The 57671-nt window shown below is 71.3% G+C and carries 43 protein-coding genes and 1 riboswitch (2 of these 44 only partly in view); of the genes, 16 read left to right on the top strand and 27 right to left on the bottom strand.

What is annotated here, in order from left to right; genetic code table 11:
• On the top strand, nucleotides 1-2065 hold the 3' portion of the coding sequence (locus tag IE248_RS06185) for a DEAD/DEAH box helicase (RefSeq protein WP_229895148.1). The gene continues 461 nt to the left of window position 1, outside the view; 2065 of the gene's 2526 nt are visible here — the last part of the coding sequence; its start codon lies off the left edge, out of view; the stop codon is at nucleotides 2063-2065.
• Here IE248_RS06185 and IE248_RS06180 read toward each other — a convergent pair.
• Nucleotides 2058-3140: a beta family protein gene (locus IE248_RS06180; protein WP_190030127.1), complete on the bottom strand. Its 1083-nt coding sequence runs from the start codon at nucleotides 3138-3140 to the stop codon at nucleotides 2058-2060. The two genes, IE248_RS06185 and IE248_RS06180, sit on opposite strands and share 8 nt — an antisense overlap.
• A 265-nt stretch (nucleotides 3141-3405) precedes the next feature.
• Here IE248_RS06180 and IE248_RS06175 point away from each other — a divergent pair, with 265 nt between their 5' ends.
• The 4 genes from IE248_RS06175 to IE248_RS06160 all read left to right on the top strand — a co-directional run bounded on the left by IE248_RS06175 (nucleotide 3406) and on the right by IE248_RS06160 (nucleotide 14522).
• Nucleotides 3406-4617, top strand: a complete 1212-nt coding sequence (locus tag IE248_RS06175; RefSeq protein WP_190030126.1) for an AAA family ATPase — start codon at nucleotides 3406-3408, stop codon at nucleotides 4615-4617.
• Complete coding sequence (locus IE248_RS06170; RefSeq protein ID WP_229895147.1) at nucleotides 4614-5252, top strand: hypothetical protein; 639 nt, start codon at nucleotides 4614-4616, stop codon at nucleotides 5250-5252. The genes IE248_RS06175 and IE248_RS06170 overlap by 4 nt, the downstream gene beginning before the upstream one ends.
• A gap of 106 nt (nucleotides 5253-5358) precedes the next feature.
• Complete coding sequence (locus IE248_RS06165) at nucleotides 5359-12294, top strand: DEAD/DEAH box helicase (protein WP_190030125.1); 6936 nt, start codon at nucleotides 5359-5361, stop codon at nucleotides 12292-12294.
• A complete protein-coding gene (locus IE248_RS06160) occupies nucleotides 12291-14522 on the top strand; it encodes a UvrD-helicase domain-containing protein (protein ID WP_190030124.1) in 2232 nt (743 codons plus the stop codon). The genes IE248_RS06165 and IE248_RS06160 overlap by 4 nt, the downstream gene beginning before the upstream one ends.
• Nucleotides 14523-14592: 70 nt before the next feature.
• Here IE248_RS06160 and IE248_RS06155 read toward each other — a convergent pair whose 3' ends face one another.
• The 3 genes from IE248_RS06155 to IE248_RS06145 all read right to left on the bottom strand — a co-directional run bounded on the left by IE248_RS06155 (nucleotide 14593) and on the right by IE248_RS06145 (nucleotide 19926).
• Complete coding sequence (locus tag IE248_RS06155; RefSeq protein WP_190030123.1) at nucleotides 14593-15801, bottom strand: hypothetical protein; 1209 nt, start codon at nucleotides 15799-15801, stop codon at nucleotides 14593-14595.
• A gap of 627 nt (nucleotides 15802-16428) precedes the next feature.
• Nucleotides 16429-17760: a class I SAM-dependent RNA methyltransferase gene (locus IE248_RS06150; RefSeq protein WP_190030122.1), complete on the bottom strand. Its 1332-nt coding sequence runs from the start codon at nucleotides 17758-17760 to the stop codon at nucleotides 16429-16431.
• A gap of 117 nt (nucleotides 17761-17877) precedes the next feature.
• Nucleotides 17878-19926, bottom strand: coding sequence for an APC family permease (locus tag IE248_RS06145; RefSeq protein WP_073796383.1), 2049 nt, complete (start codon nucleotides 19924-19926; stop codon nucleotides 17878-17880).
• Nucleotides 19927-20125: 199 nt separating this feature from the next.
• Here IE248_RS06145 and IE248_RS06140 point away from each other — a divergent pair, with 199 nt between their 5' ends.
• A complete protein-coding gene (locus IE248_RS06140) occupies nucleotides 20126-20794 on the top strand; it encodes a potassium channel family protein (RefSeq protein ID WP_073796382.1) in 669 nt (222 codons plus the stop codon).
• Nucleotides 20791-21453: a potassium channel family protein gene (locus IE248_RS06135; protein WP_008741344.1), complete on the top strand. Its 663-nt coding sequence runs from the start codon at nucleotides 20791-20793 to the stop codon at nucleotides 21451-21453. The genes IE248_RS06140 and IE248_RS06135 overlap by 4 nt, the downstream gene beginning before the upstream one ends.
• A gap of 84 nt (nucleotides 21454-21537) precedes the next feature.
• Here the strand turns inward: IE248_RS06135 and IE248_RS06130 are convergent, their stop codons facing one another.
• The 7 genes from IE248_RS06130 to IE248_RS06100 all read right to left on the bottom strand — a co-directional run bounded on the left by IE248_RS06130 (nucleotide 21538) and on the right by IE248_RS06100 (nucleotide 28116).
• Nucleotides 21538-22275: a DUF3159 domain-containing protein gene (locus IE248_RS06130; protein WP_037798277.1), complete on the bottom strand. Its 738-nt coding sequence runs from the start codon at nucleotides 22273-22275 to the stop codon at nucleotides 21538-21540.
• 3 nt (nucleotides 22276-22278) lie between these two features.
• Nucleotides 22279-22698 carry an OB-fold nucleic acid binding domain-containing protein gene (locus tag IE248_RS06125; protein ID WP_073777162.1) on the bottom strand — a complete coding sequence of 140 codons (420 nt, stop codon included), beginning with the start codon at nucleotides 22696-22698 and terminating at the stop codon, nucleotides 22279-22281.
• A 24-nt stretch (nucleotides 22699-22722) separates the two neighbouring features.
• A complete protein-coding gene (locus IE248_RS06120) occupies nucleotides 22723-23409 on the bottom strand; it encodes a response regulator (RefSeq protein WP_037798274.1) in 687 nt (228 codons plus the stop codon).
• Nucleotides 23406-26000 carry a DUF4118 domain-containing protein gene (locus IE248_RS06115; protein ID WP_079196055.1) on the bottom strand — a complete coding sequence of 865 codons (2595 nt, stop codon included), beginning with the start codon at nucleotides 25998-26000 and terminating at the stop codon, nucleotides 23406-23408. Before IE248_RS06115 ends, IE248_RS06120 begins: the two co-directional genes overlap by 4 nt.
• Before the next feature lie 205 nt (nucleotides 26001-26205).
• Nucleotides 26206-26994 (bottom strand): DUF3710 domain-containing protein, encoded by a 789-nt coding sequence (locus IE248_RS06110; protein WP_073796380.1) that lies wholly within the window; start codon nucleotides 26992-26994, stop codon nucleotides 26206-26208.
• A 1-nt stretch (nucleotide 26995) separates the two neighbouring features.
• A complete protein-coding gene (gene dut / locus IE248_RS06105) occupies nucleotides 26996-27532 on the bottom strand; it encodes a dUTP diphosphatase (RefSeq protein ID WP_037793096.1) in 537 nt (178 codons plus the stop codon).
• On the bottom strand, nucleotides 27532-28116 hold the full coding sequence (locus IE248_RS06100) for a PaaI family thioesterase (RefSeq protein ID WP_008741348.1): 585 nt from the start codon (nucleotides 28114-28116) through the stop codon (nucleotides 27532-27534). Before IE248_RS06100 ends, dut begins: the two co-directional genes overlap by 1 nt.
• Before the next feature lie 58 nt (nucleotides 28117-28174).
• On the opposite strand from IE248_RS06100, the gene IE248_RS06095 reads away from it, so the two are divergent.
• Nucleotides 28175-28654: a DUF3093 domain-containing protein gene (locus IE248_RS06095; RefSeq protein ID WP_190030121.1), complete on the top strand. Its 480-nt coding sequence runs from the start codon at nucleotides 28175-28177 to the stop codon at nucleotides 28652-28654.
• Nucleotides 28655-28676: 22 nt separating this feature from the next.
• On the opposite strand, the gene IE248_RS06090 is transcribed toward IE248_RS06095, so the two are convergent.
• The 4 genes from IE248_RS06090 to IE248_RS06075 form a co-directional block, all read right to left on the bottom strand.
• Nucleotides 28677-29606 (bottom strand): hypothetical protein, encoded by a 930-nt coding sequence (locus tag IE248_RS06090; RefSeq protein ID WP_047960726.1) that lies wholly within the window; start codon nucleotides 29604-29606, stop codon nucleotides 28677-28679.
• A 12-nt stretch (nucleotides 29607-29618) separates the two neighbouring features.
• Nucleotides 29619-29915, bottom strand: coding sequence for a DUF4193 domain-containing protein (locus tag IE248_RS06085; RefSeq protein ID WP_008741351.1), 297 nt, complete (start codon nucleotides 29913-29915; stop codon nucleotides 29619-29621).
• 383 nt (nucleotides 29916-30298) lie between these two features.
• Nucleotides 30299-31549 (bottom strand): sensor histidine kinase, encoded by a 1251-nt coding sequence (locus IE248_RS06080; protein ID WP_008741352.1) that lies wholly within the window; start codon nucleotides 31547-31549, stop codon nucleotides 30299-30301.
• Between the two features lie 5 nt (nucleotides 31550-31554).
• Nucleotides 31555-32208: a response regulator transcription factor gene (locus IE248_RS06075; protein WP_008741353.1), complete on the bottom strand. Its 654-nt coding sequence runs from the start codon at nucleotides 32206-32208 to the stop codon at nucleotides 31555-31557.
• A gap of 244 nt (nucleotides 32209-32452) precedes the next feature.
• On the opposite strand from IE248_RS06075, the gene IE248_RS06070 reads away from it, so the two are divergent.
• Nucleotides 32453-32626, top strand: a complete 174-nt coding sequence (locus tag IE248_RS06070; protein ID WP_164496477.1) for a hypothetical protein — start codon at nucleotides 32453-32455, stop codon at nucleotides 32624-32626.
• A gap of 112 nt (nucleotides 32627-32738) precedes the next feature.
• On the opposite strand, the gene IE248_RS06065 is transcribed toward IE248_RS06070, so the two are convergent.
• Nucleotides 32739-33542, bottom strand: a complete 804-nt coding sequence (locus IE248_RS06065) for an inositol monophosphatase family protein (protein ID WP_373301477.1) — start codon at nucleotides 33540-33542, stop codon at nucleotides 32739-32741.
• 15 nt (nucleotides 33543-33557) lie between these two features.
• Nucleotides 33558-34712, bottom strand: a complete 1155-nt coding sequence (locus tag IE248_RS06060; protein ID WP_073796376.1) for a ferrochelatase — start codon at nucleotides 34710-34712, stop codon at nucleotides 33558-33560.
• Nucleotides 34713-34882: 170 nt separating this feature from the next.
• Here IE248_RS06060 and IE248_RS06055 point away from each other — a divergent pair, with 170 nt between their 5' ends.
• Both IE248_RS06055 and IE248_RS06050 read left to right on the top strand, forming a co-directional pair.
• Nucleotides 34883-36142, top strand: coding sequence for an MFS transporter (locus tag IE248_RS06055; RefSeq protein WP_037793099.1), 1260 nt, complete (start codon nucleotides 34883-34885; stop codon nucleotides 36140-36142).
• Nucleotides 36087-37430, top strand: a complete 1344-nt coding sequence (locus tag IE248_RS06050; RefSeq protein WP_190030120.1) for a D-arabinono-1,4-lactone oxidase — start codon at nucleotides 36087-36089, stop codon at nucleotides 37428-37430. Before IE248_RS06055 ends, IE248_RS06050 begins: the two co-directional genes overlap by 56 nt.
• 22 nt (nucleotides 37431-37452) lie before the next feature.
• Here IE248_RS06050 and IE248_RS38120 read toward each other — a convergent pair whose 3' ends face one another.
• Nucleotides 37453-38328, bottom strand: coding sequence for a hypothetical protein (locus IE248_RS38120; protein WP_267896604.1), 876 nt, complete (start codon nucleotides 38326-38328; stop codon nucleotides 37453-37455).
• 529 nt (nucleotides 38329-38857) lie between these two features.
• Between IE248_RS38120 and sepH the strand changes: the two genes are divergently transcribed.
• Nucleotides 38858-39880 (top strand): septation protein SepH, encoded by a 1023-nt coding sequence (gene sepH, locus IE248_RS06040; RefSeq protein ID WP_073796373.1) that lies wholly within the window; start codon nucleotides 38858-38860, stop codon nucleotides 39878-39880.
• 238 nt (nucleotides 39881-40118) lie between these two features.
• Here sepH and IE248_RS06035 read toward each other — a convergent pair whose 3' ends face one another.
• Complete coding sequence (locus IE248_RS06035) at nucleotides 40119-40964, bottom strand: sulfurtransferase (protein ID WP_190030119.1); 846 nt, start codon at nucleotides 40962-40964, stop codon at nucleotides 40119-40121.
• A 175-nt stretch (nucleotides 40965-41139) separates the two neighbouring features.
• On the opposite strand from IE248_RS06035, the gene IE248_RS06030 reads away from it, so the two are divergent.
• Complete coding sequence (locus IE248_RS06030) at nucleotides 41140-41925, top strand: VOC family protein (protein WP_190030118.1); 786 nt, start codon at nucleotides 41140-41142, stop codon at nucleotides 41923-41925.
• Nucleotides 41926-41940: 15 nt separating this feature from the next.
• Here IE248_RS06030 and IE248_RS06025 read toward each other — a convergent pair whose 3' ends face one another.
• The 4 genes from IE248_RS06025 to IE248_RS06010 form a co-directional block, all read right to left on the bottom strand.
• The gene (locus tag IE248_RS06025; protein ID WP_008741364.1) at nucleotides 41941-42591 is read right to left on the bottom strand and encodes a thymidine kinase; all 651 of its coding nucleotides are present in this window, start codon (nucleotides 42589-42591) and stop codon (nucleotides 41941-41943) included.
• A 41-nt stretch (nucleotides 42592-42632) separates the two neighbouring features.
• Nucleotides 42633-43835, bottom strand: a complete 1203-nt coding sequence (locus IE248_RS06020; RefSeq protein WP_100583341.1) for an alkaline phosphatase family protein — start codon at nucleotides 43833-43835, stop codon at nucleotides 42633-42635.
• Entirely contained in the window at nucleotides 43835-44443 is a 609-nt protein-coding gene (locus tag IE248_RS06015) for a DUF5998 family protein (RefSeq protein WP_174261751.1), read from the bottom strand. Before IE248_RS06015 ends, IE248_RS06020 begins: the two co-directional genes overlap by 1 nt.
• A gap of 65 nt (nucleotides 44444-44508) precedes the next feature.
• Nucleotides 44509-47376, bottom strand: coding sequence for a bifunctional acetate--CoA ligase family protein/GNAT family N-acetyltransferase (locus tag IE248_RS06010; RefSeq protein WP_190030117.1), 2868 nt, complete (start codon nucleotides 47374-47376; stop codon nucleotides 44509-44511).
• Between the two features lie 185 nt (nucleotides 47377-47561).
• On the opposite strand from IE248_RS06010, the gene IE248_RS06005 reads away from it, so the two are divergent.
• On the top strand, nucleotides 47562-47843 hold the full coding sequence (locus tag IE248_RS06005) for an HPr family phosphocarrier protein (RefSeq protein ID WP_008741369.1): 282 nt from the start codon (nucleotides 47562-47564) through the stop codon (nucleotides 47841-47843).
• Nucleotides 47844-48094: 251 nt separating this feature from the next.
• Here the strand turns inward: IE248_RS06005 and IE248_RS06000 are convergent, their stop codons facing one another.
• The 4 genes from IE248_RS06000 to IE248_RS05985 form a co-directional block, all read right to left on the bottom strand.
• Entirely contained in the window at nucleotides 48095-48760 is a 666-nt protein-coding gene (locus tag IE248_RS06000; RefSeq protein WP_008741370.1) for a GntR family transcriptional regulator, read from the bottom strand.
• Between the two features lie 165 nt (nucleotides 48761-48925).
• Nucleotides 48926-49720, bottom strand: a complete 795-nt coding sequence (locus tag IE248_RS05995) for a M23 family metallopeptidase (protein WP_008741371.1) — start codon at nucleotides 49718-49720, stop codon at nucleotides 48926-48928.
• Between the two features lie 12 nt (nucleotides 49721-49732).
• A riboswitch (cyclic di-AMP (ydaO/yuaA leader) is annotated at nucleotides 49733-49892 on the bottom strand.
• 195 nt (nucleotides 49893-50087) lie between these two features.
• Nucleotides 50088-51455 carry a M16 family metallopeptidase gene (locus tag IE248_RS05990; protein ID WP_037793138.1) on the bottom strand — a complete coding sequence of 456 codons (1368 nt, stop codon included), beginning with the start codon at nucleotides 51453-51455 and terminating at the stop codon, nucleotides 50088-50090.
• Between the two features lie 20 nt (nucleotides 51456-51475).
• Entirely contained in the window at nucleotides 51476-52846 is a 1371-nt protein-coding gene (locus IE248_RS05985) for a M16 family metallopeptidase (RefSeq protein WP_100583338.1), read from the bottom strand.
• Nucleotides 52847-53096: 250 nt separating this feature from the next.
• Between IE248_RS05985 and IE248_RS05980 the strand changes: the two genes are divergently transcribed.
• Together IE248_RS05980 and IE248_RS05975 are read left to right on the top strand one after the other, a co-directional pair.
• Nucleotides 53097-55553 (top strand): DNA gyrase/topoisomerase IV subunit A, encoded by a 2457-nt coding sequence (locus IE248_RS05980; RefSeq protein WP_073796366.1) that lies wholly within the window; start codon nucleotides 53097-53099, stop codon nucleotides 55551-55553.
• A gap of 100 nt (nucleotides 55554-55653) precedes the next feature.
• Nucleotides 55654-57671 carry the 5' portion of a restriction endonuclease gene (locus tag IE248_RS05975; RefSeq protein WP_190030116.1) on the top strand. The gene runs 70 nt beyond the window's last position, so 2018 of the gene's 2088 nt are visible here — the first part of the coding sequence; it begins with the start codon at nucleotides 55654-55656; its stop codon lies beyond the right edge, outside the window.

Genomic DNA, 57671 nt, shown 5'->3' with positions numbered 1-57671 from the left:
CACGAACAACAAGGCCGTCAACGTGGTGGCCGAGCGCTGCGACGAGATCTCTCCCGGTCTGCTCATGCGCACGGGAAGTGTGCCCGCTCGGGTCCGCGAGGCAGCGAAGCTGGAGGCGCTGCTCGCCCAGCCCGTCCAAGCCCCGGGCCGTAGTGCGGCGACCGTCGCCGGTGACCTGCGCAACCGGCACGCGCGGTCGGCCGCGCACCGTTCGGAGGCGGCGCGGCTGGTGGATGACGAGATGCGCCTGCTGGAGCTGCTCCGGGAGCGGGCCCGTCAGGCGGAGGCGCTCGAACTGCCGGTGGAGCTGCTGGAGGCAGCGTGGGCGGACGGCGAGGCAGACTCGCTCTCCCGCTGGGAGGAGCGGGCCCGGAAGGCGGCCGGCGCCGGATGGTTCGCCCTCGGCCGGTGGCGCAGAGGGCGGGCCCTGTCCGCGTTGGTCGCCGCAGCCGGTGCGGCTCCGGCCGCCCCGTGGCCGTCCTGGGCCGCGACTCGGCCGGCTCCGCCCGAGCTCCTCATCGCGCTCGCCGAGGCCGTGCGTGTGGAAGGCGCGCTGCGCACACTCGTACCCGTACTCCTCGGCCAGGACGAGGACGAGCTGAAGCGGGTACGGCTGGAGAGCGCCGCCGGACTGTCGGAGGCGTCGGGTGAGCTCGCCCGCGCCCTGGCGGCCGAGGCCATGATCCGAGGCAACGCGCTCATGGGTCAGCGGCTCCAGGCGCTGCGCCGGAATTCGGGGTTCCAGAAGAGCCAGCGCAACCTCATGGCGCACCTCAAGGGGTGGGCCATCAGTACGCACTCGGTACGCCAGCTGGAGCTCGCCCCCAAGCTCTTCGACCTGGTGGTGATCGACGAGGCGAGCCAGTGCTCGATCCCCGCGGTCCTGCCCCTGCTGTTCCGGGCCAAGCGGGCGCTGATCATCGGCGACCCCATGCAGCTCGGCCACATTCCCGGCATCACCGCAGAGCAGGAACGGCAGGCACGGGTGCGGACCGGGCTGAGCGCGGCGCAGCTGGAGGACCACCGGCTCGCCTACCACGTGTACGCCTCTTACCACGCGGCCGCGCAGCACGGAGAGGCGGCCCTGCTGCTCGACGAGCACTACCGCTGCCATCCGGCGATCGCGGACATCGTCAACGGCTACTGCTACGCAGGTCAGTTGCAGGTCCTGACCGATGTCCGCAGGCAGGTGCCGGCCGCGGATCCGTTCGGTACGGCGGATCCGGTGCCGGTACTGGGCTGGGTGGACGTGGCGCACGGCGAGTCCGCGCGGGGCAGCGGTGACCGGTCCTGGCGCAACGCCGCGGAGGCGCAGGCGGTACGGGGGACGGTGGACGAGCTGCTGCTGCGGCTGCCCGAGGACGCGACCGTCGGGGTGGTGACACCCTTCCGGGCGCAGAAGGAGGCCCTCGCCCGCTTCTGGGCGGACGACGAACGGGTTCGGGTCGGCACGGTGCACGCCTTCCAGGGAGGGCAGCGCGACGTCATGGTCCTGAGCCCGGTGGCCACGGGCAACACCCCGCCGCGCACGACGCACTGGGTGGCGAGCCAGGTCAACCTGTGGAACGTCGCTGTCACCCGGGCGAAGTCGCAGCTCATCACGGTGGGCAGCCACGCCTTCTGGCAGGAGCAGGCGGGACTCCCCGCGCTGCTCGCGGAGCGGTCGGCAGTGTTGCGCGGCGGGGCCTACGCGGGCCAGGACCCGGTCGGCCTCGGAGCTGCGACGGCCTCGGGATTCCGCGAGGAGCTGGCCGACCGGCTCCAGGACTACCTGGGGACCATCGGGATCACCGATCTGGAACGCGCGGCGGTGGTCGGCGGACATACCGTGGACCTGCTGTTCACCGTGGACGGGGCCAACACCGCGGTACTGATCGATGCCGGCCCGCGGGCCGGCCAGGATCGGGCACGGCACCTGCGGCTGACGCACGCCCGCGCCGACCTGCTGACGGGGCTCCCCTCCGGTGGCGGTGGTGCGAAGACCGGGCCGGTGGCACGGACGGTCCGGGTGCCTGCGTGGCGGATCCTGGCGGGTGAGGCCGTGCTGGCACCGCTGTTCAGCTGAGCGGACCGGTCGGTGGTATGGATCCGGGCTGGGGACGCAGGCTGCGCACGACGTAGGTCATGTGCTGGATGTTGCCGACGCGGAGCCAGTCCGAAGCGTTCCCCGTACCAGTCGGGCCGTGGCCGTGCGCGCAGTCCCGTAGCCAGCTCTCGCCCGCGCTGGCGGCCGGACCCCGGAAGTCCGGCAGTTCCAGGAACTGCCGGGCAGCCGCCCGGTTGACGGCGATCCGGTCCTCGCCGCGCCCCAGCACCTTGCCGAGGACGAACGACTCGGCGGTGGTGTAGCGCAGGACGCCCCAAGCCGGACCTCCCTTGCCGGACGCCGGCTCGCGGCCGATGGCCCGGGCGGGCTGGATGCCGTAGTCGCCGTAGCTGAGCAACGGTGTGTGGCTCCGACTGCTCTCGGCCAGCTCCTGCCAGGTGTGCCAGTCCGTGCGTGGCTCCGCGTGCAGCCCCTGCTCCAGCATCTGAGCGGTCACTTCGGGGAACCCGCCGCCCAAGACCGCGGACGTCCGCCAGGGTGTCAGGGGAATCAGCGCGTCGAGCGCACGCAGCGCCTCCTTCCCTGCATCAGGACGGTCACCGCGTACGGCACCCAGATCGAGCAGGAGATCCGCCTCGTCGGCCGGGTCCAGGCGCGCGAGAAGTTCCCGAACGGGTTGGGTGCGGCCTTCGTCCCACTCGCCCGGCAGGGCGACACGTATCCCGACTCCGCTCGCGCTGCGGCGTGCGACCTCCAAGGCCACGGCTTGCTGATGCTCGGGCCGGCCCGGGCCGGTGACCGGCCGCAGCACACTCGTTTTCCCCAGATCCCGCAACACCGGGGCGAACAGCCTCAGCTGGGTCTCATCGGCGAACGGGAGGTCGATCCAGGCCGGATGATGGCGCTGTGCTTTGCTGACGTCACGGGCTTCCCGCCGCATGAAGGCGGCGAGCACGTCGGATGCAGTCCCATGACGCGGCGGAAGGTTCCAGAGCGGGATTACGTCGCTCTGAACGGCAGGGCTTAGATTCCGGTAAGCCGCTGTGGCATGGCGTCTCGCCGACAGGACGGGAACATACAGCGGTCCGGACATGGCGGCTCCCCCTTGGCTCAGCCCGTGCCCTTATCCCTCTCCTTCAGGGTCCGTCACCTCGCCATTCGACGGAATGACGCCTTTTCGGCCCACGTGGCTGGAACCCTCAAGCATCTGGAAGCACCGTGACGCGAGAGGTACGCTTCGTATTGCTCGGCAGTCGAAACCTCAGCGTGATGGGCACGCGTGACAGCGCGTCTGCCGTCCCTGACCCCTGTCGACCCGGCCGAGCGGTGCCCGGCTGCTCCCTGATTGGGCACGACGCGTGAACCACCGGATACTCGGACTGACGGTCCGGAACTTCCGCACCCTGACGGACACGAAGCTGCCCTTGGGGCCGCTGAACGTCATGGTGGGACCCAATGCTGCGGGCAAGTCGAACGTCCTGCATGCCCTGGAGTTCCTCGGCGACGTAGCACGACAGGGAATCGAGCCGGCACTCGACAACCGAGGCGGTTTCGATGTCCTGGCCTTCCGCGGGGGCCGCCGACCAGTGTCGCGCATCTCCGTAGGTGTCGAGGGGATCTGGTCGGACTTCGCTTCGGCGGAAAGGCCCGACCAGTACGAACTGAGCGTCTCTCGCCCTCGGCTTCCGGAGGCGTCTCGTGCCCGCCACAGAATGTACCGACGGGAGAGGTTCACACAACATCCCGTGGAAGAGGGGACCACGGTCGACCTGGCAAGTGGCTCGCTGACGGTCCACGGCCCGCTAGAGGCCGTAAGCCGCTCCCCGTACAAAGTCGGACGAATGACCTCTGCTCTGCAACTCGATCAGGTGTCGGCACGACCCAGCGACAGTGCATCCGTCGGAGCGATCGGCGACTTGAGTCACCATCTTGCCCGAATTCGAGTGTTCGACCCCGACGTGCGGGCCGCCCGGAAGCCCTGGGGTATCAGTGAGTCCGGTGATTACCTGAACAGCGATGCGTCCAACCTCGCCGACTTCCTGCGGAAGCTCAAGGAGGACGAGGACGCTTGGGAATTGCTCCTGGAAGACGTCCAAAAGGTGGTACCGCAGATCCGGGACATCCACCTCGTCACGCCCCCTGACGCCGTATCCCACCGAACTGCGGTGGAGCTGGAAGAGAACGGGCTACGCGGCCGCACCCGCCTCGCAGATGCCTCCTGGGGCACTGTACGCATCCTGTGCATGCTCGCGCTCTTCCACGACCCAAACCCTCCGCTCCTCACGTGCATCGAAGAGATCGACCATGGAATCCATCCGCACGCGCTCAGCCTGATGGCCGAGCGGCTCCGCGAGGCCAGCGAGCGAAGCCAGTATTTGGTCACCACGCACTCGCCGATCTTTGTCAATGAACTGGAGCCCGAAGAGTTCGTCCCCTGCGGACGCCGCCCGAGCGGTGCTTCCGTCATCCCCGCCCGCAAACTCAGGGACATTCGAGGAGTGATCAAGGCTTCGGAGTACGAGCCGATGGGGAACCTTTGGTACTCAGGATCCTTGGGGGGCATCCTGTGAGCCGTGCTCGGGGAAAGGCTTCATCGGTCATCATCGTCGCCGGTGAGAGCGACAACGACCGCGAGGCCCTCCGCCATCTGATACGCGCCCTGCACCCTGCCCCATGCCCAAAAGTCGAAATGATCAAAGATAAGATCAAACTCGCGGCAGCTATCGATCAGCTCAGTCCTCGCGTAGAAACCATCCGCAAGAACGCTCTGGCCAGAGCCAAGGACTGTGGGGCTGAACTGGCTGGAGTCGTCATTCACGCAGACCTGGATCAGGTGGCTGACGAGACCTACGATCGTGTACGGGAAAGAGTGACTCTCCAGCTGCGAAAGGGGCTTCCGTGTAAGTCCGCCCTGGCTCTGGCCGCAGTGGAGATGGAGGCGTGGCTGATGCAGTTCCCCGACGCCTTCCCGAAGGTGCGAAGTGGCTGGACGATGCGCCCCGAGGACTGTGGCAAGGACCTGGCGTACCTGCCGAATCCCAAGGAACACCTCCAGAGGCACCTTGGAAAACCTCTGTACCGCACATCCGATTCACCGCTGATCATGGCAGCAGCTGTTCAGCATGGCCACGTCAGTGCGCGCCCGAGCGGCAACAACCGCTCCTTCCGGGACTTTGCCGACGAGCTGGCGAGCTGGAGCAAGTAGGTCTCCTCTGCAACGCCCGGCCGCCGGGGCGGCCGAGCTTGAAGCCTGGACTTCCTTATACGGTGGCACTGATCATCAGGGCATAGGCAAGACAAAGGGGACCGCCGTGAAGCCCACCATGGCCGCCGCCCAGCTGCGCGGCAGTCTGACGCAGTACCTCACGACGACGTACGCCCTCGCCGACGAGGACACGCGGCGGGCGCTGGAGCGCTTCCTCGGCCACCCCGAGACGGGAATCTTCCGAGGCCCCTACCTCCGGATCAGGACCCCCTTCCACACTGCCGACGACGACTGGCAGCGCGAATTGGAGTGGACGGCCGGGTTCCCAGGTTTCTCCCCCTACCGGCACCAGGCCAAGGCGTGGACCCGGCTCTCCACCCTGCACGGCCCCGCCCAGCCGACGCTGGTGACCACCGGTACCGGCTCCGGCAAGACCGAGTCCTTCCTCATCCCGGTCCTCGACCACTGCCGCCGCCGGCGCGCCCAGGGCCACCGTGGCATCAAGGCGGTCCTGCTGTACCCGATGAACGCGCTTGCCACCGACCAGGCCGGCCGCATCGGCGACTACCTGAGTCGGCCCGAGCTGACTCAGGTCACTGCAGGCCTCTACATCGGTGACCGGCCGGACACCGACTTCCGCCGGGTCATGACCCGGCGCGAGGAAATGCGCGTCACGCCACCCGATGTCCTGATCACGAACTACAAGATGCTCGACCTCCTCCTCCAGCGCGGCGAGGACCGCCCACTGTGGGAGGACGCCGACCTGACCTACGTCGTACTCGACGAGTTCCACACCTACGACGGGGCCCAGGGCACCGACGTGGCCATGCTGCTGCGTCGCCTGGCCGCCGCAACCGGCGCCTCCCGCCCCGGCAAGCCGCTCGGGGCGATCTGCCCCGTCGCGACGTCGGCAACCCTTGGGGAGGGCACGGCCGGCAAGGAGGCCGGCGGCATCCTGGACGTCGCCGCGCGCGTGTTCGGGATGCCGTTTCCGGCCGACGCCGTAGTCGGGGAAGAGCGGATGTCGGCCAAGGAGTTCACGGGCGACGTCGACTACGAGCTGCCCGAGCCTCCGACACCCCAGGAGGTCCTCACCGCCTCAGGCGGTCCCGGTGTGGAGGCCCAGCCCGAGCTGCTGGACCTGGACGGCCTGGCCGCCAAGATGCTGGGCCGATCCGGCCTCGACCCCTTCCGTCTCGGGCGGCTGCTCAAGCGGCACGACTTCACGCAGGGCGTACTGTCACTGCTCGGCGGGGAGCCATTGGACGAGTGGGAGCTACGGGACCGGCTCGCCCGGTTCGGATATGCCTGGGCGCGTACCGCGCGGGAGAATCCGCAGCTCGTGCTCCAGGCCCTGTCCCGGTTCGTCGCCCTGCTGTCGGCGGCACGCAACCCGGACTCCGACGAGCGCAGGCCTCTTCCGCTGCTGCACATCGAAGCCCACCTGTGGGTCCGGCCCGTCACCCGCGTCCTGCGCGGCGTAGGACCGTCCCCGGAGTTCCGCTGGTACGAGGACGACCGGACGGCCGCGCGCCGCGCCGCCCTGAACGCCACCCCCCTCGCCGACGAAGAGCCTGACGGGTCCTCCGGCGGCTGGCCGTCAGCGAGCCGCCCGCAGCCTCTGGCAGGGGCGGATACGGCGGTCCGCCCCGCCGAGGTGCACCTGCCCGCCGTATACTGCCGCAACTGCGGACGCTCCGGCTGGGCGGCACTGTCCCCCGAGACCGACCCCCAGCGGCTGGTCATGGCGCAGGACAAGATCTGGCGAGCCGCCGTGGGCCGGGACAAGCGGCGCATCCGCTACTTCATCTCCGCCACGCAGCGGGAGCGTCAGCAGGTACTCGACGCCCTGACCGGGGCCCGGCCATCGGACGGCGGAGTCGATCCGTTGTCGGTGGTGGTGCTGGACGGCGGACAGGGAACGTACCGGCTGGCGACGTCCGCGGACTCCACCGAACTGATCGATGCCTGGTTCGCGCTCGCGCTGCTCGACAAGAAGACGGCCGACCGGAACGCCAAGGACGACCGCTGCCCGGCCTGCCACACCGACAACAGCATCCGGTTCCTCGGTACGGCGCAGGCAGCTCTCGCCTCGGCCACCGTCACGCAGCTGTTCACCGGCGGCGACATCGCGCTTGTTCCCGAAGAGCGCAAGACGCTGCTCTTCAACGACTCCACCCAGGACGCGGCTCACCGCGCCGGCTATGTCGCCAATGCCTCGTACAAGTTCTCACTGCGATCCCTCCTCGCACACAATCTGGACGAGTCGGGAACCCCCACCGCGCTCAACGACCTCATCGGTCACGTGCTGGAGTCGGTTGACGACCCGGATGCCCTGGCTGCCGTCGTACCGCCCGATCTCCACGACGAGCCGGGAGTCGACCGGCTCCTGTCAGGGCGCGGGACCGGTGATGCCCGTACCTGGAAGCTGATCGGGGAGCGCCTCGCCTTCGCCACCGTGATGGAATTCGGGCTGCGCAGCAGGATGGGGCGCACTCTGGAGCTCACGCGGACCGCCGCGGCCGAGGTCGTCGTGGAGGAGCCCGGTCTGGTCACGGACATCGCCCGCGACCTCCACCTCTCCCTGCCGGGCCAGCTCCTGGCCACGGGCGGGCTGCCCACACCCGAGCGCTACCTGGCCTACGTACGCGGGCTCCTGGAGCGACTCAGGTTGCGCGGTGCGGTGCACCACCGCTGGCTCAACACGTGGATGAAGGAAGCCGGTACGAACCGCTACCTCATCTCCGGACGCAGGCCCGACGGCATGCCCGCCTTCCCCGAAGGTGTCGCTCCCCCCCGGTTCCTGCTGGACGGGCAGAAGGAGAAGTCCGAGTTCGACGCCATCACCGGACGGCTGGGCTGGTACCAGGACTGGACGCGCAGGTGCCTGAACCTGGACGCGGCCGGCGCCACGGAATACCTGCGCAAGCTGCTCCCCGCCCTCGCCGACGCACGGGTGCTCGCGGCACGGACGACCAGCGACCGCCAGACCCGGATCTACGGGCTGCAGCCCGGCCACATCCAGGTGCGGCTGCTCGACGACTCCGTCGTCAACAAGGCCTTCGTCAGCTGCGAGGACTGCGGCTGGCAGCAGGTCCTGCCGCCCGAGCGACTCACCCGCTGGTACGGGCACCCCTGCCCCCGCTACCGGTGCAAGGGACTGCTCACGCCGCCCCAGCCCGGCACGCCCCGCAGTGGTTCGAGCTCCGCCGGGTTCGGTTCGGCCGTGCGCGAGCGTGACTACACCGGCGACTACTACCGTCGGCTCTACCTGACCGGCGGCACCTTCCGGGTGGTCACGGCGGAGCACACGGGCATGCTGAGCCGACCGGAGCGCGAACGCGTCGAACGCAGTTTCAAGGCGGGCACCCACTACACCGACCCCAACGTGCTGTCGTGCACCCCGACGCTGGAACTCGGCATCGACATCGGAGAACTGTCTGCCGTCCTGCTCGGATCACTGCCCGCCGGGCCCGCCAACTACGTGCAGCGGGCGGGCCGGGCCGGCCGCCGGACAGGCAACGCCCTGGTGGTCGCCTTCGGCGGGCGCCGGGCCCGCGATCTCTACTACCTGGATGAGCCGCGCGAGATGATCGCCGGGACGATCCTGCCTCCGGGTTGCTACCTGTCCGCCGTGGAGATCCTGCGGCGGCAGTACACGGCGCGGCTACTGGACCTCGCGGCGCGCGGTGAACTGCGTACCTCGGACGGCGAGACGCTCGCTCCTGTCCCCCGGCTCTCCTCGGCTCTGTTCGGCACCACGGGTTGGTGCGAGGACCTGGCGAACGCGGCGCAGACCCACGGCGCCGCGCTGGTCGAGGAGTTTCTTGGTCTCTTCCCCAACGGCAGCGGACCTGACGCGTCCGACGGCGCGGGGGTCTCCGCGTATGCGGCGGAGGAGCTGAGGGCGTACGCCACCGGTGGGATCGTCCGGGCCCTCCAGGAGGCTGAAGAGGACTGGACGGGGAGGCGCGAGGAGCTCCGGCGCAGGATCGCGGCGATCGACGAGGCTGCCGAGCACCTGGTCAAGACGGACACCGTGCAGGACCGCGAGCGCCGGGAGCTGATCGCCGAGCGGCGCAGCGCCGGGGTCGTGCTGCGTGAGCTGAGCCAGTCCAGTGCCCACGGCACCCTCGTGGAGCTGGGTCTGCTGCCGAACTACAGCCTCACCGACACCACCACCCAGCTGGAGGCGACCCTCTACTGGACGGAGACCCCGGACGACGAGGAGGGCGTACGAGCGGCGCCCGCCGCCGCGGACGCGGCCGGCAAGGTATACCGCAGCGAGACCCGCGACTACGAGCGCTCCCGCAAGCTGGCCCTGACGGAGCTTGCTCCCGGCAACAGCTTCTACGTCAACGGCTACCGGCACATCGTGCGCGCCCTCGACGTCGGCACCCCCGACCGCAGGGCATGGTCGGTCTGGCGGCTCTGCCCGTCGTGCGGGTACGCCCGTACCACCCCCAACGCGAAGGACGACACGAGTCCGTGCTCCCGCTGCGGTGGGCGGGAGATCGCCGATGCGGGTTGTGTGCAGTACGTGCTCCAGCCGCGGCGGGTCATCGCCCGGGACAAGCGCGACGACGCCCGGGTCCGCGACGACCGCGACGAGCGGGACCGTCGGCACTACGCGGTACTGACGACGGTCGACATCGACCCCGAGCGGATCTCCCCAGGTTCCTGGAGGCACGAGACGGCCGTGTTCGGGGTGGACTTCACCCGCCAGGCGAAGATCCGGACCTTCAACCTGGGGCTCGACCGCGAGGAAGGAAGCAGTACCGCACCGCTGGCCGGCGTGGACGTCCGGCTCAATCCCTTCTATGTCTGCACCAGTTGTGGAGGAGCGACGGCAGAGGGGCGTCCTGTGGTGGACGTGGCGCAGCACGCGCTGACGGAGTCGGGTGCCACGAGCCTTCCGGCAGCAGCGCACCACCTGCTGTGGTGCCCCCGCCGCCGGGTCAAGGGAGCTTCCGCGGCCGGTGCGGGCGAGAAGCAGGGCAACGGACAGGACGTACCGCTCCTCCTCGCCCACGAACTGAGCACCGAGGCGGTACGCGTCCTCCTTCCCGCCTCCGTGGCCCGGGCCAAGGAGCGGCTGGCGTCCTTCACCGCCGCCTTGTTCGCGGGGATCGCCGCGCAGTACGGGGGCGACCCGGACCACATCGACATCGCCGAGGCGACGATGCCCGACCACGCGGGTGCCGACGGATCCGACTGGCCGCGGCGCTTCCTCGTGGTCTACGACCGTCTCCCCGGGGGCACCGGCTACCTGCACCGGCTCGCCTCCGCCGAAGGGTTCCGGGATGTGCTCCTCAAGGCGCGCGACGTCATCGAGCGCTGCGGGTGCCTCGAGAAGGGCCTGGACGGCTGCCATCAGTGCCTGCTGCGGCGCGTTCCGGCGGCCGACTACGACAAGGTCAGCCGCAACGAAGTCCGGCAGATGCTGGACGACCTGCTGGGTTCGGACGGGGAGCGCTGGCGCACCTCGCCCGTGGAGACGACCCGGCACATTCCGCTGGAGCGACAGGCGGAGAGCGACCTTGAGATCATGTTCATCGACACCCTCCAGGACTGGGCGAGACTGTCCGAGTCCCAGGCATCCGCGAACGCGTACACCACGTCGGCGGGTACGTACGCCCTGGACCTGAGGCTGACAACCACCGAGGGCAAGACCGTGAGCTGGCGTGTCTCGCAGCAGCGCTCCCTGGACGGAACTCGGCCCGACATACTCCTGGAACGCCTCGACGCGCCGAGCCCGCGGGTCGCCGTGTACCTCGATGGTTTCACCTATCACGCGACCCCCGTACACAACCGGCTGGCCGACGACGCCACCAAGCGGACCGGTCTGCGGGCCAAGGGGCAGCGTGTTTTCCAATTGACGTACGACGACGTCAAGGAATGGCGCGAGCGCGTCCGCGACACCGGCTATGCGGGAGCGGGACCGGTGGACCCGGTCTGGGAGCCGTACGGAACGGATGCGCAGAACCGGGCGCGCGACTACTACAGCCGGGTCGGCAAGGGGCTCCCCGGTGAGCTGTCCGACATCGTGTGGGTCAACCCGGCCCGGCTCCTGCTGGCCTACCTGCGCTCGCCCGACCCTTTGCGCTGGCAGCGACGGGCCGAAGCCGCTGCCGCCGGGCTGATCGGAACGGATGGCGTCCGCGGCGCCGCACTCGGCGGCGAAGACGTCGGTGCCGGCATCCTGAACGCCCTGCGACGCAGCACAGTCACGGGCTCTGCAGGACCCATCCGGCTCCTCCACGGGCCGGATGCTTCCGGCTGCCACCTCGTCCTGGCCGCGGACGGCAGGCGTACCCCGCCCGTGTGGACCGGACTAGCGGTCTTGGACGACAGCGCGGCTGCCTTGGCCGATACGAAGGTGCATCGACGCCGCTGGCGGGGATGGTTGTACTGGAGCAACATCTTCCAGTTCCTGGACCACGGTGGGGGCGACAGTGTGCAGCTCACCGGAAGCCAGCTCGACGGGTTCGCCACCGATGTGCTCACCGTGACCGGTGGCGATGGATGGCTGCCTTCCACTCGGATCGCGACCCCGGCGGCAGAGCCTTCTCTGGTCGGCTCCGCGACGGCCGCTGCCGTGGAAGTCGGCGCTGTCCGCGACAACGAACGAACCACCGCCACCTCCGAGCCGCCCGCAACCCCGGTCGTGGGACGCGATCCGGCCTGGGAGCAGGTGCTGGAGTATCTCGATGCGGACGAGACCGGGCTCGTCGCCCTCGCACGGACGCTGGCCGACGCGGGCGTGCCCGTTCCTCGGGACGGCTACGAGCTCGACGAGCGAGGTTGGCAGGCAGAACTGGCCTGGCCTGCCGTCCGTATCGCAGTGGTCCTGGCACCGCGCTCCAGCGGCCCGGACGCCACAGAACCCGACTACGAGTCCGCCGACCGGGACGCCGCATTCGCGGCAGCCGGCTGGGAAGCGCGCCCTGCCACGGCCTGGGACGCTGCCGACCTACTTGCCCGTTTGACCGGGCAGAACGAGAACCGCAAGAGCACCGACAACGGGGAGCACGGGCGATGAACACCTCGGGCGTGACACTGCGCCTGCTCGACAAGGCCGACAAGGAGATCCTCAGACTCCCCCGCACGGTCAAGGGCGCCTTCTTCGACTTCCAGCACAAGTTCAAGGAGAACCCGTACACCACGACCCTCAAACTCCAGCAGCTCAAGGGTGACAGCAAGCTGTGGTCGGCACGCGTCGGTGACGACTACCGCGCCCTGCTGCTCAAGCTCGCGGAGGACGACTGGCTGATCGTCTCCGTAAAGCACTACGAAGACCTTTACGACCGCCTGTCCTACGGGGTCAACCAGATCACCGGCGGTATCGAGTACGTCGACCTGGAGGTGGTGGAAGAGAGCGTCCTGCGGCGTCTCCCGCCACCTGCCGCGGCAGCAGTACCGGTCAAGCCCCAGGAGCTCTTCGCCGACTGGTCCGACGTCCAGCTGTCGGATCTGGGCGTCGCCGAACCTTTGCTGCCGGTCATCCGTGCCCTCACCACCGTGGACCAGCTGCTCGGGCTGATCGAGTACGCCCCCCAGCTCACGGGTGAGGTCCTCCTGGCCCTCTTCGACGGCAAGTCGTTCGTCGAGGTCCTCGATCAAGTGACGACCCCCGTCGCTGCCACCGAGCCCGTCGACACTGACGACTTTCAGGCGGCTGCCCAGCGTCCGGCCACGGTAGTGACCACTTCTGACGAAGCCCTCCGAGAGGCGCTGGAGGGTGGCGACTTCGGGCGCTGGAAGGTCTTCCTCCACCCCACACAGGCCAAGCTCGTGGAGCGGCGCTACTCGGGTCCGGCCCGGGTCGGAGGCGGCCCGGGCACCGGCAAGACCATCGTCGCACTGCACCGGGTGCGTCACCTCGTGCGCCGCTTGCCGCCCGGTCGTGACAAGCCGGTCCTCTTGACCACGTACAACAAGAACCTCGCCGCAGATCTACGCTCCCGGCTCTTGGACTTGGGTGGTGAAGAGCTCGTGGCCCGAGTCGACGTGAGCCACGTTGACCAGTTGGCCTTGCGCACCGTGCGGGAGGCGGAACCCGGCAGTAGCAAGCGGGCAATAGACGACAGCCAGGCCGTCCGTGAGTGGCGGGCCCTCTTGGACGAGTTGGGGGAAGACGGCTGGGACCCCGAGTTCCTGCATGACGAATGGACCCAGGTGATCCTCGGCCAAGCCGTCGCCACCCGCGCCGACTACTTCCGTGCCCGCCGTGCCGGTCGAGGCCGGAGCATCACCCGGGGCGAGCGTGCCGAGGTCTGGCAGCTCGCGGAACGCTTCACCCAGAGGCTCGACCGCCTCGGACGGCAGACCTGGGACCAGGTGGCCGAGCGTGCCGCGCGGCTGGAGATCGGTCGCGAACAGCGCATCCTCTCCATCGCACGTCAGCGGGAGGAGGTGGGCGGGCTTGACAACATCCATCTCCAGGACGGTTCAGGAGGTTGGCTGCGCTACCGGTACCGGCACATCGTCGTGGACGAGGCACAGGACCTGCGGCCCGCGCATTGGAAGATGCTGCGTGCCATGACCCCGCGCGAAGCCGACGATCTCTTCCTCGTGGGCGACACCCACCAGCGCATCTACAAGAACCAAGTGACGCTGGGAAGCCTGGGCATCAGCATTCGCGGCCGCTCGTCGAAGCTGAGCCTGAACTACCGCACCACGCGTCAGAACCTGCGTTCCGCTCTCGACGTATTGGGCGATACGGAGTACGACGACCTCGACGGCAGCCAGGAGACGTTGGCCGGCTACCGCTCCGTGCTCAGCGGACGACCTCCGGCCCGGCACCCCTACCCCGACTGGGCTCAGGAGCGCGAGGGCATCACGGCGCTCATCAAGAAATGGGATGAAAGTCCCGAATTGGCCATTCCCCACGAGCAGATCGCGATCTGCGTGCCGACGAACCAGATGGCGACCGAGGTCGCCGGTACGCTCGGGCAGCACGGCATCCGTGCGGTGGAAATCCGTGCTGAGGGGCCCAGCGGCGACGGCGGAGTACACATCGGCACGATGTTCCGGTTCAAGGGGCTGGAGTATCAGCGAATGATCATCGCCGGAGTCTCGGACGGTTTGGTCCCCCGCGATGCGGTGAACCAGTTGCGCACCAGCGATCCGGTGCGCTTCCGCCACGAGATGCAGCGAGCGCGCTCCTTGCTGTTCGTGGCAGTCACGCGGGCCCGGGACAGTGTGGACATCTTCTGGCACGCCACCCCCAGTCCCTTCTTGGGACCCTCGTTGACGGGACACGTGTAGGGGGCGGTATCCGCGCGGTGGGGAAGAGGTGCCCTCGGGGCCCTCGTTCCCTCACAGCCCGGAGGGCTTCTCACCCCGGCCGTGCTCCCGCGGCCATGGGCGAGTGACCGGCACAGCCGGGACAGGGTGGCGCGGACGGCGGGGAAGCTGAGTCCTGCGGCAACGGGTGCTCCGCCCCCGGCGCCGTTCGTGGTTCTCCACCGGGCAGCGCAGCGCCTGAAGACCCGGCCATGGCCCGCCCCAAGACCTCTCGCAGCGGGGGACAGACGATTGCGATGCTCAGCAGGCCTGCGACCACCAGCACATCCGTGGCGGCCCCACCACCCGGAAGGACGACCGCCCCCAGGAAGAGGGCCAGGGCCGTCCCCAGCCAACCCGCTCCGCGCATCAGCCGATTTCGCGGCAAGTCTGCGGCCGCCGTGGCTGTGACACCCGGCAAGGGGGCATCGACGAGCAGGTGTGCACTCACGACGACGACGCTGCCGCGCTGTTCGAGGGGATGACTGCTGTGCCGCAAAGCGTCGGAGACGAGATGCGCCAGTTCTTGCACGACCCTTGCACGCTCGTCCCCTTCGGCGAAGAGACAGTTCTCATTGTGCTGAGCGAGCACGGCAATCAGTCGTTCCGTCTCTCTCCTGGCCCGCTCGCGCTCGGTCGACGACAGCTCGCGTGTCGAATGTTTGGCTTGGGCGCGCAGAGCATGGCACAGCCGGCGGAAGGCCTTGCCATGAGTGTCAAGCGCCGAGCCCTGGGCCCACCCCCGGCTCGGCAGCAACAGCACCTCCAAAAAGAGGGCGGCCCTTGTCGCAGCTAGACCGGCCGCGTCAGAAGCCAGGCAAGCCAGTTCGTCGGCAGCCATGAGGCCGATGGACACGGCGCCGTACGCACCGAGACCGGCGAACATCCACAAGGACGTGACCGTGGTTCCGTCCGGAGCCGGCCTCAGCGGCAGGAAGGGCCCGACGACGACAAGGACCGGGCCTACCAGGAATGGAACGGAGGCGTACCGGCCGACGGTGATCCGGTGCCACCTCTGCACGAGCTGGCCCCTATTCGGTCTGCCGCTCTCTGGTACGCCCTGCCGCTCCAGCTCGGTCAGCAGCGCATCAACACGCCGCTCGTGCGCCCGGCGCCGCACACGGCGGATACCGGGGAGCCAGTACACCGCGCGGCCCAGTACACGGGAACGCGTAGACCAGAAAAGGCTGATCCACATGGCCTCGAAGAAGGTCCAGGCACCCCAGTCGAAGGTGATGTCCTTGAACACCGTCCACGTCATGTAGAGCAGAGTGACAGGCGTACGGGACATCCACAGAAGGAAGCCGCCCACGGACAACAGTGCGAATCCACATAGAAGGCAACCGCCTCGGTCGCGCCCCAAGTTGTGGCCGGGCCGATGGGATGGTGCTGCATCGGCGACCTCCAATGCCCACACAACTTGACCTGCCGACTGGTGCGGAGACGGGCGGATCCGAGGCATGGATCGCTCGGACCTCGGGCGTCGGGCCACGTACAGCGACTGGACCCACTCAACGGGACGCTCTGCCTGCCGGGTATTCCCGAACCTCGCGCCGACGATCTCCAGCCGTTCCCGCACGGATGGCCCCCCACGGGCTCGGCTTCTTGAAGCGAGGCACCCTGACAATGTCACGGAGTGTGTTCAGCGAGACCAGCCAGAGTGTGATCCCAACACAGACCGAGCCGACCGCCCGGCACCCGGAAGGGCACCTACCTCGGCAAGATCACAAGCTGCCACGGGAGGCACCCCCCACCCATCCATTGTTGATGGAGCGTCAGGATTCTCCGATCGCGTGCGTCAAACGTGCGTCACGAGCGTCGAATCAGCGTCAAGATATCGCCCACAACGCACACAGCGCCCATAACGCACATTGACCTAACCCGCAGGTCAGATGCCCTTTCCAATGGGTTCAAGGATCGCGACACACTCGACATGATGGGTCATTGGGAAGAGGTCGAAGACGCGGAGGGTGCGGACCTTGTAGCCGTGGTCCTTGAAGTAGCCCAGGTCGCGGGCCAGGGCCGCCGGGTCGCAGGCGACGTAGGCGATGCGGCGGGCCGAGAGGCCGGCGATGTGGCGGACGGTCTGCTTGCCGGCGCCGGCGCGCGGGGGGTCGAGGACGACGAGGTCGCACTCCGTGATGCCGGTCTTGGGCAGGATCGCCTCGACCTTGCCCTGCTCGATGCGGACCCGGGGGAAGTCCTCCAGGTTGTGCCGGGCGTCCTCGACGGCGCGCTTCGTGGACTCGATGCCGAGGACCGCGCCCGTCTCGCCCAGGCGTTCGGCGAGGGCGCCCGCGAAGATGCCGACGCCGCAGTAGAGGTCGAGGGCCATCTCGCCCTTGCGCGGCATCAGGCCCTGCATGACGGCCTTGATCAGGGTGTCAGCGGCCTGCGGGTGGACCTGCCAGAAGCCGCCCATGCCGACGCGGTACGTACGGCCGTCGGCGCGCTCGCGGACGAAGGGGCGGCCGTGGACGCGGTGGACGCCGCCGTCCTTCTCCTCGACCCGCAGGACCGAGACCGGCTTGTCGAGCTCCACGAGGGGGAGCCGGCCGCCCGGGCGGGGGGTCAGGACGACCTGGCGGTCGTTGGAGCCGGAGGCGGCGATCGCCTCGACCGAGGCCATCTGGGGCCAGTCCTGCTTCTCGATGCCCAGCTCGCTGACGCCCGGCGCCGCGATCATGCAGTGGTCGATCAGCTCGATGTCGTGCGAGCGGTGCTTGCGCAGGCCCGCGTTGCCGTCCTCGTCGATCGCGAACTGGACGCGGGTGCGCCACTGCGGGACCTGGCCCGCCGGCAGCTTGTCGCCCTCGGCCGGCATGACGGTGCCGTCCCAGCCGGCCTCCTCCGGGGTGAGCCCGGCGAGCCGCTTCAGCTGCTCGGCGACGACCTCGCCCTTGAGCCGGCGCTGGGCGCCCGGCTTGGCGTGCTGCCAGTCGCAGCCGCCGCACTTGCCGGGGCCGGCGAACGGGCAGGGGGCCGGGACGCGGTCCTTGGAGGCGTCGAGCACGGTGATCGCGTCGGCGCGCAGGAAGCGGGAGTCCACGTCGCCCTCGGTGACCTTCGCGACGACCTTCTCGCCGGGCAGGGTGTGGCGGACGAACAGGACCCGGCCCTCGGCGGTACGGGCGATGCAGTGGCCGCCGTGCGCGACGGGGCCGACCTCGACCTCGTACTCCTCCCCGACCAGTGACTGCTTCTCGTTCTGCTCCGTCATGGCGGGGAGGCTCCAAGGCTAAGAATGATCAAAAATGCGAACGGCCGGACGACCGACCCACCAGTTTACGTGGATCTCGTCCGGCCGTTCACCAACCTGCTCCGAGGCCGCGTACGGCTACTTGCCCGCCGGGTCCCGCGGCCGCGGGGTGTCCACCGGCCCGCGGCGCACCGCGCCCGGCGCGTTCCACTCGGCCCGCTTCTTCGCCCGCCGCTTCGCGAGTTCCGAGGACTCCAGCTGGTACGGCACCGAGGTGACCATCACGCCGGGGGTGAAGAGCAGCCGGCCCTTGAGCCGCAGCGCGCTCTGGTTGTGCAGCAGGTGCTCGTACCAGCGGCCGACGACGTACTCGGGGATGTACACGCTGACGGCGTCGCGCGGGTTCTCGCTGCGCAGCCCCTTCACGTACTCCACGACCGGCCGGGTGATCTCGCGGTACGGGGAGTCGAGGATCTTCAGCGGGACGTTGATCCCGCGCCGCTCCCACTCCTCGCGCAGCACCTTGGTCTCGGCGGCGTCGACGCTGATGCTCACGGCCTCCAGGGTGTCCGAGCGCGTCAGCTTGGCGAAGGCCAGGGCCCGCAGGGTGGGCTTGTGGACCTTCGAGACGAGGACGATCGAGTGGACCCGGGAGGGGCGCACGCTGTCGTCGCTGGGGCCCTCGGCGGCGGCGATCTCGTCGGCCACCCGGTCGTAGTGCTTCCGGATCGCGGTCATCGTGCCGTAGAAGATCACCATGCCGAGCAGCGCGACCCACGCGCCGTGGGTGAACTTGGTGGCCAGTACGACGACCAGCACCAGGCCGGTGAAGAAGGCGCCGAAGGTGTTGATCGCGCGGGAACGCTTCATCCGGCTGCGGGCGGCCTGGTCCTGCTCGGAGCGCAGGTGGCGGTTCCAGTGCCGGACCATGCCGATCTGGCTCAGCGTGAAGGAGACGAACACGCCGACGATGTAGAGCTGGATCAGCTTGGTCGAGTCGGCGTCGTAGATCCAGACCAGCAGGATCGCGGCGCCCGCGAGCAGCACGATGCCGTTGGAGAACGCGAGCCGGTCGCCCCGGGTGTGCAGCTGGCGCGGCAGGTAGCGGTCCTGGGCGAGGATCGAGCCGAGCAGCGGGAAGCCGTTGTACGCGGTGTTCGCGGCCAGGAACAGCACGAGCGCGGTGGCGGTCGCGAGCACGATGAACAGGAAGCTGCCGTTGCCGAAGACGGCCTCGGCGACCTGGGAGATCACGGGGTGCTGGACGAAGTCGGGACCGACGGGGACGCCGTTGTCCAGCAGGTTCGTCGCGGGCGCCTCGGCCATCTTCACGTCGGTGGCCATGGCCAGGCCGATGATCCCGCAGAACATGGTGACCGCCAGGATGCCCATGAGGGCGAGGGTGGTGGCCGCGTTCTTGCTCTTGGGCTTGCGGAAGGCGGGGACGCCGTTGCTGATGGCCTCGACGCCGGTCAGTGCGGCACATCCGGAGGAGAAGGCCCGGAGCAGCAGGAACACCAGCGCGAAGCCGGCCAGCCCCTGGTGTTCGGCCTTGATTTCCAGACCGGCGGTCGGGGCTTCCATGGAATCGCCCATGACGAGGCCGCGCCAAGCGCCCCAGGCGATCATCACGAAGACGGCGCCGACGAAAACGTAGGTCGGGATGGCGAAGAGCTTCCCGGATTCCTTCACGCCGCGCAGATTCATCAGCGTGAGGAGCAAAATCATGATCGTCGCGGAGAGCACCTTGTGCTCAATGACGAAATCAACGGCGGAGCCGAGGTTCTCGACTCCGGAAGAGATCGACACCGCGACGGTGAGGACGTAGTCGACGAGCAGGGCGCTGGCCACGGTGAGACCGGCCTTGGGCCCGAGGTTGGTGTTGGCGACCTCGTAGTCACCGCCGCCGCTCGGGTAGGCGTGGACGTTCTGGCGGTAGGAGGCGACCACGGTGAACATCAGCACGACGACCGCGAGCGCGATCCAGGGGCTGAAGTGGTACGCCGACACGCCCGCGATCGACAGGACCAGCAGGACCTCGCCGGGGGCGTAGGCCACCGAGGAGAGCGGGTCGGACGCGAAGACAGGAAGGGCGATCCGCTTGGGGAGGAGTGTTTCTCCGAGGCGGTCGCTGCGTAGCGCCCTGCCGATCAGGATCCGTTTGGGCACGTCGGTCAGTTTGGACACGCAGAGGATCGTAAGCGTTCGAAATCGGCCTGACGAACCCCCCACCCCATATCCAGGGCAATGAGGCCCCGACTGCACCGCAAGAAGCCCCGTGGGTGACCGCCCGTGTGTAGCTTGGGCCATGGTCTGAGACCCTGTTAAGCCAGAGCATGCAATGAGGCTGGGAACCAGCGCGCCGCTGGCAGCCGGAAGGACGGCCGTGCACATCGTCATCATGGGCTGCGGAAGAGTGGGCTCCGCCCTCGCGCAGACCCTGGAACAGCAGGGGCATACGGTCGCCGTCGTCGACCAGGACCCCACCTCATTCCGCCGGCTGGGCGCCGGTTTCGGCGGCCGCCGGGTCACCGGCGTCGGCTTCGACCAGGACACCCTGCGGGAGGCCGGAATCGAGGAGGCGGGCGCCTTCGCGGCAGTCAGCAGTGGTGACAATTCCAACATCATCGCTGCCCGCGTGGCCCGCGAGATGTTCGGCGTCGAGAACGTCGCGGCCCGCATCTACGACCCCAAGCGCGCCGAGGTCTACCAGCGGCTCGGCATCCCCACCGTCGCGACCGTGCGGTGGACCGCCGACCAGATGCTGCGCCGGCTGCTGCCCTCGGGCGCGGAGCCGCTGTGGCGCGACCCGAGCGGCGGCGTCCAGCTCGCCGAGGTGCACACGTCCGCCGCCTGGATCGGGCACAAGGTCAGCAAGCTGCAGGAGGAGACCGGCGTGCGCGTGGCCTTCCTCACCCGGCTGGGCGAGGCGATGCTGCCGACCTCCCAGACCGTGCTGCAGGAGGGCGACCTCGTCCACGTGATGATGCGTACGGACGAGATCGCCAAGGTCGAGGAGGCTCTCGCAGAGGGTCCCGAGGAGGCACACGCATGAGGGTCGCGATCGCCGGAGCCGGCGCCGTGGGTCGCTCCATCGCGGGCGAGCTGCTGGAGAACGGCCACGAGGTGCTGCTGGTCGACAAGGCGCCGACCGCCATCTCGGTGGAGCGGGTGCCGCAGGCCGAGTGGCTGCTGGCCGACGCCTGCGAGATCACCTCGCTGGACGAGGCCGCGCTGCAGCGCTGCAACGTGGTCATCGCCGCGACGGGCGACGACAAGGTCAACCTGGTCGTCTCGCTGCTGGCCAAGACCGAGTACGGGGTCCCCCGCGTCGTGGCGCGGGTCAACAACCCCAAGAACGAGTGGCTCTTCAACGAGTCCTGGGGCGTCGACGTCGCCGTCTCGACCCCGCGCCTGATGTCGGCGCTGGTCGAGGAGGCCGTGAGCGTCGGCGACCTGGTGCGGCTGCTGCGCTTCAGCCACGGCGACGCCAACCTCGTCGAACTGACCCTGCCGGCCGACTCCTCGGTCGCGGGCACCCAGATCAGCGAGATCTCCTGGCCCGAGGACACCTCGCTCGTCACGATCATCCGGGGCAACCGGGTGCTCACCCCGCACGGCGAGGAGACCCTGGAGCCGGGCGACGAGCTCCTCTTCGTGGCCGCCCAGGCCCGCGAGGAGCAGTTGGAGGACCTCCTCCAGGCCCGCAACTGACACGGCGCGGCACGCGAGCACGCGAAAGGGGCGGGGCGGCCGATCGGCCGCCCCGCCCCTTTCGTTCGCCCGTGAAGGAGCGCCTTATCCGGCCGCGGACCTGCGGGCCCTCTCGGCGGCCTTCTCGGCCTCCTCCTTGGCCTCCCACTCCGCGATCACGTCGATCGGCGGCGGCGCCTTCGCCAGGAACACCCAGGTGAAGTACACCGCGAGCACCATCGGCGGGAGCTTCAGCGCGATCAGCACCCAGCCCAGCTGCGTCGCGTCACCCCACCAGTACAGCGGGAAGAGGATCGCGTACTTGGCGAGGAAGATGATGCCCCAGGCCAGGCTGGCCTTGGTGTACGCCTTCTTGCGCCCGGGGTTGCGGGTGCGCCAGGACAGGTTCTCCTTGAACACCGGCCCCAGGACCACGCCGAGCAGCGGGAAGCCGACCAGCGCGGACAGCGTGAACGCCACGCCGAGGCCGGCGCCGTAGATCATGCCCGGCAGGTAGAAGCCCTTGGCGGAGCCGGTGAAGAGGGCGAAGGCCACGCCGACGCCGACGCCGAAGACGCCGCTGAAGGCGTGCTTGACGGTGTCCTTGCGCAGCAGCCGCACGATCACGAGCAGGACCGCGACGCCGCCCGCCGCGATGGCGGACATCCTCACGTCCTTGTTGATCGTGTAGATCATCACGAAGAGCAGCCCGGGCAGCATCGTCTCCACGGTGCCCCGGATGCCTCCGAACGCGTCGAAGAGCGCTGCCTGGGTCACGGCCTTCTGGTCCTCGGAAGGCTCTCCGGCGGGGTCCGGGGTGATCGGTTTGTCGAATGACGTCACCGGTTACTGCTCCTGTCCGAGCGGTCGGAGTTCGTACTTCGGGTTGAAGAGCACCCGGCGCCCATGGCTCATCGAGATCCGTCCGGAGGCGATCATGCGCCGCCCCGGTTCGATTCCCACGATCGAGCGACGTCCGAGCCACACCACGTCCAGTGCGGCGGAGCCGTCGAAGAGCTCCGCCTCCAGGGCCGGTACGCCCGCCCGCGGCCGCAGGGTCACGGTGCGCAGGGTTCCGGTCACCTTGACTATCTGGCGGTCGTGCGAGTCGCAGATCCGCGTGCACCCCGCGGCTTCTGCGGCCTCTTGCAGCTCCGCCGAATGCAGCTCCTCCTGCGAGGTGGACAGCCGCTCTATCATCCGGCGGAACCGGCCCGCCGGCCTTGCCGGTTTCGCGGGCTTCTCGGGACGCGGTTCAGCACTCATAGAGGAAGCCTACCGGCGCCGCCACTACCGCTCGAAGCGGTATCCCATGCCCGGTTCGGTGATGAAGTGCCGCGGATGCGAGGGGTCCGCTTCGAGCTTGCGGCGCAGCTGAGCCATGTACACCCGCAGGTAGTTGGTCTCCGTGCCGTACGAGGGGCCCCAGACCTCCTGGAGGAGCTGCTTCTGGCTGACGAGCTTGCCGCCGTTGCGGACGAGGACCTCCAGCAGGTGCCACTCGGTCGGGGTCAGGCGTACGTCGCGTCCCTCGCGGACGGCCTTCTTGGCCGCCAGGTCCACCGTGAAGTCCTCGGTCTCGACGACCACCTCGTCCCCGCCGGCGCCGGCGGCCGGCTCCGCGCGGCGGACGGCGGCGCGCAGCCGTGCCAGCAGCTCGTCCATGCCGAAGGGCTTGGTGACGTAGTCGTCGGCGCCGGCGTCGAGGGCCTCGACCTTCTCGTCGGAGCTGTGGCGGGCCGACAGGACCAGGATCGGCACCCGGGTCCAGCCGCGCAGGCCCTTGATCACCTCGACGCCGTCCATGTCGGGCAGGCCGAGGTCGAGGACGACCACGTCGGGGTGGCGGGCCGCGGCCAGCTCCAGGGCCTGGGCCCCGTCGGCGGCGGCGTCGACCTCGTACTTGCGTGCCTTCAGGTTGATCACGAGGGCTCGGACGATCTGGGGCTCGTCGTCCACCACGAGCACTCGGGTCATTGAGGGCCTGCCTTCTGTCGTATCGGTTCGAGGTCTGCGGGGCCGGGGCGGTCTTCGCCGTCCACCGTGACATGGGGCGGTGTCCTGTCGCGCGTCACCGCACGCAGGGTGAGCACCATGGTGAGGCCGCCCCCGGGGGTGTCCTCGGCCGCGAGGGTGCCGTCCATGGCCTCCGCGAACCCGCGGGCCACCGCCAGCCCGAGCCCCACCCCGGCCCCGCGCGGCGCGTCCCCGTGCCGCTGGAACGGGGCGAAGATCCGGTCCTTGGCCTCGTCGGGGACGCCGGGCCCGCGGTCCACGACCCGTACCTCGACCCGGTCGCCGAGGAAGCTGGCCGCCACCAGCACCGGCTCCCCGGGCGGGCTGTACTTCACGGCGTTCTCCACCACGTTGGCCACGGTCCGCTCCAGCAGCCCCGGGTCCACCGCCACCATCGGCAGCGACTCCGGCACGTCCAGCACCACGCTGTCCTCCGGTACGCCGCCCAGCGCCATCGGGACCACCTCGTCGAGGTCGATCTCCCGGATCAGCGGGGTCACGGTGCCGGTCTGCAGGCGGGACATGTCCAGCAGGTTCCCCACCAGGTGGTCGAGGCGGTCGGCGCCGTCCTCGATCCCTTCGAGGAGCTCGGCCCGGTCCTCCTCGGACCACTCCACGTCGTCGGAGCGCAGGGAGGACACGGACGCCTTGATGGAGGCCAGCGGGGTCCGCAGGTCATGGCTGACGGCGGCCAGCAGAGCGGTCCGGATCCGGTTGCCCTCCGCCAGCCGGCGCGCCTCCTCGGCCTCGCCGACCAGCCGCTGGCGGTCCAGCACCACGACGGCCTGCGCGGCGAACGCCCCGAGCACCCGCCGGTCCTCGGCGGGCAGCACCCGCCCGGACAGGGCCAGCGCCATGTGATCGCCGATCGGCATGTCCACGTCGGCGTCCTCGGGCCGGGTGACCGGGCTCGGCCCGACGCTGCCGGCGGGCTTCCACGGCTCGACGTCGCCGGCGCGCTCCAGCAGGGCCACCGATTCCATCGCGAAGGTCTCGCGCACCCGCTCCAGCAGCGCGTCCAGGGTGTGCTCGCCGCGCAGCACGCTCCCGGCCAGGAAGGAGAGGATCTCCGACTCGGCCCGCAGCCGCGCGGCCTGGTGGGTGCGCCGGGCGGCCAGGTCGACCACCGAGGCGACGGAGACCGCCACCCCGAAGAAGACCGCGATGGCCACGATGTTCTTGGGATCGGAGACGGTGAACCGGTGCAGCGGCGGCGCGAAGAAGTAGTTCAGCAGCAGCGAGCCGACGGCCGCCGAGGCCAGCGCCGGGAACAGCCCGCCGAGCAGCGCCGCGGCCACGGTCAGCGACAGGAACAGCAGCATGTCGTTGGCGAGGCCGAGGTCGGCGTCCACGTGCGTGAGCAGCACGGCCAGCAGGACGGGGAAGACCACCCCCACCACCCAGCCGGCGATGATCCTGGTCCGGCCGAGCCGGGCCGCCGAGCGGACCACGGGCAGCCCGCGGCCCTTGGCGACGTGCTCGTGGGTGACGATGTGCACGTCGAGGTCGGGTCCCGAGTCCCGGGCCACGCCGGCGCCGACACCGGGGCCGAAGACGTACTGCCAGGCCTTGCGGCGGCTGGAGCCGAGCACGATCTGGGTGGCGTTGACCCCGCGGGCGAAGGCGAGGAGAGCGTCCGGAACGTTGTCGCCGATGACATGGTGGAACGTTCCGCCAAGGTCCTCGACCAGGGTCCGCTGGACCGCGAGCTCCTTCGGGGAGGCCGCAGTGAGCCCGTCGCTGCGGGCGATGTAGACGGCGAGCACCTCGCCGCCCGCGCCCTTCTCGGCGAGCCGGGCGGCGCGCCGGATCAGCGTGCGCCCCTCGGGGCCGCCGGTGAGGCCGACGACGATCCGCTCCCGGGCCTGCCAGGTGGAGCGGATGCCGTGCTCGCCGCGGTACTGCTGGAGGTACTCGTCGGCCCGGTCGGCGACCCACAGCAGCGCGAGCTCGCGCAGCGCGGTCAGGTTGCCGGGGCGGAAGTAGTTGGACAGCGCCGCGTCGACCTTGTCGGGCTTGTATATGTTCCCGTGCGCCATCCGCCGGCGCAGGGCCTGCGGGGACATGTCCACGAGCTCGATCTGGTCGGCGCGCCGGACCACCTCGTCGGGCACGGTCTCGCGCTGGCGCACCCCGGTGATCGACTCGACCACGTCCCCGAGGGACTCCAGGTGCTGGATGTTCACGGTGGTGACGACGTCGATGCCGGCCCGCAGGAGCTCCTCCACGTCCTGCCAGCGCTTGGCGTTGCGCGAGCCCGGCACGTTGGTGTGCGCCAGCTCGTCCACCAGCGCGATCGCGGGCCGGCGGGCCAGCACCGCGTCCACGTCCATCTCCGTGAACCCGGCGCCCCGGTACGACAGCGCCCTGCGCGGCACCTGGTCCAGGCCGTGCAGCATGACCTCGGTGCGCGGCCGCCCGTGGTGCTCGACGAAGCCCACGACGCAGTCGGCGCCCCGCTCCACCCGGCGGTGGGCCTCGGAGAGCATCGCGTACGTCTTGCCCACACCGGGTGCCGCGCCGAGGTAGATCCGAAGCTTGCCGCGTCCCATGCGCTCATTCTCGGGGACGTTCGCCCCGTTCACGCACCTGTGCGGGGCTTTACGGCCATCCCTGACGCACCCTTGACGCCGCCGGTCCCCGGGTACGCGAAAGGCCGGTGGGCCGTCCCCCCGAAGGAGTACGGCCCACCGGCCGCAAACACGTGTACGCGGGCGTACGGCGGGAGCCCCGCGGCCCCCGCCGGCGGGGCCGGCGTCAGCGGACCTCGGTGATCTCCGGGCCGCGCTCCAGCTGGCCCATGCCGCCGCCGAAGCGGGAACCCTCGGGCTCCTCGGTCGTCTGCACGCCGTCCGGCACCATCTGGGCGTCGTTGGGCAGCTTCAGGACGATCGGGTCGCGCGGGGCCATCGGGCCGTCGCCGCGCACGACGACGGTGTCCCGGAAGATCTGCTCCAGCACCCCGGCCGAGTCGGGGCGCACCGCGCCCTGACCGGAGATGACACCGCGCAGGAACCAGCGCGGGCCGTCGACGCCGACGAAGCGCACCAGCTGGGCGCCGGTCTGGCCGTCGGGCAGCGGGACGGGGACCTGCGCGCGCAGCTCCCAGCCCAGCGGGCCCTCGGCCTCGTCGATGATGCCGCCCTGCTGGGTGATGCCCGAGGCGATCTCCTCGCGGACCTCGCCCCAGATGCCTTCCTTCTTGGGCGCCGCGAAGGCCTGCAGCTGCACGGCGCTGTCGCCGAGGACCACGGTCGCTGCCACGATCGCGTCACCCGCGACCTCGACACGCAGCTCCATGCCCTCGACACCGGGTACGAGAATGCCGCCCAGGTCCACCCGGCCGTCCTCGGGGTTGCCGAGCACCTCGGAGACGTCCCAGGGGCCGTCCGGCCGCGGGGCCGGCGGCAGGTTCACCCTGCGCGGCGTGGCGGAGGCGTCGAGGTCTTCGGCGCCGTCCCGCTCATCGGCGTGCGCGCCGTCGACGACCTGCTCGGCCGCGCCGCCGTCGTTGACGGAGTCGTTCTTCTTGCGACGTCCGAACACGTCACTGTCCTTCCCGGTCGGTTACGACCGAAGCGTAGCCATTCCCACCCTGCTGACCAGCGCCGGATCCGGCCACGGCCGCATGACCGCCGGTGGAGCCGAAACCCCCCTCGGCCCGGGCCGAGCCGGGAAGTTCCGCCACCTCGTGGAAGCGCACCTTCTCGACCCGCTGGACAACCAGCTGGGCAATGCGGTCGAAACGCTCGAACCTGACGCTCTCGCGCGGGTCGAGATTGACCACGATCACCTTGATCTCCCCACGGTACCCGGCATCCACCGTCCCCGGGGCATTCACGAGCGCGAGCCCGCAGCGGGCGGCCAGGCCCGAACGCGGGTGCACGAAGGCGGCGTAGCCGTCGGGCAGCGCGATCGAGATGCCCGTGGGTAGTACGGCGCGCTCTCCGGGCTCCAGCTCGGCGGCCTCGGTGGTCACCAGGTCGCAGCCGGCGTCGCCGGGGTGGCCGTACGCCGGGATCGGGACCTCCGGGTCGACGCGGCGGATCAGCACGTCGACCGGGGCGGGGTTGCTCAGGGACATCAGGGGTTCACCTCAAAGGCGCGTGCGCGCCTGACCTGGTCCGGTTCGGCCATGGCCGCCCGGATCTCCTCGGGCCGACCGTTCTCGATGAAGTGGTCGACCTTCACTTCGATGAAGAGGGCGTCGGCGCGGACCGCGACCGGGCCCTCGGGGCCGCCTATCCGCCCGACCGCCGTGCTGTAGATCTTCCGGCCGGCCACGGCGGTGACCTCGGCCTCCAGGTACAGCACGGTGCCCACGGGGACGGGCCGCAGGTAGTCGGTCTCCAGCCGTCCCGTCACGGCGATGACGCGCAGCAGCCAGTTCAGCGAGCCCAGCGTCTCGTCGAGCGCGGTGGCCAGCACGCCGCCGTGGGCGAGGCCGGGCGCGCCCTGGTGGGCGGTCTTGACGGTGAACTCGGCGGTGACGCGCACGCCCTCGCCGGCCCGCGACTCCAGGTGCAGCCCGTGCGGCTGGTCCTCGCCGCAGCCGAAGCAGTGCTCGTAGTGCGCGCCGAGCAGCTCGCCGGGGGCCGGGGCATCGGGGTGCCGTACCGGCGCGGTGGCGTCCGCCGGGGGCGTCAACGCTGTGTTTCGTCCACTCACAGCCGCAGACCTTACCCGCGCGGCTACCCACCGGTCGCCCCGTGGCAGGCTTGAGGCCATGCAGCCCTCCCCCGCGCACCACGACGAACGTCTCACCGCCCCCCGTTCCTGGTGGGGCGTCGCCGCTCTGACCGGTCTGGCCTGCGCGCTCATGCTGCTGCCGCTGGGCGGGCTGGCGCTGCTGGCCGGTCTGGTCGGCGGCGGCGCGCTGGCGGGTGCGCTGGTCAGTTCGTACGGTTCCGCGCGCGTGCGCGTGGTGAACGGCGTGCTGGCGGCGGGCGACGCCCGGATCCCGGCGACGGCGCTGGGCGAACCGGAGGTGCTGGACGCGGAGGAGGCCCGCGCCTGGCGGACGTACAAGGCCGACGCGCGCGCCTTCATGCTGCTGCGCGGCTACATTCCGACGGCGGTCCGCGTCGAGGTCACCGACCCGGCGGACCCGACCCCGTACGTGTACCTCTCGACCCGGGAGCCGCAGGCGCTGGTGGCGGCGCTGCGGGCGGCGAAGGCCGCTGCCCCGGCCGGTCCGGCGGGCTGAGGCCGGCCGCGCCGGGCCGCGCTCAGCCGCGCGCGTCCGCGCCGGGGTCTTCGGGTGCGGCCCCGAGGGGCCCGGGAAGGGGCTGGGCGGGCTGTTCCAGGGGCGGGAGAGCGCTCAGGGCCTCCCAGGCCACGGCGTGCTTGCGCAGGTCGGTACGGACCTTCTCAGCGAGCTTGCGGGTGTCGCGGCGGTTCATGACGGCGCCGACGGCCGCGCCCACCATGAACGGCATCAGGTTGGGAAGGTCGCGGAACATCCGCTTCACGATCTGCTGGCGCAGCTCGCGCTTCATCTGACCGCCGAGCGCCGCGTTCAGCGTCGTCGGCTTGGTCAGGTCGATCCCGCGTTCCTCGGTCCACGCGGTCAGGTAGGCGAGGCTGCGTTCCCCGAGGTTTCCGGCCGGCCGCCGGCCGTACACCTCGTGGAGTTCGGCGACGAGCTTGAGCTCGATCGCCGCGACCGAGGTGATCTCGGCCGCCAGTTCCGCCGGCATGGCGGGCGGCACCGGCAGCATGGCCGCCGCGCCGATCCCCGCGCCCACGGTCGAGGTGGCGTTGGCGGCGCCCGCGATCAGCTTGTCGGCGAGCTGATCGGGACCGAGGCCCGGGAACTGCGCGCGCAGCGTCGCGAGGTCCCGAACCGGAACGCGCGGGGCGATGTCGATGATCCGGTCGGCGATGTACAGGACCACGGCCCTGATGCCCGCGCCGAACCCCGCGCCACCCTTGCGCATGCCGTCACGGACGGCTTGCATCCGACGGGCCCCGCCGGTGCCTCGGGACCCCTCGCCGGCCGCTGTGGCCGACGGCACCGCCGCTGTGGTGCCGGAGGGTACGGCGGGTACGCCGGGGGCTCCAGGGCCCGTTTCCGGGCCCGTGGCTCCCGCCTGCGTCTCCGCCGGATCACCTGATTTCCGGAAGCGCATCTTCCGGAAGGGCGTCGAGCCTGTCACGGCCCTGGCCTCTCAGTCGCAGTCGCGACAGATCGGCTGACCGTTCTTCTCGCGGGCCAGCTGGCTGCGGTGGTGCACCAGGAAGCAGCTCATGCAGGTGAACTCATCGGCCTGCTTGGGCAGGACCCGGACGGCCAGCTCCTCGTTGGAGAGGTCCGCTCCCGGAAGTTCCATTCCTTCCGCCGAGTCGAAGTCGTCGACGTCGACGACCGAGGACGACTTCTCGTTGCGCCGGGCCTTCAGCTCTTCAATGCTGTCGTTGTCGACGTCGTCGTCGGTCTTGCGTGGGGTGTCGTAGTCCGTTGCCATTGTTCGCTCTCCCCCTCTGGGATTTAGCGGTGTCTCAGCGCACGTAACGCGCGAGAGGCCGGACTTGTGCCCGACCTGAGGCGGAGATTTTGCCTCACATCAAGGTCTGTTACTCAATCGACACCCAGCCGCACGCCCGAAGGAGCAATTGGCTGGGATGACGACCGGGACCGTACACGGTCCGGGGGCCGTCCTGCACAAACGCCACCCCGTGTATTTCCCGCCATCCGGGGTACCGGAAACCCGGACTTCCCGGGCGTTCCGGCCCTCTTGGGGTCACAGAACGCACATGACCCAACACTGGGCCATGTGATCGATCACACAGATACCACTGTCTCGCCGATCGGACCGTTCAGCCAACAGCGAACGGTCCGACGGCCTGGTCACACGGGCAACGTGACGCGCATCACGAGACCACCACCCTCGCGGGGCGTCGCCTGGATGCGGCCGCCGTGGGCGCGCGCCACGGAGCGCGCGATCGACAGACCGAGCCCCACACCCTTGTCACTGCCCGTTCGCTCCGTACGCAGCCGCCTGAAGGGCTCGAACAGGTTGTCCACCTCGTACGCGGGAACCACGGGACCCGTGTTCGACACCAGCAGCACCGCGTGGCCGTGCTGGACCTCGGTGGTGACCTCCACCCAGCCGCCCTCCGGCACGTTGTACCGGACGGCGTTCTGCACCAGGTTGAGCGCGATCCGCTCCAGCAGCACGCCATTGCCCTGGACGACGGCCGGCGCGCACTCGCCCCGGATCTCCACGCCCTTCGTCTCGGCCTCCCCGCGCGCCTGGTCCAGGGCGCGCGAGGCGACCTCCGCCAGGTCCACGGGTTTGCGCTCGACGATCTGGTTGTCGCTGCGCGCCAGCAGCAGCAGGCCCTCGACCAGCTGCTCGCTGCGCTCGTTGGTGGCCAGCAGCGTCTTGCCCAGCTGCTGGAGTTCCACCGGCGCCCCGGGATCGGAGAGGTGCACCTCCAGCAGCGTGCGGTTGATCGCCAGCGGCGTGCGCAGCTCGTGCGAGGCGTTGGCCACGAATCTCTGCTGGGCCGTGAAGGCCCGCTCCAGCCGGTCGAGCATCTCGTCGAAGGTGTCCGCGAGCTCCTTGAGCTCGTCGTCCGGCCCGTCGAGCTCGATGCGCCGGGTCAGGTCGGAGCCGACCACCCGCCGGGCGGTACGGGTGATCTTGCCGAGCGGAGAGAGCACCCGGCCGGCCATCGCGTACCCGAAGGCGAAGGCGATGACGCTGAGGCCGAGCAGCGCCATCAGCGACCGGCTGAGCAGGTCGTCCAGGGCGTGCTTGCGCTGGTCCAGGATGCATGCCTGTATGGCCGCGTTGAACTGGTCGAGCGACTGGTCCGTGCCCACGCCGGAACAGGTGGGGCTGGAGACCTCGACCTTCTGCCCGCTGACGCTGACGATCTTGAACGGCAGGGCGTTGCCCTCGCGCAGCGCCTGCGCGGCCAGCAGGTAGATGATCGACAGCAGCAGGATGCCGGCGATCAGGAACATCCCGCCGTACAGCAGCGTGAGGCGTATCCGGATCGTCGGCCGCAGCCAAGGGAAAGGACCCTCGGGCTGGCCGGGGTCCCAGGTCGGTTTCGGTGGCGCCGCCGGCGGCGCCGGGGTGGCGGCCATCGCCGTCAGATCCGGTATCCGGAACCGGGGACCGTCACGATGACGGGCGGCTCGCCGAGCTTGCGGCGCAGGGTCATCACCGTCACGCGCACCACGTTGGTGAACGGGTCGGTGTTCTCGTCCCAGGCCTTCTCCAGCAGCTGTTCGGCGGAGACCACGGTCCCCTCGCTGCGCATGAGCACCTCCAGCACCGCGAACTCCTTCGGCGCCAGCTGCACCTCCTTGCCCTCGCGGAACACCTCGCGCCGGTTCGGGTCCAGCTTGATGCCGGCCCGCTCCAGTACGGGCGGCAGCGCCACGGTCGTACGCCGCCCCAGGGCGCGCACGCGGGCGGTCAGCTCGGTGAAGGCGAAGGGCTTGGGCAGGTAGTCGTCGGCGCCGAGCTCCAGCCCCTCCACCCGGTCGCTCACATCGCCGGAGGCCGTCAGCATCAGCACCCGCGTGGGCATGCCGAGCTCGACGATCCTGCGGCAGACGTCGTCACCGTGCACGAGCGGGAGGTCCCGGTCGAGCACGACCACGTCGTAGTCGTTTACCCCGACGCGCTCCAGAGCTGCGGCGCCGTCGTACACGACGTCCACGGCCATGGCCTCCCGGCGCAGTCCGGTGGCCACCGCATCGGCGAGCAGCTGCTCGTCCTCGACGACGAGTACGCGCACGTCGTTTCCTTCCTTCGAGCCCTGGTGGGCACACGTGTATTGCGCGTCCATCCTGCCGGTTTCGGCCGTAAACCGGCTGTAAGACGCCGCTCCGTCCACTTCCATGACACGGAAGTGAGGATTCCCTGTCCTCACGAGGTTTCTGCGCCCAGGGTGCAGGGGAGGACGTCATCACCCCAACCACTCCCTGACGGCGGACGGCCTCGTGCCGGCCCGCCGCGACCCACGCAGAGGGGGCGCACCCATGGACGCATTCACCGCGGGTCTCCTGCAGCGCATCAGGAACACGCAGTCGGACCTCGAGCAGGCCCGCCAGACGGGCGACGACTACCTCGCGGACGTGGAGCAGGCGGAGCTGGAAGACCTCCAGCGCCTCGCTGCCGAGCACGGCGTACCCGTGTCCGTTCCGGCCTGCTGAACACCCACACCTCACAGACGGTACGGAACCCCGGCAGCCCGACAGGGCGGCCGGGGTTCCCTCACGTCCGGGCACCGGCGCGGTCCGGCGGCGGGGCCGGCGGGCCCGGCCGTCAGTCGTGCCAGGCCCCGAGTTCCTCCAGCATCGGCTGGAGCGAGGCGAACACCGCCGGGGTCGCGGCCAGCGCGAGCTCGCCCGAGGCGGGCTGCCCCGGCCGGCCGCCCGTCAGGGCCCCGGCCTCCCGAGCGATCAGCTCGCCCGCCGCCAGGTCCCAGGGGTTCAGCCCCCGCTCGTAGTACCCGTCCAGCCGCCCGGCGGCCACGTCGCACAGGTCCAGCGCCGCCGACCCGCCGCGCCGGATGTCGCGCACCACCGGGATGACGCGCGCCACGACCTCCGCCTGGTGCGCCCGCCGCTCCTGGAGGTACCCGAAGCCGGTGCCCAGCAGCGCCTGGTCCAGCGGCGCGGCCGCCCGGCAGGCCAGCCGGGTCCCGCCCAGCCACGCCCCGCCGCCCAGCACCGCGTGGTACGTCTCCCCGCGCATCGGGGCCGCCACCACCCCGGCGACGGTCTCGCCCCGGTACTCGGCGGCGACGGACACGCTCCAGCTCGGGAGCCCGTAGAGGTAGTTCACGGTGCCGTCCAGCGGGTCCACGACCCACCGGACGCCGCTCGTGCCCGGGCTGTCCGCGCCCTCCTCGCCGAGCAGCCCGTCCTGCGGACGCCGCTCCGCGATCAGGCCGGTGATCAGCTTCTCGGCCGCGATGTCCATCTCGGTCACCACGTCGATCGGGCTGGACTTGGTCGCCGCCACCGCCAGGTCCGCCGGCCGCCCGTCCCGCAGCAGCTCTCCCGCCTGCCGGGCGGCGTCCAGGCCCACGGCCAGCAGTTCGGCCTTCAGTTCCTCAGAGATCACGATCTGTTCCACTCCCTACGCGTACGGACTGTCCACGCCCGCGGCCGCCGGCCGCGGCGCCCGGGCGGGGCAGCAGCCCACGGGGCACACGTGGTGGCTCGGGCCCAGCATGCCCACCCAGCACGCCTCGGTCGCCTCCCCGCGCTCCTCGGCGGCCCGTTCCAGGACGAGTTCCCGTACCGCCTCCACGAACGCCGGGTCCGCGCCGACCGTGGCCGAGCGGGCGACCGGGAGGCCGAGCTCCGCCGCCTTCGCCGTGGCCTCCGTGTCGAGGTCGTAGAGGACCTCCATGTGGTCGGAGACGAAGCCGATGGGCACCATGACCACCGCGGGTGCCCCCGCGCCGTGCAGCGCCTCCAGGTGGTCGCAGATGTCCGGCTCCAGCCACGGGATGTGCGGGGCGCCGCTGCGGGACTGGTAGACGAGCTCCCAGGGGTGCTCGCGCCCGGTCCGGGCGGCCACCTCGGCCGCGATCACCCGGGCGACGTCGAGGTGCTGCTTGACGTACGCGCCGCCCTCGCCGTCCGCGGTGTGGTCGGGGACCGGCCCGGAGGTGTCGGCGGCCGCGGTCGGGATGGAGTGCGTGCTGAACGCGAGGTGCGCGCCGTCGCGCACGTCCTCGGGCAGCGCGGCCAGCGCCGCGAGGACGCCCTCGGTCATCGGCCCCGTGAACCCGGGGTGGTTGAAGTAGTGCCGCAGCTTGTCCACGCGCGGCGGCTCCACGCCCTCGGCGGCCAGCGTCGCCAGCGCGTCGGCGAGGTTCTCCCGGTACTGGCGGCAGCCCGAGTACGAGGCGTAGGCGCTGGTCGCGAGCACCGCGATCCGGCGGTGGCCGTCGCGGGCCATCTCCCGCATCGTGTCGGTCAGGTACGGGGCCCAGTTGCGGTTGCCCCAGTAGACGGGCAGGTCCAGCCCGTGCTTCGCGAAGTCCTCGCGCAGCGCCGCCAGCAGCCGCCGGTTCTGCTCGTTGATGGGGCTGACCCCGCCGAAGCCGAAGTAGTGCTGCCCCACCTCCTTGAGGCGCTCGCGCGGGATCCCGCGCCCGCGCGTGACGTTCTCCAGGAAGGGCACGACGTCGTCGGGTCCCTCGGGGCCGCCGAAGGACAGCAGCAGGAGGGCGTCGTAGGGGGCGGCGGAGCCGGCGTCGGGGGCGCGGAGCTGGTCTGACATGCCCCGAATCCTGCCACCAGGCGCCCGGGCCGGGTGAACGGACCCGGCCCCTCCCACACCGGGAATGACAGGTAAGGTAACCCTAAGTTCCTGTCGGTGTTTCCCCGTGCGGGCGCCTTGTCGGCAGACGTAACCTGTGTGAGCCAATCACGTCCCTTACGGAGGGCACCTTGCCCAGTCCCTACCGCGCGATCTTCGCGACCCCCGGCACCAAGGGGTTCACGGCTGCCGGCCTGATAGGCCGGATGCCGCTGTCCATGGTGGGCATCGGTGTCCTCACGATGATCACCGAGCTGGGCGGCAGCTACGCCCTCGCCGGGGCGATCACCGCCACCATCGCGCTCTCCGCCGCCGCCGTCGGCCCCCAGGTCTCCCGGCTGGTCGACGAACACGGGCAGCGGCGGGTACTGCGTCCGGCCACCCTGACGGCGGCCGCCGCGGTGACCGGCCTGCTGGTCTCGGCGGCCAACGACTGGCCGAGCTGGACCCTGTTCGTCTTCGCCGTCGTCGCCGGGTGCGTGCCCAGCGTCGGCTCGATGGTCCGGGCCCGCTGGACGGCCCTGTTCCGCGACACCCCCCAGCTGCACACGGCCTACTCGTTCGAGTCGATCGTTGACGAGCTCTGCTTCATCGTCGGCCCGCCCCTCGCCGCGACGCTCTCGGCCGGCTGGTTCCCCGAGGCCGGACCGGTGGTCGCCCTCGTCTGCCTGGTGACGGGCGTGTGGTGGCTGACCGCGCTCACCGCCACCGAGCCGAAGCCGCATCCGCGGCACGAGAACCCGGACCGCTCCTCGGCGCTGCGCTCCCCCGGCCTGCAGGTTCTGGTGGCCACCTTCGTCGCCACCGGCGCGATCTTCGGTTCCGTGGACGTGGCCACCCTGGCCCTCGCCGGGGAACACGGCGACAAGTCCCTGGGCGGCGTCTTCCTCGCGGTGTGGGCGTTCGGCTCCTGTCTCGCGGGCATCGTCTTCGGCCTGCTGCACTTCAAGGGCAAGGCCGAACCTCGCTGGGTACTGGGCATCAGTGCGATGGCCGTGAGTATGATCCCCCTCCTACTGGCCGGGAACCTTCCGTTTCTGGCCGTGGCGCTCTTCGTCTCGGGCCTCGCCATCGCTCCCACGATGATCACCACGATGGCCCTGATCGAGGCGCACGTACCTCACGCGAAGCTGACCGAGGGCATGACCTGGATCAGCACCGGCCTCGCGGTCGGCATCGCGATCGGTTCCTCCGTGACCGGCTGGGTCGTAGACGCCGCCGGCGCGCAGAACGGGTACGTCGTCTCCCTCACGGCGGGGTGCACCGCGGCCGCGGTGGCGTTCGCGGGATACCGCCGGCTGACGAGGCCGGCGCAAGGGGAGGAGCCAGCTAGCGATGGGGACGGCGACAGCAGGGAAATCAGGTCGGGGGACACCGGCCGCGTGGCGTAACTGGGCGGGCAACGTCACCGCCGCGCCCGCCCGCGTGGTGACCCCGACCTCGGTCGGGGAGCTCCAGGACGTGGTCCGCCGGGCCGCCGAGGACGGGCTGCGGGTGAAGGCGGTCGGCACCGGCCACTCCTTCACCGCGGCCGCCGCCACCGACGGGGTGCTCGTACGCCCCCAGGCGCTCTCGGGGATACAGGCGATCGACCGGGAGGCCGGCACCGTCACGGTGGCGGCGGGCACGGTACTGAAGGACCTCAACCTGGCCCTGGCCCGGGAGGGCCTCTCGCTCACCAACATGGGCGACATCATGGAGCAGACGGTCTCCGGCGCCACCAGCACCGGAACCCACGGCACCGGCCGGGACTCGGCCTCCATCGCCGCCCAGATCCGCGCCCTGGACCTGGTCACGGCGGACGGCCGGCTGCTGAACTGCTCGGAGAAGGGGACCGACGAGGAGCGCGAGGTCTTCGCCGCGGCCCGGCTCGGCATAGGAGCGCTCGGCATCGTCACGGCCCTCACCTTCGCCGTGGAGCCGCTCTTCCTCCTGACCGCCCGTGAGGAGCCGATGGCCTTCGACCGGGTGACCGCCGAGTTCGACGAGCACGTCACGGAGAACGAGCACTTCGAGTTCTACTGGTTCCCGCACACCGGCAACTGCAACACCAAGCGCAACAACCGCAGCCAGGGCCCGGCCGCCCCGCCCGGCGCGGTCAGCTCCTGGGTCGAGGACGAGCTGCTCTCCAACGGCATCTTCCAGGCCGTCAACTCACTGGGCCGCGCGGTCCCGGCGGCCATCCCCGCCATCGCCCGGGTCGCCAGCCGCGCCCTGTCGGCGCGCACCTACACGGACATCCCGTACAAGGTGTTCACCAGCCCGCGCCGGGTGCGGTTCGTGGAGATGGAGTACGCCCTTCCGCGCGAGCGCGTCGTCGAGGCGCTGCGGGAGCTGAAGCGGCTGGTCGACGGCTCGGACCTGCGGATCAGCTTCCCGGTCGAGGTACGGACGGCTCCGGCGGACGACATCCCGCTGTCGACGGCCTCGGGGCGCGAGACGGCGTACATCGCCGTGCACATGTACAGGGGCACCCCGTACCAGGCCTACTTCACGGCGGCCGAGCTGATCTTCACCGCGCACGGCGGGCGTCCGCACTGGGGCAAGGTGCACACCCGGGACGCGGAGTACCTCGCCGGCGCGTACCCGCGCTTCGGCGAGTTCACCGCGCTGCGGGACCGGCTGGACCCGGAGCGGCTGTTCGGCAACGACTACCTGCGGCGCGTCCTCGGGGCCTGAGCCCGCGCTTCCTGAGCCCCGGTCAGGAGGAGCTCCGGGGAGCCGGGGCGGGCGCGGACCCGGGCGGGGTCTGCTTCGGCTTCGGTTCCGGGTCCGCGCCCGGGCTCGGCTTCTGGCCGGTGTCCGGGTCCGCGTCCTGTGACGGGGCCGGTGTCGAGGGGCTCGGCTTCGGCGGGGCCGGCGGCTCCCCGGAGCCGGAGGGGCTCGGTCCGGGACCCGGGCTCCGGTCCCCGGGCGAGGGCGAAGGACTCGGGGAGCCCCCGGGCCCCGGGGTCGCCCCGCCCTTCCCGTCCCGGTCCCCGCCGCCCCGCCGCTCCTGCCGCTCGCGCTCCGGGGCGTCGGATCCGGGGTCCGGCCGGGCGTCGGGGGCCTTGCGGGTGCCGGCGGAGAAGATGGTCCCGCCGTCCTTGCTGACCGAGGTCCCGGCGGCGGCCTCGTACGCCCCGAGGCCGCCGATCGCGATGGCGAAAGCAGCCCCGGAGGCCACGGCGGTGCGCTTCCAGCCCCGCACCCGGGTGCCGTGCACGGTGGCCGCGCCGAACTCCCCGTCACCCTGCCCGCCGTTCTCGCCGTCACTCTTCCCGTCGTTCTTTCCGTCGTCCTTTCCGGGGAGCGGCGCCTGACGGACCCTGGGCCGGGCGGTCTCGCGCAGCTGGTCGCCGGTGCGGCGGAAGAAGTGCTGGATGACGGGGCCGCCCGCGGTGGCGACCACGCTCACCACGCCGGCGCCGAGGATGGTCCCGTAGACGCCCAGCTTCGAGGCGAGCAGGGCGGCCGCGACGGTCGCGAGCGAGGTGCCCGCGACCTGAGCCACGCTCAGATCCAGCTTCTTGCCCGTGTTGTTCGCATCAGAGGCATCTCCGAACGCTTCGATGCCCTGCGTCGCCTTCTGCCCCATCCCCAACCTCTGCCCGTCCGTGACCACCGCTTACAGCAGTTACTGACAGGTGAGCGAAACGGATAGTTCCATTTCTGGGGATTCTGTGAAGCAAGACACCCGAAAACGGGCGCGCCCGCAGCTCCGGGCCGATCCGGGGCAGATTCAGGGCAGGCCAACTCCCGCCGCCGGAGACAAGTTCGGCGGCGCGGCGGTCCACCCAGGTGGCCCGAATGGAGTACTGTGGCGAGCCCTGGGGCCGTCCTTCCTTTCGGATGTCCGGACTCGGGAGAGGGGGCCGGACGATGGAGAAACGGCACTCGATACCGGCGATGCCGCGGTGTTGCACGGGTTCCTGCTGCGCACAGTAATCGTTCGGTCACTGTGCGTGCCCAACAGGTAACCGTGCCATAACGGCGATCAAGGGCGCATGCCCGACACGCCGGTTTAACTCGGCAAGGTTGTGGCAGGCTGCACCCGGGCAGGCCACACTCGACTAGCGGAAGCAGCGACGCACGTGACGTCGGCAGGCACCACCCGGGAGGTCCCCATGCCCGAACTGCGTGTCGTGGCCGTCTCAAATGACGGCACACGACTGGTGCTCAAGGCTGCGGACAGCACGGAGTACACGCTTCCGATCGACGAGCGGCTTCGGGCTGCCGTACGCAACGATCGCGCACGCCTGAACCAGATCGAGATCGAGGTGGAGAGCCACCTCCGCCCCCGCGACATCCAGGCCCGCATACGAGCCGGTGCCTCCGCGGAGGAGGTCGCCCAGCTCGCGGGCATCCCCGTCGACCGCGTACGCCGCTTCGAGGGCCCGGTCCTCGCCGAGCGCGCGTTCATGGCGGAGCGGGCTCGCAAGACGCCCGTGCGCCGCCCCGGCGAGAACACCGGACCGCAGCTCGGCGAGGCCGTACAGGAACGGCTGACGCTGCGCGGGGTCGACAAGGAATCCGTGCAGTGGGACTCCTGGCGCCGCGACGACGGCACGTGGGAAGTCCTGCTGGTCTACCGGGTCGTGGGCGAGACGCACTCGGCGAGCTGGTCGTACGATCCGCCGCGCCGGCTGGTCGTCGCCGTGGACGACGAGGCCCGCTCGCTGATCGGTGAGTCGGACGACCTGCCCGCGACGCCGGAGCCGAGCTTCCCGTTCGTGCCGAGGATCGCGCGCCTGCCGCGCGACCGGCCGCTGGACCGAGCCCTCGACCGCCAGATGGAGCGCCACCAGTTGGAGCGCCCCGCGCCGCCGCCGGAGCCGGAGGAGGAGCGGGACACGCTGACGAGCCTGCTGGAAGCGGTACCGAGCTTCCGCGGCGACCTGGTCGTCCCGGAACGCCCCGACGAGCCGGCCGAGGAGCCGGAGGCGGAGGAGCCCCCGGCGGCGTCGGCGGGAGCCGGTGCGGCGTACGCCGATGTCCTGATGCCCCGTACGGTCGCGGGCCACCGCGACCGCCTGACGGGCACCACGGACCGCCAGGCCGAAGCCGACGGCGTCCGCCCGGGCCGCCGCGCGGCAGTCCCCAGCTGGGACGAAATCGTCTTCGGCACCCGCCGCAAAAAACAGGAATAACCCGCCCACGGAGCCACACCCAGCCCCGCCACCACATCCGGCCTTCGCCAACCCATGAGGCGCGGGGCACATCCAGCCCCGCCGGCGTTTGAGGCGCGGGGCACATCCAGCCCCGCCGGCGTTTGAGGCGCGGGGTCTGGGGCGGAGCCCCAGGTGCCCGCCGGGGCACCCCGGCCCGCGCCCGCCCCAGCCCCGCCGACTCGCGGGCCAGGGCGGCCCGGTGGCGACGGCCCGGCCGCTACCGCGGAAGCGGACCGGTCGCGACCGGGCGGTCCGGGTCCGAGGACCACTCCGACCAGCTGCCCGCGTACAGCGCGGCCGCGACCCCGGCCACCTCCAGCGCGAGCACCTCGTGCGCACCGGAGACCCCCGACCCGCAGTACACCCCGACCGGGCGGCCGCCGTCCTCGGCCGTCACCCCCAGCCCCGCGAACCGCGCCCGCAGCTCCGCGCCCGGGAGGAACCGCCCGTCCGGGCCCACGTTCTCCGTCGTCGGCGCCGACACCGCCCCCGGGATGTGCCCGCCGACCCGGTCGATCGGCTCGACCTCGCCCCGGTACCGCTCCCCCGCCCGCGCGTCCAGCAGGACGCCCTCACGGGCCAGCGCCGCCGCCCCGTCCGCGTCCAGCAGCCCCAATCCGCCCGGAGTTGGCTTGAAATCGCCCTCCGCAGGAGACACCGCGTCGGCGGACACCGCGCCGCCCGCCGCCGTCCACGCGGCCAGGCCCCCGTCCAGCACCCGCACCTCCGCGTGCCCCGTCCAGCGCAACAGCCACCACGCGCGCGCCGCCGCCCACCCGAGTCCGCCGTCGTACACGACGACCGGCGCCCCCGCCGAGACCCCGGCCCGCCGCACCACCGCCCCGAACGCCTCCGGTTCCGGCAGCGGGTGCCGGCCCCCCGACCCCGCCGGACCGGCCAGTTCGCGGTCGAGGTCGACGTACACCGCGCCGGGGATGTGCCCGGCCTCGTAGGCGGGGCGCTGGTCGGGCCCGCCGAGCTGCCAGCGGATGTCCAGGAGCACCGGCGGCCGCGGGCCGGCCAGTTCGCTCATCAGTTCGGAAGCCGAGAGGATCGCAGTCATGGGCCCATCTTCTCCCCCACCCGCATCCCCCGTGACAAGCGGGACGTCCCCGCCCCGCACCGATTCGGTCATCTCCCCCCGCACCGCGTGAACCCGGCCCGGTCGGGGCGCGCCGGGCGTCCCGGAGTGCAAGCATCACTGCGGGACACGCGCTACGACGGAGGAGACGCCTGACATGACCGAGGCTTCGGAAGCGACGCGGCGCCCGCCCGGCACGCCGTGCTGGGTGAGCCTGATGGTGCACAGTCTCGGGTCCACCGAGGAGTTCTACACCGACCTCTTCGGCTGGGAGTACGAACCCGGCCCCGAGCAGCTCGGCCCGTACGTCCAGGCCGTGCTCGACGGCCGCGAGGTCGCCGGCATCGGCGAGATGCCGCCGGACCGGGACCTTCCGGTGGCCTGGACGACGTACCTCGCGACGGACGACGCGGACGCCACCGCCGAGTCGATCCGCTCCTGCGGCGGCACCGTCGCGGTGGGCCCGCTGGACGCCGGCATCGCGGGCCGGGTGGCGATCTGCTCCGACCCGCTGGGCGCGATCTTCGGGATCTGGCAGGCCCAGACGCACATGGGCACCCGGCTGCACGGTCTGCCGGGCACCCCGGTGTGGAACGAGCTCATCACCCAGGACACCACGACGGTGCGCAAGTTCTACGAGCACGTCTTCGGCCACGAGGGCCAGGCCCACCCCGAGGCGTCCGAGGAGTTCGACCACGTGACCCTGCGCCTGCAGGGCCGGCCGGTGGCCGCCGTGCACGGCGTCGGCCGCTCGCTGCCGCACGACCGGGGCCCGCACTGGATGACGTACTTCGAGGTCGCGGACACCGACGGGGCCGCCGCCCGCGTCGAACTGCTCGGCGGCAGCGTGCTCCAGCCGCCCCACGAGGGCCCGGGCGGCCGCCTGGCCACGGTCGCGGACCCGGAGGGAGCGGTGTTCACCATCATCCGCACCACCCCCTGACGCGGCTCCCGCGCGTCAGACGTGGTTGACCGGGAGGACGTCCGGGGAGAGGGCGCCGGCGCGGGCCGCGGCCGAGGTCAGGCGGCGGCGGTGGTGGCGGCGGCAGAGGACCTCGTAGCCGATCTCCTCCGCCGGGCGGTTCACGTCGCCGACGACGACCTGCTCGCCCTCGACCACCATCTCCCCGCCCACCGTACGGGCGTTGTGGGTGGCGCGGGCTCCGCACCAGCACAGGGCCTCGACCTGGAGCTGCTCGATGCGGTCCGCCAGCTCGATCAGACGCTGGGAGCCCGGGAAGAGCTTGGTGCGGAAGTCGGTGGTGATGCCGAACGCGAAGACGTCCATGTCCAGGTCGTCGACGATGCGGGCCAGCTGGTCGATCTGGTCGGGGGCCAGGAACTGGGCCTCGTCGACGATCACGTAGTCGGCCCTGCCGCCCTGGGAGAGCTGCGCCACGAGGTAGGCGTACAGGTCCATGCCCTCGCCGGCCTCGACCGCCTCCGTCACCAGGCCGAGGCGGGAGGACAGCTTGCCCTCGCCCGCCCGGTCGTCCCGGGTGAAGATCACGCCCTGGAGCCCCCGCGCCGACCGGTTGTGGCCGATCTGGAGGGCCAACGTACTCTTCCCGCAGTCCATCGTGCCGGAGAAAAACACCAATTCGGGCATGGAGAGAACGGGACCTTTCGGGTCGTGCGGAGCGGAAGGGGTCAGGAGCGGACTTCGAGCAGCGGGACCAGCTGCTCGGCGGCCGTCAGGGAGCCGTGCATGCCGGTGAGGGCCGATTCGTTGGGCTCGTTGCGGGACGCTGTGATCGCGACATCCGCCTGCGCGGCGGCGATCACGTCGCCGATCCGGCCGAGCACCCGCTCGTCGCACTCCCCCGGCGTTCCGAACCAGCCCAGATCCAGGGCCTCTTGGCGGCTCGCGACCCAGAACCGGTCGCCGAGCACCTCACGCCACACGGTGAGTACGTCGGCCTCGGCGCCCGGCACCGCGTACACGTGCCGGGCCCGGCCCTCGCCGCCGAGCAGGGCCACGCCCGCGCCCAGCTCCCAGTCCTCGTCGAAGTCGATCCGGGAGTCCTCGTCGAACGGCACGTCGACCATGCCGTGGTCGGAGGTCACGTACAGCGCGGTGCGCGGCGGCAGTTGCTCGGCGAGCCGCCGTACCAGCCGGTCCACGTGCATCAGCTGGCCGCGCCAGGCGTCGGAGTCCACGCCGTGCCGGTGGCCGGCCCCGTCGAGCTCGCTGTAGTACGTGTACACGAGCGAGCGCTCCCCGGCGGCGAGCTGGATGGCCGCGAGGTCCATCCGCTCCTCGCCGGTCATCCGGCCGTGGAAGGTGCCGCCGCTCAGCGCGATCTTGGTGAGCGGGGTGCTCTGGAAGTTCGGCGCGGACACCTGTGCGGTGTGCACGCCGGCCGCGTCCGCCTGCTGGAAGACCGTGGGGTACGGCTGCCAGGGCTTCGGTGCGGTCCACGGCTGCCAGCGCAGCTGGTTCATCAGCTCGCCGGAGGCCGGGTTGCGCACCGCGTAGCCGGGCAGGCCGTGCCGCGCGGGGGGCAGGCCGGTGCCGACGGAGGCCAGGGAGGTGGCGGTGGTCGCGGGGAAGCCGGAGGTGATCGGCAGGCCGGTGCCGCCGCGCGAGCTGCCGAGCAGGGAGGCCAGGAAGGGGGCCTCGTCGGGGTGGGCCTTTATCTGCTCCCATCCCATGCCGTCGATCAGGAACACGCAGTTCCGGTCGGCGGGGGTCAGCTCGGCGATCCCGGCGGTGAACCCGGGGACGCCCTGGCCGGCCGCGAGGGTCGGCAGCAGATCGGCGAGCGAGCCGGTGCCGTACTGGGGGACGGGTGCCCCGGTGAGGTCGAGCAGCTCCGGTTCGTCCCAGTTCGCGGGGGCGGAGTACGACATCAGCGGGCGCTGGGTGCGGACGTGGCGGCGGTGGCCTCGGAGAGCGCCTGCGCGAAGAGCAGGGTCTGACGGACGGCCTCGGGGCCGTCGCCCGCCTCGCTCACGCGCAGGCTGAGGTCGTCGGCGGTGGAGTTGCCGGTGTAGCCGTGGTCGGCGTCGCAGTTCTGGTCGCCGCAGGCGGCGGGCTCCAGGTCGATGCGCGAGACCGCGCCCCAGCCGATGGTCAGGACGACCTCGCGGGGCAGCTGGCCCGGCGTGTACGACTCCGGGTTCGCGACGACGCGGCTCAGCACCACCGAGGAGATGCTGGCGAGCTTGACCGACTCGGTCGAGGTCGTCGCGTACGGGGAGGGCGACCCGGCGTCGGCGGCCTGCTCGTCGGTGTGGCTGACGATGAAGCGGTTGCCGGTGAGCACCAGGACGGTGACGTGCCGGCGCACCTCGTTGGAGTCGAAGGTGGTCTCCTGGTGGACCAGGTACGACGAGATCGGCTCGCCGCCCACGGCGGCCTCAACCGCCTCGGCCACGAGGGCCGGGTAGTAGCCGCTGCGCTCGATCGCCGCGCGCAGCCCCTGGGTCGTCGTACCGGATTTCGCCATGAGGTCCATCCTAAGGCCCGTACGGGGCACCCCGGGCTCCCCCGACGGCCCCCGCCGCCCGCCCGGTGGCCCGGTCAGTAGCTGGGGAGCGTGCGCGGGCCGAGATCCGTGCGGGCGGGCGGGTGCGCGACGCGGACGGTGGCGCTCAGTACGGACAGTCCACTGGTGGCGACGACGACGGGTTCCAGGGAGACCCCGACCACCTCGGGATGGTCGTCGACCAGGCGGGACAGCCGCAGCAGCAGCTCCTCCAGGGCCGGGGTGTCGACGGGGTCGCTGCCGCGCCAGCCGAAGAGCAGGGGCGCGGTGCGGATCGAGCGGATCAGCGCGGCCACGTCGCGGTCGGCGGCCGGGACGAGGCGGTGCGCGGTGTCGCCGAGCAGCTCGGAGGCGACGCCGGCGAGCCCGAAGGAGAGGACGGCGCCCGCGGCGGCGTCGATGACGGAGCGGACGACGGTGTCGACGCCCCGGGGGACCATGGCCTGGACGACGGGGAGCAGCTCGGCGGGCTTCCCGTGGGTCTCGGTGAGCTCGTCGTAGGCGCGGCGGAGTTCTTCCTCGGTGGTCAGGTCCAGCCGTACGCCGCCCAGGTCCGCGCGGTGGCGCAGGTGCGGGGCGGTGGTCTTGAGGGCCACCGGGTAGCCGAGGGCCCGGGCCGCGCCGGCGGCGGCGTCCGGGGTCGGGGCGGGCAGGGTGCGCACGACGCGGATCCCGTAGCGCCCGAGGAGCGCGTGCGCGTCGGTGTCGTCGAGGGTGAGTACGTCGCCGGTCGCGACCCCGGCCAGCAGCCCGGCGAGCTGGGCGGCGGCCCCGCTCTCGTCGATGTCCTCGTACTCGGGGACCTGGCCGGGGTCGGCGTTGGCCCGCCGCCACTGGCCGTAGCGGACGGCCTCGGCGACGGCCCGTACGGCGCGCTCGGCGGCGGGGTAGGTGGGGATGCGGCACGCCTGCCGGCCGGCGTCGCCCTCGGCCTCTGCGGGCTGCTCGCGGGGCACCAGGGGCGCCGACTCCGGCGCCGTGGCGGGGGCGGGGGCGGCTGGGTCCGGGGCGGCGGCGGCCGATGTGACGGGGGCGGGTTCCGGGGCGAAGCCCCACGCCGCAGGTCCGAGGGGGAGGGAGCCCGGGGAGAGGGCGGCGGCGAGGGCGCCGAGTTCCACGTGCACCACCGCCACCGGCTTGCCCGGGTGCTCGGCCACCGCCGCGCGCAGCGCGTCGGCCAGGTCGGCCGCGAGGGCGTGCCCGCTCACGCCGGGGATCGCGGTCACGATGACGGCGTCGTTGGTGTCGGCGGCGAGCGCCGAGCCGAGCGCGGCCCGGAAGTCCTCCGGGGAGGCGTCCGTCGTCAGGTCGAGCGGGGCCGAGGGCCGCAGCCGCTCCGTGAGGCAGGCGTCGTAGGCGATCACGCCCAACGACTCCGAGTTCCCTAGGATCGCCACCCGGGGCCCGGCGGGCAGCGGCTGCCCGGCGAGCAGCAGGCCGACGTCGACCAGCTCGGTGACCGTGTCGACCCGGATGACGCCCGCCTGCCGGAGCAGCGCCGAGACGGTGTCGTCGGACAGCCGGGTCCCCGGCACGACGTGCCCGGCGGGGGTGTGGCGGCCGCCCTTCGCGACCACGACCGGCTTCACGGCCGCCGTGCGGCGGGCGAGCCGGCTGAACTTCCGGGGGTTGCCGAGGGTTTCGAGGTACAGCAGGGCGACGTCCGTGGCCTCGTCCTCGTACCAGTACTGGAGGATGTCGTTCCCGGAGACGTCCGCCCGGTTGCCCGCGGAGACGAACGAGGACAGCCCCGCGCCGCGCCGGACCAGCGCGGAGAGCAGTGCGATGCCGATCGCGCCGGACTGGGTGAACAGCCCGATCCGGCCGCGGGCCGGCGCCGGGGCGGGGGCCAGGGAGGCGTTCAGCTCCACGTCGGGGGCCGTGTTGATCACCCCGAAGGCGTTGGGGCCGATCAGCCGCATCCCGTACGAGCGCACCTGGCGCAGCAGTTCGCGCTGCCGGGCCGCGCCCTGCGGCCCGCTCTCCCCGTATCCGGCGGAGAGGACGACGAGGCCCTGCACCCCGTGGTCGCCGCAGGCCGCGACGGCCTCGGGAACCCGCTCGGCGGGGACGGCGATCACCGCGAGGTCGACCGGGGCCCCGATGTCCGCGACCGCGCGGTAGGCCCGTACGCCGTCGAGCAGATCGGTGGAGGCGGCCTCGTTGACGGCGTAGAGGTGCCCGTGGAAGCCGCTGTCGCGCAGGTTGCGCAGCGCGGACGCGCCGACGCCGCCGCCGGAGCGGCTGACTCCCACGACGGCGACCGAGCCGGGGGCGAGCAGCCGCTGCACGGAGCGGGCCTCGGCGCGCTGTTCGCGGGCGCGCTGGACGGCGAGGGACTCGGCGGTGGGTTCGAGGTCGAGGGTGAGGTGGACGGAGCCGTCCTCGAAGCTGCGCTTCTGCTGGTAGCCGGCGTCGGTGAAGACTTTGATCATCTTGGTGTTGGCGGGCAGCACCTCGGCGGCGAACCCGCGGATGCCGCGCTCGCGGGCCACCGCACCGATGTGTTCGAGCAGGGCGGAGGCCACGCCGCGGCCCTGGTGGGCGTCCTGGACGAGGAAGGCGACCTCGGCCTCGTCGGCGGGCGCGGAGGCCGGGCGGCCGGTGGCGTCGATCCGGTCGTAGCGGACGGTGCCGATGAACTCGCCGCCGATGGTCGCCGCGAGGCCGACGCGGTCCACGTAGTCGTGGTGCGTGAAGCGGTGCACGTCGCGGGCGGACAGCCGGGGGTACGGGGCGAAGAACCGGTAGTACTTCGACTCGTCGGAGACCTGTTCGTAGAAGCTGACGAGCCGGTCCGCGTCCTCGGTGGTGATCGGCCGGATCCGGGCGGTGCCGCCGTCGCGCAGCACGACGTCGGCTTCCCAGTGGGCCGGGTACGCGGGGTCCGACTCGGTCGTCATGGGGGCCACCTTAAGGCCAGGACAGGCCGGACAGCGCCCGCGCGGCGCATACGACAAGCAGGGTCAAATGAGTGCAAGCTGGGGAAGGTCGAACCGCCGCGGATTGTGGCCGAAGGCCGGTCGAAGCATTCCGGGTGCCGTGAGAGACTGGTCTAGACAACCGTAAGAACCTGAAGGGCATCACCATGGCAGAGCGCCGCGTCAACGTCGGGTGGGCCGAGGGCCTGCACGCTCGTCCCGCCTCGATCTTCGTCCGCGCGACGACCGCTTCCGGCGTCCCGGTGACCATCGCGAAGGCGGGCGGCGACCCCGTCAACGCCGCCTCCATGCTGGCGGTCCTGGGCCTGGGCGCCCAGGGCGGCGAGGAGATCGTCCTCGCCTCCGACGCCGAGGGTGCCGAGGCCGCGCTCGACCGGCTCGCGAAGCTGGTCGCCGAGGGCCTGGACGAGCTCCCGGAGACCGTCTGACCCTTCGGGTTCGGCCCTCGGGTCCGACCCTCCGCCGTACGCGAACGAGCCGTGGCCCCGGAACACCGGGGACCACGGCTCACGCGTTTTCGGACACCGGCCGCCGCATTCGCGGTGCGCAGCCCCTTCGCGAATTCGATATTCCACGCAGCCCGAGCGGCCGGAATCAGACCCCCGCCCCGCGAATATCCGCCATTGCGCATTATCGGGCGCCGATATCCGCCCCGTACGGCCTTTGTATACGGCTCTTGTTAATGGGGGCCGCTCGACATGTTTACGGCAGGTTGCGAAGTCCTCACCCGGAGCCGGTGCGTCCCCGCCGCCCGGTCCGCGTGGACCGCGGTGAGCGCCCGCGCCCGCTCGGCGTCGCCCCGCGCCACCGCGTCCACGATCGCGCCGCGCTCCGCCCAGGACTCGGCGGGCCGCGCCGGGGCTTCCACCGCGTACATCCAGGCCACCTTGTACCGCATCTGCGTCAGCAGCGCGATCAGCCCCGGACTGCCCGAGGCCTGCGCGAGCGTCTCGTGGAACCAGCCGCCCAGGGCCCGCAGATCCTCCCCCTGACCCTTCCTGGCCCGCTCCTGCCCCAGCCTGACCAGCCCGCGCAGCACCTTCAGGTGCGCCTCCGTGCGGCGGCGGGCGGCCCGGGCGGCCGCGAGGGGCTCCAGCAGCATCCGTACCTCCAGGAGGTCCGCGGCCTCCTGCTCGGTCGGCTCGGCCACACAGGCGCCGGCGTGCCGCCGGGTGGTGACGAACCCCTCGGACTCCAGGGTCCGCAGCGCCTCGCGCACGGGGACGCGCGAGACCCCGTACCGCCGGGCCAGCACCTCCTCGGTCAGCCTGCTGCCCGGCCCGAAGACCCCGGAGACGATGTCGTCGCGGATCGCCGTGCACACCGCGCGCGCAGGAATACGCAAAACCGAACCTCCGCCTCATTCAGACTGCCTTGCTGCGACTCTATTGCAACACACGACAATTTCCGAGTACGGCCGGATATTCGAAATATTTGCCATAAAAAAGAAGAAGACCCCGGCTCGATGAGCCGGGGTCTTCCTCGAAGCGGTGCGGAACGCGGCGTCCGGTCAGACGTTGACGCCGTGCGAGCGCAGGTACGACACCGGGTCGATGTCCGAGCCGTACTGCGGGCCGGTGCGGGCCTCGAAGTGCAGGTGCGGGCCGCTGGAGTTGCCGGTGGAGCCCGACAGGCCGATCTGCTGGCCCGCGGTGACCTCCTGGCCGACCGAGACGCTCAGCGAGGACATGTGGCCGTACTGGGTGTAGGTGCCGTCGTTGTGCTTGATGACGACGTTGTTGCCGTACGCGCCGCCGTTGCCCGACTCGACGACGGTGCCCGCGCCGACCGCGTGCACCGTGGTGCCGGAGGCCGCGTGGAAGTCGATGCCGGTGTGGCTGCCGGAGGACCACATGCCGCCGCCCGCGTGCCACTGGGTGCTGACGTACGAGTCCTCGACGGGAGCGACGAAGGTGTTGAGGCGCTTGCGCTCCTCCTCGCGGGCCGCGCGCTCCGCGGCGTCGCGCTCGGCCTTCGCCTTGGCCTCGGCCACGCGCTTGGCTTCCGCGGCCTGCTGCTTGGCGTCGGCCTCGGCCTGCGCCTTGGTGGCGGCGACCTCGGCGGCACGCTCCTGGGAGTCGGCCTGGGCCTGGATCTCGCCCTGGAGGTCCTCGGCGACGACAACGGCGTTCAGGCCGGTGTCCTCCATGGAGGGGGCCTTGCCGTCCGCGGCGAACGCGGGGGCTGCGATGGAGCCGACGACACCGGTGGTGGCGAGGGCTGCTATGCCGGCGTAGCCGGCGGTCTTGCGGCTCAGACGGCTGGAACCACGGTGCTTGCCGGCGGCACGACTGCCAAACGCCATGAAGGGGCTGATCCTTTCCTTCCCTCTCGCCTACCGGGTTAGCTGACGGGTTCGGAGCAGGAAGGTCTCCTACGGGCCCCCTCTGACGAGGCGGTCCGATTCACCCCAGGGACGCATGTGGGTCCCCGGCTCCCCAGGCTCGCGCCTGACGGGGACTCGGCGATCGCTGTCCGGTGCCGCGGATGCGGCGGTTACAACTGACGAACAGCACGCATGACGCTAGGCGGATCATCAGTCAATCGCCAAACAGACTCGCGCTTTTGTTGCGTACGCCACACCACATACACGCAACCTCAGTGCTAAACAGACATAAGGGGCCCCGGCGGACAAGCCGCCGAGACCCCTTGGGAACCGCTTCCGGATCCGTCTAGTTGGTGACCACCGTGACGTCACCGATCCCGAGGGCCCGCACCGGTCCCTCGATCTCGGCGGCGTCGCCCACCAGCACCGTCACCAGCCGGTCCACCGGGAACGCGTTGACGACGGCCGAAGTCGCCTCCACGGTGCCGGTGTCGGCGAGCTGCGCGTACAGGTGCGACTGGTAGTCGTCCGGCAGCTCCTGCTCGACCTGGTCGGCGAGCGTGCCCGCCACGGAGGCCGCGGTCTCGAACTTCAGCGGGGCCACGCCCACCAGGTTCTGCACCGCCACATCCCGTTCGGCATCGGTCAGGCCGCCCTCGGCGAGGGTGCGCAGCACCTTCCAGAGGTCGTCCAGCGCCGGGCCGGTGTTCGGCGTGTCCACCGAACCGCTGATGGCGAGCATCGAGGCGCCCTTGCCGTCGGCCGTGGAGCGCAGCACCTGGCCGAAGGCGCGCACGCCGTACGTGTACCCCTTCTCCTCGCGCAGGACCTTGTCCAGACGGGAGGTCAGGGTGCCGCCGAGGCAGTACGTGCCGAGCACCTGGGCCGCCCAGACGCGGTCGTGCCGGTCGGCGCCGGTACGGCCGATCAGCAGCTGCGTCTGGACCGCGCCGGGCCGGTCCACGATGACCACGCGGCCGGTGTCGTCGGCGGTGACCGGCGGAACCGGACGCGGCTCCGCGAAGTCGCCGGTCCAGGTGCCCAGGGTCTCCGCGAGGACGGCGTCGAGGTCGATGCCGGTCAGGTCGCCGACGACCACCGCGGTGGCGGTGGCGGGGCGCACATGGGCCTCGTAGAAGGCGCGCACGGCCGCGGAGTCGATACGGGCGACCGTCTCCTCCGTGCCCTGGCGCGGGCGGGACATCCGCAGACCGGCCGGGAACAGCTCCTGGGAGAGCTGCTTGGCGGCGCGGCGCTGCGGGTTGGCCAGCTCGTGCGGGATCTCGTCGAGCCGGTTGCGCACCAGCCGGCCGACCTCGCTGTCCGCGAAGGCGGGCGCGCGCAGCGCCTCGGAGAGCAGGCCGAGGGCCTTGGCCAGGCGGGAGGCCGGCACCTCCAGGGAGACCCGGATGCCCGGGTGGTCGGCGTGCGCGTCGAGGGTGGCGCCGCAGCGCTCCAGCTCGGCCGCGAACTCCTCGGCGGAGTGCTTGTCGGTGCCTTCGGACAGGGCGCGGGCCATGATGGTGGCCACCCCGTCCAGGCCCTCGGGCTCGGCGTCCAGCGGGGCCGCGAGGTTGATCTCGACGGCGATGACCTGCTGGCCCGGGCGGTGGCAGCGCAGCAGGGTCAGGCCGTTGGGGAGCGCGCCGCGCTCGGGGGCCGGGAAGGCCCACGGCCGGGCCTCGCCGGCCTCCGGGCGCGGGTGGAAGGTCATCGTGACGGCTGCGGTGTCGCTCACTGCTCCGCCCCCTCGTTCTCGGAGTGCTCGGTGTGCTCGGCGTCGTCGTCTTCGGCGTCGGCGTCCGGGCCCGCGAGCGGCTCGTACACCAGCACCGCCCGGTTGTCCGGGCGCAGTCGGGCCGCGGCCACGGCCTGGACCTCCTCGGCGGTGATGTCGAGGAGCCGCTTGACCGCGGTCAGGGCCAGCTGCGGGTCACCGAACAGCACCGCGAAGCGGCACAGTTCGTCGGCGCGGCCGGAGACGGTGCTCAGCCGGTCCAGCCACTCCCGCTCCAGCTGCGCCTGGGCGCGCTCCATCTCCTCGGCGGTGGGGCCCTCGGCGGCGAACCGGGCGAGTTCCTCGTCCACGGCGGCTTCGATGCCGGGGACCTCGACGCCGCCGGAGGTCTTGACGTCCAGCCAGCCCAGCGACGGCGCGCCGGCCAGCCGGAGCAGGCCGAAACCGGCCGCGACGGCGCTCTGGTCACGGCGTACCAGGCGGTTGTGGAGCCGCGAGGACTCGCCGCCGCCCAGGATCGTCAGCGCCACGTCGGCGGCGTCGCACTCGCGGGTGCCGTCGTGCGGGAGCCGGTAGGCGGCCATCAGGGCGCGCGCCGGGACCTGCTCGACGATCTCCTCGCGGAGCTGCTCGCCCATGACCTCCGGCAGCGATCCGTCGCGCGGCGGCTGCTTGCCGTCGTGCGAGGGGATGGAGCCGAAGTACTTCTCGATCCACGCGAGCGTCTGCTCGGGGTCGATGTCGCCGACGACCGACAGCACCGCGTTGTTGGGCGCGTAGTACGTGCGGAAGAAGGCGCGCGCGTCCTCCAGCGAGGCCGCGTCCAGGTCGGCCATCGAGCCGATCGGGGTGTGGTGGTACGGGTGGCCCTCGGGGTAGGCGAGGGCGGTCAGCCGCTCGAACGCCGTGCCGTAGGGCACGTTGTCGTAGCGCTGGCGGCGCTCGTTCTTGACGACGTCGCGCTGGTTCTCCATCGACTCGTCGTCGAGGGCGACGAGCAGCGAGCCCATCCGGTCGGCCTCCAGCCAGAGCGCGAGCTCCAGCTGGTGGGTCGGCATGGTCTCGAAATAGTTGGTGCGCTCGAAGCTCGTGGTGCCGTTGAGCGAACCGCCGGCACCCTGGACGAGCTCGAAGTGCCCGTTGCCGGGTACGCTCGCGGAGCCCTGGAACATCAGGTGCTCGAAGAGGTGAGCCAGGCCGGTTCGCCCCTTGACTTCGTGGCGCGAGCCTACGTCGTACCAGAGGCAGACCGCGGCGACCGGGGTCAAGTGGTCCTCGGAGAGCACCACGCGCAGGCCGTTGGCCAGCCGGTGCTCGGTCGCTGTCAGGCCGCCGGAGCCGGCCTGGGCTGTGGCCGTGTGACCCATGGGCATGTGGTCCCTTCGATCGCGATGCAGAGATTTGTGTCAGACCTGCCACTGTATGCAAGCGCGCCGACGCCCGTAGAAGTTCCCGGGTCCCGTTCCCCCGCACGACTCCGTCCGGGGGGACCCCCAGGGTCGGAGTCGGCGTTGTCGGTGCCTCGGGACACAATGGTCCGCGTCACCCGACTCGGACCCCGTCAGAACACCAGCCAGACCCCCAGCACACCTTTCTTGGTTAAGGAGCCGCGCAGCGATGGCCCGCCGCAGCACGAAGACCCCGCCGCCGGAGGATTTCGAGGAGAAGATCCTCGACATCGACGTCGTCGACGAAATGCAGGGCTCCTTCCTCGAGTACGCGTACTCGGTGATCTACTCCCGCGCCCTGCCCGACGCCCGGGACGGCATGAAGCCGGTGCACCGGCGCATCGTCTACCAGATGAACGAGATGGGCCTGCGCCCCGACCGCGGATACGTGAAGTGCGCCCGCGTCGTCGGCGAGGTCATGGGCAAGCTGCACCCGCACGGTGACGCGTCGATCTACGACGCCCTCGTGCGCATGGCCCAGCCCTTCTCGATGCGGCTGCCGCTGGTCGACGGCCACGGCAACTTCGGTTCGCTCGGCAACGACGACCCGCCCGCCGCCATGCGTTACACCGAGTGCAAGATGGCCGACGCCACGTCGCTGATGACGGAGTCGATCGACGAGGACACGGTCGATTTCACCGCCAACTACGACGGCCAGGAGCGGGAGCCGGTGGCCCTGCCCGCCGCCTACCCGAACCTGCTGGTCAACGGCGCGTCCGGGATCGCGGTCGGCATGGCCACCAACATGCCCCCGCACAACCTGGGCGAGGTCATCGCGGCCGCCCGGCACCTGATCCGGTACCCGCAGGCGGACCTGGAGGCGCTGATGCGCTTCGTACCGGGTCCCGACCTGCCGACCGGCGGCCGGATCGTCGGCCTCTCCGGGATCAAGGACGCCTACGAGAACGGCCGCGGCACCTTCAAGATCCGCGCGACGGTGGCGGTGGAGACCGTGACGGCGCGCCGCAAGGGCCTGGTCGTCACCGAACTGCCCTTCGCGGTCGGCCCCGAGAAGGTCATCGCGAAGATCAAGGACCTGGTCGGCTCGAAGAAGCTCCAGGGCATCGCGGACGTCAAGGACCTCACCGACCGCTCGCACGGCCTGCGCCTGGTCATCGAGATCAAGAACGGCTTCCACCCGGAGGCCGTCCTGGAGCAGCTCTACAAGCTGACGCCGATGGAGGAGTCCTTCGGCATCAACAACGTCGCGCTGGTCGACGGGCAGCCGCTGACGCTCGGCCTCAAGGAGCTGCTGGAGGTCTACCTCGACCACCGCTTCGAGGTCGTGCGCCGCCGCAGCGAGTTCCGCCGGACCAAGCGCCGCGACCGGCTGCACCTGGTCGAGGGCCTGCTGGTGGCCCTGCTCGACATCGACGAGGTCATCCGTCTCATCCGGGACAGCGACAACTCCGCGCAGGCGAAGGAGCGGCTGATCGAGCGCTTCTCGCTGAGCGAGATCCAGACCCAGTACATCCTGGACACCCCGCTGCGCCGGCTCACCCGCTTCGACCGGATCGAGCTGGAGTCCGAGCGCGACCGGCTGAACGGCGAGATCGACGAGCTGACCGGGATCCTGGAGTCCGACAGCGAGCTGCGCAAGCTGGTCTCGGCGGAACTGGCGGCAGTCGCGAAGAAGTTCGGCACCGAGCGCCGTACGGTGCTGCTGGAGTCGGCCGGCACGCCGGTGGCGGCGGTTCCGCTGGAGGTCGCGGACACCCCGTGCCGGGTGCTGCTGTCGTCCACGGGCCTGCTGGCCCGCACGGCGAACGGGGAAGCGCTCCCGCAGGAGGAGGGCGGCGCCCGCGCCAAGCACGACCTGATCGTCTCGCAGGTCGCGGCGACGGCCCGGGCGGACGTGGGCGTGGTCACCTCGTACGGGCGGCTGCTGCGGCTCTCGGTGATCGACCTGCCGCAGCTGCCGGACACCCACGCCGCGCCGAACCTGGCCGGGGGCGCCCCGGTCGCCGAGTTCCTCTCGGGGCTGGAGGCGGACGAGAAGGTCGTCTGCCTGACCTCGCTCGACGAGTCCTCGCAGGGTCTGGCGCTGGGTACCGAACAGGGCGTGGTCAAGCGCGTCGTGCCGGACTACCCGGCGAACAAGGACGAGCTGGAGGTCATCACCCTCAAGGACGGCGACCGGATCGTCGGCGCGGTGGAGCTGCGGACCGGCGAGGAAGACCTGGTCTTCATCACGGACGACACCCAGCTGCTGCGCTACCCCGCGAGCCAGGTGCGCCCGCAGGGCCGCCCGGCGGGCGGCATGGCGGGCATCAAGCTCTCCGACAACGCCAAGGTGATCCACTTCTCCGCGGTGGATCCGGCCCGGGACGCCTTCGTGTTCACGGTGGCGGGTTCGCACGGGACGCTGGACGACTCGGTGACCTCCGGGAAGCTGACCCCGTTCGACCAGTACCCGCGCAAGGGCCGGGCCACGGGCGGCGTGCGCTGCCAGCGGTTCCTGAAGGGCGAGGACGTACTGGTGCTGGCCTGGGCCGGCAACGCGCCGGTCCGGGCGGCCGCGGCCAACGGCACTCCGGCCGAACTCCCGGCCGTGGACCCGCGCCGGGACGGCTCGGGGGCGCCCCTGCCCGCGGTCGTCACGGCGCTGACGGGGCCCGCGCTGTAGGACGGCGGAACGGCATTCGGGTGGTGCGACCGGGGGGACGTACCACCCGAATGCCGACTAGTGTTTTCCCCCTGGACGCGGTGGGGGGAGAACGCAGCTGATGAGCCGTCGAGCGGGCAGCGGACTGATCGGGGACTGGGCGCAGGCGCAGCGCCGGCAGCAGCAGACGCAGGTGATCCAGCAGCGGGACGCCGAGCGCCGGCAGCGGGCCTACGAACGGGACGCGAACCGGAGCCACCGGCAGTACCGCGAGGCCGAGGCGCTACGGCGCACCGCGCGCTTCGATGCCGAGGTCACCGCCCTCAAGGGCCTGTTGGTGGCGGGCTGCCGGGCACCGGCGTTCCGGATATCCGATCTGGCCCGGCCCGACCGGCTGGAGCCCTTCAACCCGGGGGCCCTGGCCCAGCCGGTGCCGATGCCCCGCATCGAGGACTTCCAGCAGCAGAGCAGTGGCTGGACGCTGGGCTCCAGCCACCGGGCGCAGGCGGAGCGCGAGGCGCACGCCCGCTACACCCAGGCCTGGCATGCCGCGAACGCCGCGGAGGCGCAGCGCCAGCAGCAACTGGCCGCGTACCGGCAGCAGTACGACCGGTGGGCGGCGGAGCAGCTCGCCGGGGTACGGGCGCACAACAGCGGGCTCACGGAACTCGCCGACGCCCTGCGCGCGGGCGAGGCGGAGGCGGTGGTCGAGTACTTCTCGGCCGCCCTGTACGCCTCCACCGCCTGGCCCGAAGCGCTGCCGAGGCAGGTGACGGCCGCGTACGACCCGGCCGCGCGCCAGCTGGTGCTGGACTGGGAGCTCCCCGGGTACGAGGTGGTACCGGAGGCCCGGTCGGTGCAGTACCTGCCGAGCACGGACCAGGACAAGGTGAAGCCCCGCCCGGTCACGGAACGGCGGGCGCTGTACCGGGATCTGCTGGCCCAGTGCGTGCTGCTGGTGGTGCGTGAGCTCTACGCGGCGGACGAGTTCGGCGTACTGGACTCGGTCGTGGTCAACGGGTTCGTGGACTGCCACGATCCGGTGACGGGGCAGGAGGCGCGGTTCGTCCTGTCCACGGTGCCGGCGGCGCGCAGCGCCTTCGCGGGGCTGCGGCTGGAGCAGGTCAGCGCGGTGGACTGTCTGGTCTCGGGGCTGGGCGGGCAGCTCTCGGCGCGGCCCGACCAGCTGACGGCGGTGCGCCCCGGGCGCCGTCCCGACGAGGTCGGCGGAGGGGTCGTGAGCCACGGCGGGCACGCCGGAGACGCGGACGACGAGCCGGACCTGTTCGCGATGGATCCGATCGACTTCGAGAACCTGGTCGCGGAGCTGTTCCGGGCCATGGGCATGGAGGCGGTGACCACCCAAAGGTCAGGCGACGGCGGGGTCGACGTGGAGGCGCTGGACCCGGCTCCGATCCGGGGCGGGCGGATCGTGGTGCAGGTCAAGCGCTACCGGAACACGGTGCCGCCGACGGCCGTGCGCGATCTGTACGGCACGGTCCAGGACAAGGGGGCGAACAAGGGGGTGCTGGTCACCACCGCGTCCTTCGGGCCCGGGTCGTACACCTTCGCCAACGGCAAGCCGCTGGAGTTGGTTCCCGGAGCGGACCTCGTCGAGCTGCTGCACCAGTACGGGCTGCGGGGGCGGCTCGGCGGGGGCGCACCGGCCCCGGCGGCCCCCGCGCGGCGGGCGGCCGGGACGGCGCCCGAGCCCGAGTCTCCGGCGGACCACAACGTACTGGGCATGTCCTGGTCGGGGTCCGTCGCGCTCGACGTGTGCGCGCTGGTCTGCGAGGGCGGCCGGGTGCTGAGCGAGGACCACTTCGTCTTCTACAACAACCCGCGGAGCCCGGACGGTTCGGTACGGGCCCGGGCGCACGCGCGGCCCGACAAGGCGGCTCTGGAGGTCTCCTTCGACGCGCTGCCCGAGCGCGCCGACCGTCTGGTGCTCGTCGCCGCGATCGACCCGGAGGTCGACCCGCGGGCGGACCTCGCCGGGTTCACCGACGCGCACATCCGCCTACTGTCCGCGGGCGGCGAGGAACTCGGCCGGCTGGAGGTCTCCGACGGCCGCGCCGGCGAGACCGCGCTGGTCCTCGGTTCGTTCCGGCGCCGTGCGAACGGCGACTGGGACTTCGT

The sequence above is a fragment of the Streptomyces goshikiensis genome, assembly GCF_014650555.1.
In the GTDB taxonomy this organism is placed as follows: domain Bacteria; phylum Actinomycetota; class Actinomycetes; order Streptomycetales; family Streptomycetaceae; genus Streptomyces; species Streptomyces goshikiensis.
Note: the sequence above shows the minus strand (reverse complement) of the source record. Positions and strands in the feature narration are given on the sequence as shown.

What these genes read in the sequence shown, in the direction of transcription:
- IE248_RS06180 (WP_190030127.1), bottom strand. Translation starts at nt 3,140, where the DNA reads ATGTCCGGACCGCTGTATGTTCCCGTCCTGTCGGCGAGACGCCATGCC.
- IE248_RS06160 (WP_190030124.1), top strand. Translation starts at nt 12,291, where the DNA reads ATGAACACCTCGGGCGTGACACTGCGCCTGCTCGACAAGGCCGACAAG.
- IE248_RS06155 (WP_190030123.1), bottom strand. Translation starts at nt 15,801, where the DNA reads ATGACGTGGACGGTGTTCAAGGACATCACCTTCGACTGGGGTGCCTGG.
- IE248_RS06150 (WP_190030122.1), bottom strand. Translation starts at nt 17,760, where the DNA reads ATGACGGAGCAGAACGAGAAGCAGTCACTGGTCGGGGAGGAGTACGAG.
- IE248_RS06135 (WP_008741344.1), top strand. Translation starts at nt 20,791, where the DNA reads ATGAGGGTCGCGATCGCCGGAGCCGGCGCCGTGGGTCGCTCCATCGCG.
- IE248_RS06125 (WP_073777162.1), bottom strand. Translation starts at nt 22,698, where the DNA reads ATGAGTGCTGAACCGCGTCCCGAGAAGCCCGCGAAACCGGCAAGGCCG.
- IE248_RS06120 (WP_037798274.1), bottom strand. Translation starts at nt 23,409, where the DNA reads ATGACCCGAGTGCTCGTGGTGGACGACGAGCCCCAGATCGTCCGAGCC.
- IE248_RS06115 (WP_079196055.1), bottom strand. Translation starts at nt 26,000, where the DNA reads ATGGGACGCGGCAAGCTTCGGATCTACCTCGGCGCGGCACCCGGTGTG.
- dut (WP_037793096.1), bottom strand. Translation starts at nt 27,532, where the DNA reads ATGTCCCTGAGCAACCCCGCCCCGGTCGACGTGCTGATCCGCCGCGTC.
- IE248_RS06095 (WP_190030121.1), top strand. Translation starts at nt 28,175, where the DNA reads ATGCAGCCCTCCCCCGCGCACCACGACGAACGTCTCACCGCCCCCCGT.
- IE248_RS06085 (WP_008741351.1), bottom strand. Translation starts at nt 29,915, where the DNA reads ATGGCAACGGACTACGACACCCCACGCAAGACCGACGACGACGTCGAC.
- IE248_RS06080 (WP_008741352.1), bottom strand. Translation starts at nt 31,549, where the DNA reads ATGGCCGCCACCCCGGCGCCGCCGGCGGCGCCACCGAAACCGACCTGG.
- IE248_RS06070 (WP_164496477.1), top strand. Translation starts at nt 32,453, where the DNA reads ATGGACGCATTCACCGCGGGTCTCCTGCAGCGCATCAGGAACACGCAG.
- IE248_RS06060 (WP_073796376.1), bottom strand. Translation starts at nt 34,712, where the DNA reads ATGTCAGACCAGCTCCGCGCCCCCGACGCCGGCTCCGCCGCCCCCTAC.
- IE248_RS06050 (WP_190030120.1), top strand. Translation starts at nt 36,087, where the DNA reads ATGGGGACGGCGACAGCAGGGAAATCAGGTCGGGGGACACCGGCCGCG.
- IE248_RS38120 (WP_267896604.1), bottom strand. Translation starts at nt 38,328, where the DNA reads ATGGGGCAGAAGGCGACGCAGGGCATCGAAGCGTTCGGAGATGCCTCT.
- sepH (WP_073796373.1), top strand. Translation starts at nt 38,858, where the DNA reads ATGCCCGAACTGCGTGTCGTGGCCGTCTCAAATGACGGCACACGACTG.
- IE248_RS06035 (WP_190030119.1), bottom strand. Translation starts at nt 40,964, where the DNA reads ATGACTGCGATCCTCTCGGCTTCCGAACTGATGAGCGAACTGGCCGGC.
- IE248_RS06030 (WP_190030118.1), top strand. Translation starts at nt 41,140, where the DNA reads ATGACCGAGGCTTCGGAAGCGACGCGGCGCCCGCCCGGCACGCCGTGC.
- IE248_RS06025 (WP_008741364.1), bottom strand. Translation starts at nt 42,591, where the DNA reads ATGCCCGAATTGGTGTTTTTCTCCGGCACGATGGACTGCGGGAAGAGT.
- IE248_RS06020 (WP_100583341.1), bottom strand. Translation starts at nt 43,835, where the DNA reads ATGTCGTACTCCGCCCCCGCGAACTGGGACGAACCGGAGCTGCTCGAC.
- IE248_RS06015 (WP_174261751.1), bottom strand. Translation starts at nt 44,443, where the DNA reads ATGGACCTCATGGCGAAATCCGGTACGACGACCCAGGGGCTGCGCGCG.
- IE248_RS06010 (WP_190030117.1), bottom strand. Translation starts at nt 47,376, where the DNA reads ATGACGACCGAGTCGGACCCCGCGTACCCGGCCCACTGGGAAGCCGAC.
- IE248_RS06005 (WP_008741369.1), top strand. Translation starts at nt 47,562, where the DNA reads ATGGCAGAGCGCCGCGTCAACGTCGGGTGGGCCGAGGGCCTGCACGCT.
- IE248_RS05995 (WP_008741371.1), bottom strand. Translation starts at nt 49,720, where the DNA reads ATGGCGTTTGGCAGTCGTGCCGCCGGCAAGCACCGTGGTTCCAGCCGT.
- IE248_RS05990 (WP_037793138.1), bottom strand. Translation starts at nt 51,455, where the DNA reads ATGACCTTCCACCCGCGCCCGGAGGCCGGCGAGGCCCGGCCGTGGGCC.
- IE248_RS05985 (WP_100583338.1), bottom strand. Translation starts at nt 52,846, where the DNA reads ATGGGTCACACGGCCACAGCCCAGGCCGGCTCCGGCGGCCTGACAGCG.
- IE248_RS05980 (WP_073796366.1), top strand. Translation starts at nt 53,097, where the DNA reads ATGGCCCGCCGCAGCACGAAGACCCCGCCGCCGGAGGATTTCGAGGAG.